Annotated in this window: 53 protein-coding genes (2 of these 53 only partly in view); 30 read left to right on the top strand and 23 right to left on the bottom strand. The window is 59.1% G+C overall.

The annotated features are described in order from the left end of the window. From SBA_RS21285 to SBA_RS21270, 4 genes are all read right to left on the bottom strand, one after another. A protein-coding gene (locus tag SBA_RS21285) for a LysR substrate-binding domain-containing protein (protein WP_261936921.1) crosses the window boundary here: on the bottom strand, positions 1–520 show its 5' portion. It extends 482 nt beyond the left edge of the window; 520 of the gene's 1,002 nt are visible here — the first part of the coding sequence; the start codon lies at positions 518–520; its stop codon lies beyond the left edge, outside the window. 76 nt (positions 521–596) lie between these two features. Continuing rightward, positions 597–2,054 (bottom strand): NAD-dependent succinate-semialdehyde dehydrogenase, encoded by a 1,458-nt coding sequence (locus tag SBA_RS21280; RefSeq protein ID WP_261936920.1) that lies wholly within the window; start codon positions 2,052–2,054, stop codon positions 597–599. 2 nt (positions 2,055–2,056) lie between these two features. Further along, positions 2,057–3,121: a hypothetical protein gene (locus SBA_RS21275; protein WP_261936919.1), complete on the bottom strand. Its 1,065-nt coding sequence runs from the start codon at positions 3,119–3,121 to the stop codon at positions 2,057–2,059. Between the two features lie 386 nt (positions 3,122–3,507). Next, positions 3,508–4,218: a GntR family transcriptional regulator gene (locus SBA_RS21270; RefSeq protein WP_261936918.1), complete on the bottom strand. Its 711-nt coding sequence runs from the start codon at positions 4,216–4,218 to the stop codon at positions 3,508–3,510. A gap of 191 nt (positions 4,219–4,409) precedes the next feature. Here SBA_RS21270 and SBA_RS21265 point away from each other — a divergent pair, with 191 nt between their 5' ends. Genes SBA_RS21265 through SBA_RS21240 form a run of 6 tightly spaced genes read left to right on the top strand, consistent with a single transcriptional unit; the run spans position 4,410 to position 9,692 of the window. After that, positions 4,410–5,393, top strand: coding sequence for a PDR/VanB family oxidoreductase (locus SBA_RS21265; protein ID WP_261936917.1), 984 nt, complete (start codon positions 4,410–4,412; stop codon positions 5,391–5,393). Between the two features lie 13 nt (positions 5,394–5,406). Then, the gene (locus SBA_RS21260; RefSeq protein WP_261936916.1) at positions 5,407–6,492 is read left to right on the top strand and encodes an aromatic ring-hydroxylating dioxygenase subunit alpha; all 1,086 of its coding nucleotides are present in this window, start codon (positions 5,407–5,409) and stop codon (positions 6,490–6,492) included. Beyond that, positions 6,473–7,567: an aromatic ring-hydroxylating dioxygenase subunit alpha gene (locus SBA_RS21255; RefSeq protein ID WP_261936915.1), complete on the top strand. Its 1,095-nt coding sequence runs from the start codon at positions 6,473–6,475 to the stop codon at positions 7,565–7,567. The genes SBA_RS21260 and SBA_RS21255 overlap by 20 nt, the downstream gene beginning before the upstream one ends. Next, a complete protein-coding gene (locus tag SBA_RS21250; protein WP_261936914.1) occupies positions 7,564–8,547 on the top strand; it encodes a PDR/VanB family oxidoreductase in 984 nt (327 codons plus the stop codon). Before SBA_RS21255 ends, SBA_RS21250 begins: the two co-directional genes overlap by 4 nt. A 22-nt stretch (positions 8,548–8,569) precedes the next feature. Next, positions 8,570–9,301, top strand: coding sequence for an alpha/beta fold hydrolase (locus tag SBA_RS21245; protein ID WP_261936913.1), 732 nt, complete (start codon positions 8,570–8,572; stop codon positions 9,299–9,301). Beyond that, positions 9,294–9,692 carry a nuclear transport factor 2 family protein gene (locus tag SBA_RS21240; RefSeq protein ID WP_261936912.1) on the top strand — a complete coding sequence of 133 codons (399 nt, stop codon included), beginning with the start codon at positions 9,294–9,296 and terminating at the stop codon, positions 9,690–9,692. The genes SBA_RS21245 and SBA_RS21240 overlap by 8 nt, the downstream gene beginning before the upstream one ends. 28 nt (positions 9,693–9,720) lie before the next feature. Here the strand turns inward: SBA_RS21240 and folD are convergent, their stop codons facing one another. From folD to purU, 3 genes are all read right to left on the bottom strand, one after another. Continuing rightward, a complete protein-coding gene (folD, locus tag SBA_RS21235) occupies positions 9,721–10,593 on the bottom strand; it encodes a bifunctional methylenetetrahydrofolate dehydrogenase/methenyltetrahydrofolate cyclohydrolase FolD (RefSeq protein ID WP_261936911.1) in 873 nt (290 codons plus the stop codon). A gap of 21 nt (positions 10,594–10,614) precedes the next feature. Continuing rightward, positions 10,615–11,799 (bottom strand): hypothetical protein, encoded by a 1,185-nt coding sequence (locus SBA_RS21230; RefSeq protein WP_261936910.1) that lies wholly within the window; start codon positions 11,797–11,799, stop codon positions 10,615–10,617. Positions 11,800–11,912: 113 nt separating this feature from the next. Further along, on the bottom strand, positions 11,913–12,782 hold the full coding sequence (gene purU, locus SBA_RS21225; protein WP_261936909.1) for a formyltetrahydrofolate deformylase: 870 nt from the start codon (positions 12,780–12,782) through the stop codon (positions 11,913–11,915). A 206-nt stretch (positions 12,783–12,988) separates the two neighbouring features. Here purU and SBA_RS21220 point away from each other — a divergent pair, with 206 nt between their 5' ends. Then, a complete protein-coding gene (locus SBA_RS21220) occupies positions 12,989–13,951 on the top strand; it encodes a LysR family transcriptional regulator (protein WP_261936908.1) in 963 nt (320 codons plus the stop codon). A gap of 35 nt (positions 13,952–13,986) precedes the next feature. Here the strand turns inward: SBA_RS21220 and fdhA are convergent, their stop codons facing one another. From fdhA to SBA_RS21205, 3 genes are all read right to left on the bottom strand, one after another. Then, on the bottom strand, positions 13,987–15,177 hold the full coding sequence (gene fdhA, locus SBA_RS21215; protein ID WP_261936907.1) for a formaldehyde dehydrogenase, glutathione-independent: 1,191 nt from the start codon (positions 15,175–15,177) through the stop codon (positions 13,987–13,989). A gap of 90 nt (positions 15,178–15,267) precedes the next feature. Further along, entirely contained in the window at positions 15,268–16,371 is a 1,104-nt protein-coding gene (locus SBA_RS21210; protein ID WP_261936906.1) for an aromatic ring-hydroxylating oxygenase subunit alpha, read from the bottom strand. Between the two features lie 88 nt (positions 16,372–16,459). Then, the gene (locus SBA_RS21205; RefSeq protein ID WP_261936905.1) at positions 16,460–17,524 is read right to left on the bottom strand and encodes an aromatic ring-hydroxylating dioxygenase subunit alpha; all 1,065 of its coding nucleotides are present in this window, start codon (positions 17,522–17,524) and stop codon (positions 16,460–16,462) included. Positions 17,525–17,607: 83 nt separating this feature from the next. Between SBA_RS21205 and SBA_RS21200 the strand changes: the two genes are divergently transcribed. The 6 genes from SBA_RS21200 (at position 17,608) to SBA_RS21175 (ending at position 24,173) form a co-directional block, all read left to right on the top strand. After that, a complete protein-coding gene (locus tag SBA_RS21200; RefSeq protein WP_261936904.1) occupies positions 17,608–18,579 on the top strand; it encodes a LysR family transcriptional regulator in 972 nt (323 codons plus the stop codon). A 154-nt stretch (positions 18,580–18,733) separates the two neighbouring features. Then, a complete protein-coding gene (locus tag SBA_RS21195) occupies positions 18,734–19,873 on the top strand; it encodes a thiolase family protein (protein WP_261936903.1) in 1,140 nt (379 codons plus the stop codon). Then, positions 19,870–20,277, top strand: a complete 408-nt coding sequence (locus tag SBA_RS21190) for a Zn-ribbon domain-containing OB-fold protein (protein WP_261936902.1) — start codon at positions 19,870–19,872, stop codon at positions 20,275–20,277. Before SBA_RS21195 ends, SBA_RS21190 begins: the two co-directional genes overlap by 4 nt. Positions 20,278–20,340: 63 nt before the next feature. Continuing rightward, a complete protein-coding gene (locus SBA_RS21185; protein WP_261936901.1) occupies positions 20,341–21,825 on the top strand; it encodes an aldehyde dehydrogenase in 1,485 nt (494 codons plus the stop codon). Between the two features lie 54 nt (positions 21,826–21,879). After that, positions 21,880–22,659: an enoyl-CoA hydratase/isomerase family protein gene (locus SBA_RS21180; protein ID WP_261936900.1), complete on the top strand. Its 780-nt coding sequence runs from the start codon at positions 21,880–21,882 to the stop codon at positions 22,657–22,659. 47 nt (positions 22,660–22,706) lie between these two features. Then, on the top strand, positions 22,707–24,173 hold the full coding sequence (locus SBA_RS21175; protein ID WP_261936899.1) for an aldehyde dehydrogenase: 1,467 nt from the start codon (positions 22,707–22,709) through the stop codon (positions 24,171–24,173). A 245-nt stretch (positions 24,174–24,418) separates the two neighbouring features. Here SBA_RS21175 and SBA_RS21170 read toward each other — a convergent pair whose 3' ends face one another. The 6 genes from SBA_RS21170 to SBA_RS21145 form a co-directional block, all read right to left on the bottom strand. Beyond that, the gene (locus SBA_RS21170; RefSeq protein ID WP_261936898.1) at positions 24,419–26,614 is read right to left on the bottom strand and encodes a TonB-dependent receptor; all 2,196 of its coding nucleotides are present in this window, start codon (positions 26,612–26,614) and stop codon (positions 24,419–24,421) included. A 38-nt stretch (positions 26,615–26,652) separates the two neighbouring features. After that, entirely contained in the window at positions 26,653–27,990 is a 1,338-nt protein-coding gene (locus SBA_RS21165; RefSeq protein WP_261936897.1) for a spinster family MFS transporter, read from the bottom strand. Positions 27,991–28,135: 145 nt separating this feature from the next. Beyond that, positions 28,136–28,981 carry an alpha/beta fold hydrolase gene (locus SBA_RS21160; RefSeq protein ID WP_261936896.1) on the bottom strand — a complete coding sequence of 282 codons (846 nt, stop codon included), beginning with the start codon at positions 28,979–28,981 and terminating at the stop codon, positions 28,136–28,138. Between the two features lie 313 nt (positions 28,982–29,294). Then, positions 29,295–30,512 (bottom strand): CaiB/BaiF CoA transferase family protein, encoded by a 1,218-nt coding sequence (locus tag SBA_RS21155; protein WP_261936895.1) that lies wholly within the window; start codon positions 30,510–30,512, stop codon positions 29,295–29,297. Beyond that, a complete protein-coding gene (locus tag SBA_RS21150; RefSeq protein ID WP_261936894.1) occupies positions 30,505–31,662 on the bottom strand; it encodes a CaiB/BaiF CoA transferase family protein in 1,158 nt (385 codons plus the stop codon). Before SBA_RS21150 ends, SBA_RS21155 begins: the two co-directional genes overlap by 8 nt. Continuing rightward, the gene (locus SBA_RS21145; RefSeq protein ID WP_261936893.1) at positions 31,659–32,837 is read right to left on the bottom strand and encodes an acyl-CoA dehydrogenase family protein; all 1,179 of its coding nucleotides are present in this window, start codon (positions 32,835–32,837) and stop codon (positions 31,659–31,661) included. Before SBA_RS21145 ends, SBA_RS21150 begins: the two co-directional genes overlap by 4 nt. 232 nt (positions 32,838–33,069) lie before the next feature. Between SBA_RS21145 and gcvA the strand changes: the two genes are divergently transcribed. The 3 genes from gcvA to SBA_RS21130 all read left to right on the top strand — a co-directional run bounded on the left by gcvA (position 33,070) and on the right by SBA_RS21130 (position 35,957). Further along, positions 33,070–34,026: a transcriptional regulator GcvA gene (gcvA, locus tag SBA_RS21140; RefSeq protein ID WP_261936892.1), complete on the top strand. Its 957-nt coding sequence runs from the start codon at positions 33,070–33,072 to the stop codon at positions 34,024–34,026. 123 nt (positions 34,027–34,149) lie between these two features. Then, on the top strand, positions 34,150–35,106 hold the full coding sequence (locus tag SBA_RS21135) for an SDR family NAD(P)-dependent oxidoreductase (RefSeq protein WP_261936891.1): 957 nt from the start codon (positions 34,150–34,152) through the stop codon (positions 35,104–35,106). Positions 35,107–35,174: 68 nt separating this feature from the next. Then, positions 35,175–35,957 carry an N-acyl homoserine lactonase family protein gene (locus tag SBA_RS21130; RefSeq protein WP_261936890.1) on the top strand — a complete coding sequence of 261 codons (783 nt, stop codon included), beginning with the start codon at positions 35,175–35,177 and terminating at the stop codon, positions 35,955–35,957. Positions 35,958–36,012: 55 nt separating this feature from the next. On the opposite strand, the gene SBA_RS21125 is transcribed toward SBA_RS21130, so the two are convergent. Next, complete coding sequence (locus SBA_RS21125; RefSeq protein ID WP_261936889.1) at positions 36,013–36,846, bottom strand: SDR family NAD(P)-dependent oxidoreductase; 834 nt, start codon at positions 36,844–36,846, stop codon at positions 36,013–36,015. Between the two features lie 212 nt (positions 36,847–37,058). Here SBA_RS21125 and SBA_RS21120 point away from each other — a divergent pair, with 212 nt between their 5' ends. From SBA_RS21120 to SBA_RS21085, 8 genes are all read left to right on the top strand, one after another. Beyond that, positions 37,059–38,063, top strand: coding sequence for an MDR family NADP-dependent oxidoreductase (locus SBA_RS21120; RefSeq protein ID WP_261936888.1), 1,005 nt, complete (start codon positions 37,059–37,061; stop codon positions 38,061–38,063). A gap of 57 nt (positions 38,064–38,120) precedes the next feature. After that, positions 38,121–39,746, top strand: coding sequence for a GMC family oxidoreductase (locus SBA_RS21115; RefSeq protein ID WP_261936887.1), 1,626 nt, complete (start codon positions 38,121–38,123; stop codon positions 39,744–39,746). A gap of 122 nt (positions 39,747–39,868) precedes the next feature. Beyond that, on the top strand, positions 39,869–40,102 hold the full coding sequence (locus SBA_RS21110) for a hypothetical protein (protein ID WP_261936886.1): 234 nt from the start codon (positions 39,869–39,871) through the stop codon (positions 40,100–40,102). 78 nt (positions 40,103–40,180) lie between these two features. Next, positions 40,181–41,326 carry a serine hydrolase domain-containing protein gene (locus SBA_RS21105; protein ID WP_261936885.1) on the top strand — a complete coding sequence of 382 codons (1,146 nt, stop codon included), beginning with the start codon at positions 40,181–40,183 and terminating at the stop codon, positions 41,324–41,326. A gap of 1 nt (position 41,327) precedes the next feature. Next, positions 41,328–42,140, top strand: a complete 813-nt coding sequence (locus tag SBA_RS21100; protein ID WP_261936884.1) for an SDR family NAD(P)-dependent oxidoreductase — start codon at positions 41,328–41,330, stop codon at positions 42,138–42,140. 41 nt (positions 42,141–42,181) lie between these two features. Next, positions 42,182–43,348 carry a cytochrome P450 gene (locus SBA_RS21095; RefSeq protein ID WP_261936883.1) on the top strand — a complete coding sequence of 389 codons (1,167 nt, stop codon included), beginning with the start codon at positions 42,182–42,184 and terminating at the stop codon, positions 43,346–43,348. A 71-nt stretch (positions 43,349–43,419) separates the two neighbouring features. After that, positions 43,420–43,737 (top strand): 2Fe-2S iron-sulfur cluster-binding protein, encoded by a 318-nt coding sequence (locus tag SBA_RS21090; protein ID WP_261936882.1) that lies wholly within the window; start codon positions 43,420–43,422, stop codon positions 43,735–43,737. An 81-nt stretch (positions 43,738–43,818) separates the two neighbouring features. Then, on the top strand, positions 43,819–45,039 hold the full coding sequence (locus tag SBA_RS21085; protein ID WP_261936881.1) for an NAD(P)/FAD-dependent oxidoreductase: 1,221 nt from the start codon (positions 43,819–43,821) through the stop codon (positions 45,037–45,039). 46 nt (positions 45,040–45,085) lie between these two features. Here the strand turns inward: SBA_RS21085 and SBA_RS21080 are convergent, their stop codons facing one another. Then, a complete protein-coding gene (locus tag SBA_RS21080; RefSeq protein ID WP_261936880.1) occupies positions 45,086–46,096 on the bottom strand; it encodes an SDR family NAD(P)-dependent oxidoreductase in 1,011 nt (336 codons plus the stop codon). Between the two features lie 89 nt (positions 46,097–46,185). Between SBA_RS21080 and SBA_RS21075 the strand changes: the two genes are divergently transcribed. The 3 genes from SBA_RS21075 (at position 46,186) to SBA_RS21065 (ending at position 48,807) form a co-directional block, all read left to right on the top strand. After that, the gene (locus SBA_RS21075; RefSeq protein WP_261936879.1) at positions 46,186–47,085 is read left to right on the top strand and encodes an SMP-30/gluconolactonase/LRE family protein; all 900 of its coding nucleotides are present in this window, start codon (positions 46,186–46,188) and stop codon (positions 47,083–47,085) included. Positions 47,086–47,288: 203 nt separating this feature from the next. After that, positions 47,289–47,981 carry a class I SAM-dependent methyltransferase gene (locus tag SBA_RS21070; protein WP_261936878.1) on the top strand — a complete coding sequence of 231 codons (693 nt, stop codon included), beginning with the start codon at positions 47,289–47,291 and terminating at the stop codon, positions 47,979–47,981. Positions 47,982–48,609: 628 nt separating this feature from the next. Next, positions 48,610–48,807, top strand: a complete 198-nt coding sequence (locus SBA_RS21065; protein WP_261936877.1) for a hypothetical protein — start codon at positions 48,610–48,612, stop codon at positions 48,805–48,807. 317 nt (positions 48,808–49,124) lie between these two features. Here the strand turns inward: SBA_RS21065 and istB are convergent, their stop codons facing one another. The 5 genes from istB to SBA_RS21040 all read right to left on the bottom strand — a co-directional run bounded on the left by istB (position 49,125) and on the right by SBA_RS21040 (position 53,413). Further along, positions 49,125–49,907, bottom strand: coding sequence for an IS21-like element helper ATPase IstB (istB, locus tag SBA_RS21060; RefSeq protein ID WP_261935982.1), 783 nt, complete (start codon positions 49,905–49,907; stop codon positions 49,125–49,127). Continuing rightward, positions 49,897–51,420: an IS21 family transposase gene (gene istA, locus SBA_RS21055; protein ID WP_261936876.1), complete on the bottom strand. Its 1,524-nt coding sequence runs from the start codon at positions 51,418–51,420 to the stop codon at positions 49,897–49,899. The genes istB and istA overlap by 11 nt, the downstream gene beginning before the upstream one ends. 104 nt (positions 51,421–51,524) lie before the next feature. Further along, positions 51,525–52,001 carry a DoxX family protein gene (locus SBA_RS21050; protein ID WP_261936875.1) on the bottom strand — a complete coding sequence of 159 codons (477 nt, stop codon included), beginning with the start codon at positions 51,999–52,001 and terminating at the stop codon, positions 51,525–51,527. Positions 52,002–52,059: 58 nt separating this feature from the next. Continuing rightward, entirely contained in the window at positions 52,060–52,656 is a 597-nt protein-coding gene (locus SBA_RS21045) for an MFS transporter (RefSeq protein WP_261936874.1), read from the bottom strand. After that, positions 52,619–53,413: an MFS transporter gene (locus tag SBA_RS21040; RefSeq protein ID WP_261936873.1), complete on the bottom strand. Its 795-nt coding sequence runs from the start codon at positions 53,411–53,413 to the stop codon at positions 52,619–52,621. The genes SBA_RS21045 and SBA_RS21040 overlap by 38 nt, the downstream gene beginning before the upstream one ends. 428 nt (positions 53,414–53,841) lie before the next feature. Between SBA_RS21040 and SBA_RS21035 the strand changes: the two genes are divergently transcribed. The 3 genes from SBA_RS21035 to SBA_RS21025 all read left to right on the top strand — a co-directional run. Continuing rightward, positions 53,842–55,257, top strand: coding sequence for an MFS transporter (locus SBA_RS21035; protein WP_261936872.1), 1,416 nt, complete (start codon positions 53,842–53,844; stop codon positions 55,255–55,257). Between the two features lie 92 nt (positions 55,258–55,349). Continuing rightward, positions 55,350–55,988: a gluconate 2-dehydrogenase subunit 3 family protein gene (locus SBA_RS21030; protein ID WP_261936871.1), complete on the top strand. Its 639-nt coding sequence runs from the start codon at positions 55,350–55,352 to the stop codon at positions 55,986–55,988. After that, positions 55,985–57,129, top strand: partial view of a GMC oxidoreductase gene (locus SBA_RS21025; protein WP_261936870.1) — the 5' portion only. Its footprint extends 538 nt past the window's final position; only the first 1,145 of its 1,683 coding nucleotides appear in the window; the start codon lies at positions 55,985–55,987; the stop codon falls past the right edge of the window. The genes SBA_RS21030 and SBA_RS21025 overlap by 4 nt, the downstream gene beginning before the upstream one ends.

The following is a 57,129-nucleotide window of genomic DNA, read 5'->3' as shown; positions in this document are numbered from 1 at the left end:
GCGTAGCGTTGCTCAAATTGGCGATCGGCCCATGTCTGATGCCGGCATCAAGGTCGCCAACCCGGAAATCGATAGTATCGGTGGACGTCGTGATTTGCATGCGCGTGTCCGGATCGTTCCTGTGCAGATCCAGCATCCTGGGAGTGAGCCATCGCAAAACGAAACTCAAGGATGAGGAAACGCGCAGCGGGCCAGCAGCGTGCAGGCCGAATATCCGTTCGGTCGCAGAACGCAATTCCAGGAACGCTTCCGCCACGCTCGCCAGATATTCTTCGCCTTTTTTCGTCAGGGTGAGTTCGCGGTGTCCACGAATGAACAGTTCTTCGCCAAAATGTTTTTCAAGCGCCTGCATCTGGCGGCTGACCGCGCCGGTCGTCACATGAAGTTCTTTAGCCGCCGCAGTGAAATTTCTGAGCCTCCCAGCACTTTCAAAAGTGCGGAGGGCGTTGAGTGAAGGAACGCGCAATGAACCGTCCGTACGAGCTAGAAGCGATGCCAATGACTGCGATCCATCTATCATAAATGGCGGCACCTCGGTTGTAAACCATGCGGATTGGCCGGTAGGACGGGCTGGCTCAATTTGGAATGGCTGGGCGTTAGGATGCGGACGGTGGGTCGAGATGAAGGCAGATATATTTGGTTTCGACATAGTCATCGATACCCTGCCTGCCGCCTTCCCGGCCGAGGCCCGAGGCTTTGACGCCGCCAAAAGGTGCTACCTCCGTCGATATCAATCCGGTGTTGATGCCGACCATTCCGGTTTCCAGCTTCTCGCTGACCCGCCATGCCCGTGAGACATCGCGGGTGTAGATATAGGCAGCTAGGCCGAATGGAGATGCGTTCACTGTCTTAATGAGATCCTCTTCGTTATCGAATGACGCAAGCGCCGCTACGGGACCGAAGGTTTCTTCTTGCATGACGCACATGTCGGCCGTTGCATGCGTGAGGACGGTAGGCGTGAAGAAATTTTCGCCCTCCGCGTGGCCCACTCCACCCGTCGCCACAAACGCGCCCTTGGAAACAGCGTCTGCTATATGCGCCTTGACCTTCGCCATCGCCCGCTGGTCGATGAGCGGGCCGATCTGACTATTGGGATCGCTTGCTGGAGCGACAACCAAGCTGCAGGTGGCCTCGGTGAATCGGGCCGCGAAGCATTCATAGATTTCCCGTTGAATGAAAAGCCGGTTGGTGCAAATGCAGGTTTGCCCTGCATTACGGAATTTGGATGCGATGGCGCCCTGAACAGCAGCCTCGATGTCCGCATCGCCAAAGACGATAAAAGGCGCATTGCCCCCGAGTTCCAGGCTAACTTTTTTGATTGTGGGTGCGCACTGGGCCATGAGCTTCGCGCCCGTGGCAGTTGATCCCGTGAAGCTCAGCTTCTGGACTTCAGGACTGGCGGTGAGAGTTGCCCCGATCCCGACCGGATCTCCGGTGACGATGTTCAAAACCCCCTTGGGCAAGCCCGCTTCCTCAGCCAGCGCGCCGATCGCAAGCGCTGTGAAGGGGGTTTGCTCGGCTGGCTTGAGGATGATGGTGCAGCCGACCGCCAATGCAGGGCCGATTTTTCGCGTCACCATCGCTGCGGGGAAGTTCCATGGTGTGATCGCGGCGACGACGCCGATAGGCTGCCGCAAGACGAAGATTCGCTTGTCCCTCTGGTGCCCTGGTACGATCTCGCCATAGATGCGCCTTGCCTCTTCGGAGAACCAGTCGAGATAGGACGCGGAATAGTGGATTTCGCCTAAAGCTTCACTGTGAGGCTTGCCCTGTTCTGCGCTGAGCAATCGCGCAAGGGCGTCGGCCCGGTCGATCATCAGGTGGGCGAATGTGCGAAGGAGCGCCGCTCTTTCATGGGCGGCTAGTGCCGACCAATGGGGAAGCGCCGATCGGGCGGCCTCGATCGCCGACTTCGCTTCGGGGCCCCCCATCATAGGCACGCGGCCGATGACCTGCCCCGTCGCGGGGTCATCGACATCCATCCATGCTCCATTCGTAACCCACTGCCCATCAATCAGGCAGGCTTCACGCTTCAGGCTTGTCGCGACAGCCATGTTCAAGAGCCTTGCACAAACGAGCTTGCGTTCAGAGCTGAAATCAAGGCTGTGATCTCCATGAGATGCTCGGAGGTTTTCACCAGCCGATCGGCAAATGTCGGATTGGGGTCTGCAAAGCGGGAGGGTCCCCACCAACCCTCCGGAGCTTGCCGATCAATGAACCACTGCATCATTGGAGCAAGCCACTTGCCCCAGCCGCCTTCAGGATCGGCTTGGTGCATGACGCCCACGGCCCAACCGAATTTGCAGGCCTGAACGCTTTCGATGTCGGTAAATTGTTCCTGCGTTCCGTTCACATTGTAGGCAAGGAAGCCGCGAGCGAGTTCGATCGCTTCGAGCCGATGCCGAATGTGCGCATAACGCGCGAGAAACACCGCCGCCATGCCGGGTCCGTAAAAGGCTTGCCGGGGCTGGTTGAAGGGCACGATCGCGGCCCAGGCGAAAGCGGGGTCGGGCGTGCGCCATACATCTTCGCCTTGGCGAAACATGTAGAAGTTTCCATCAGACGGCTGAGCGGCAAGGAGCCCTTCAAGCCAACGGTAAACCTTGTCAGCGACGTCCAACTGACCGGTGATGAGCGCGGAAAGGCCAACCTGCGCGGTGGAAAGCACGTCGCAGATACCCGCCGGGTGATTCCCGCTGTCCAAGCGCGTCGGCAGTCCCCCATAGACGGGATCCTGCTGGCTGGCGAGATAGTCCATGGACCGCAGGGCTATATCGAAGCTGCCCGCCATCCAGGCGCTCACGACGAACGTGCCGAGCCAGTAATTGGCGTATTGGGAAATGTAGCTCTGGCCTTCCATGAAACCCGGAAGATAATCCCCATTCTCACCGATCCGGTGTTTTGCGGCCCAACTGACGACGGCGCTTGCCGCTGCGGGTTCGCCGGCTACCGCCAGACTCCAGCCAAGGCGGCTCCATCCGGTCCGGGTATCGCAATCCGCGGGGCGACCGTCGGATTCGATGTGTTTGAGAAGCCAGTCGACTGATCGATCCCTTGCCACCAGAGCCGTTCGGGTGAGCTCATTTGGATTGAACATTTCAATTACCTCCAGGATCGACATCGCCGCGGCAAGGAGCTTCTTCGCGTGATGAGTGTAGTGAAAGAGTAGCTGGCCATGGAATGGCGATTAATCGAGGAAATTTTGAATGTTATCTTGATTATCGAACTTAAAGAAATGGCCCGAAGAATCCGATAATTGGAGAGACTATGACTGATTTCGTCTATTCAAAAGAAAAGCAATGCGTACCGTCCGAGGAGCGATAGCGTCACTTTATCTGGTCAACCAAGCTTCGCCTTTGCAAATTTCTTCCCTGTCAATTTCCTGAACTGCGCTCAGGTTTAGTCCAGCAATCCGGGAAAACTGTCAAATGACATCGTCGGCGCTTCGTTGCATAGAACTCAAAGCTCGGACGGATGCCGTTCGCCATCCTCCCTCGAATGGCCCGTTCAGTTTCTCGTGCGCGTTGTCTTTGGCGCAGGCTGGTGAGGAGGCGTGCGCATCGCCATGCTGACTTCCTGCGTCGTGGCATGCTCGCGAAAAAGCATCTCCGCTCTCAATGCATCATTTCCGCGGAATGCGTCCACGATTGCGTGATGTTGTTGATGGGCATAGCGCAACAGGTCGAGGATTTTGGTTTCGTTATGGGTCTCGAAGGCAATCACGCCGGGCGCGGTGAAGGGCACGATATTGCAGCGTGCGATCAAATCACAGAGCAGGGGGTCGGCTGCTCCATTGACCACTATGTCATGAAAGCGCGCGTTCAATGCGCCAAAGGCTTCTTCCAAAGCATCGCTGAGGTCAGCGGATTGAAGCAGGTCATCACCCTCTTCCAGAAGCGGGGTCAGGGCCTCCGCTATAAGGGTTCCACGCCCTGCTATGATGATGGAGCGGGCCGCAAAGCCCTCCAGCATCGCGCGAAGCTGGAGGGCTTGAAGGCTTTCCTGACGGGTGAAGCTGCGCACGCGATAGCCTCGCCCGCCAGCAGGGACAAGAAGACCTTCCTGTGCCAGAGCTGGCAGAGCCTGACGGATGGGCGTGCGTGAAATTGCCAGCCTGTCCGCGAGGTCCAACTCCAGAAGCCGCTCCCCGGGCCGGAGTGCACCCCGGAGAATCATTTCCCGGATCCTGGTGAGGGCCGAAGCAGGCGTTTCGTTCAAATCGGTTCTCTCAACTTGCTCCTCAGCCCAAATGACACATGTGACATCGGTAATGAAGGGGCAACCTTTATGGATTCATTATTGCCTAATTCCAGCAAAAAAAGTGTCATATTGACGACTTTTGGATACAAAGATATGAATGATGCGGCGGGCGCTCATGCTGCTCGATGTTTTCAAAAGGAGAGGCGGCCGTGCAAGGCGCGCTATTTGACGTGGTGGTGGACACGGTACGCGAATTGACGCCGCGCGTCCGGGAATATCGCTTGCGATCCGCCGATGGCCGGACTCTGCCACCTTATAGCCCGGGCGCCCATATCGAACTGCATGCAAGGACCGAAGTCCACGGCCCGATGGTCCGCCACTATTCACTCATCGGCGGTTCGCGGTTGGAGGACGATGCGCCGAATGTCTACCGGATCGCCGTGCAGCGCGAGGATCGCCAGCGTGGCTCTGCACATATTCACCAGAATTTCGTCGTTGGAACGCCAGTCCGCATCTCGCGGGCGAAGAATGGTTTCCCCCTCGATTTTCGAGATCGACGCAGCTTGCTGATCGCGGGGGGCATTGGCGTTACCCCAATCTATTCGATGGCTCGCAGTCTTGTTCGGCGGAAGCGCGATTTTCATATGGTCTATTGTGGCAGGACGCCCGAGCAGCTCGCCTATTCAGCGGATCTCGAAGCGCTTTGTGAAGGGCGGGTCGCCTTTCACTATAGTGGTGATCCGCCGCTCGAAAATGTGGACATGGTGGCGCTCCTTGAGCGTGAACCCCAAGAAGCCCGCGTCTATGTATGCGGTCCGCCGTCCATGATCAATGCCGTTCACGCGGCGGCGGAAAGCTTGGGATGGGCGGAAGGCCGTATCCGAAGCGAGCGTTTCGGCGTTGGCCCGGCCGCTGGCGACAGGCCGTTCGACGTGCATCTCCGCCGCGACGGACGTGTCGTCCCGGTGGGTCGCGATATTTCCATCCTGGATGCTCTCTCCTCGGCCGGGGTAGATTTATTCTCGGACTGCCGTCGCGGTGAATGCGGCCTGTGCGCCGTCAATGTCGCGGATGCGGGGGATGGGATCGACCACCGCGACAGCTATTTTTCCGCCGATGAGCATCAGGAAAACAAATCGATGTGCATCTGTGTCTCGCGCGCTCGCGGCGAGCGATTAATCCTCGATCTTTGAAGAGGCGAATGCGATGAACGAGTTGAGCCGGGTTGCCGAAAACCTCACTCCGCTGGAACAGGAGCGGTTCGCGGACCAGACCACGCCCCTAATCCGGGACTGCTGGTATGTTGCCGGATTTTCCGATGAGATCAGCCGCGAGATTATCAGCCGGCGACTGTTGGGAATCGACATAGCAATGTACCGGACAGTTTCGGGTGAGCCGGTGGCCGTTCGCAATCGCTGTCCGCACCGGTCCTTCCCTCTGGCGAAGGGTAGGCTCGACGGTGATACCCTTATTTGCGGCTATCATGGCATGCAGTTCGATCCGTCGGGCCGCTGTGTCACCATGCCATCGATGCCCATCGTGCCCTCGAACGCGAACGTCCTTGCGTTCCCGATGGCAGAGCGCGGCCCCATCGTCTGGATCTGGATGGGCGATGCCGATCACGCCGACGAGGATCTGATACCGGACACGTCCTGGCTGGCGGATGCCGGCTGGAAAAGCGTTCGTGGCCAGTTCAGGATCAAGACCGACTATGTGTCGATGCACGAAAATCTGCTCGATCAGACACATTTTCCGTTCCTGCACCCAGGGACCGTGGGCACGCCCGAATATGCGCGCTCCAAGCTGGACGTGCGGCGGGTGGGGGACGTGGTGATTATCGACAGAGCGCTTCGCGATGCCGCGCCTCCGGGGATTTACGGTGTCCCGATGCAGTTGATGGATCGGAAGGTGGATCGCTTTTCCGAAGCGCGCTTTGCCTCACCAGCCATTCATACGGCCTTTGCCAGCGTGGTCGACAGAACCGGAGCGGAAGGGCCGGAAACCTATCGGTTCAACATCACGCATCTGATCACCCCTGAGACCAACGAGTCGATCCATTACTGGTGGTTCAACAGCCGGGATCGTCGATTGGACGACCCCACGGCGGACGAATTCCTGCTTGTCGCTTCGGAGCAGGCCTATCTGGAGGACGTAGAGGCGCTCGAGTGGATCCTTGAAGCGGTGACCACCGATGTCGAGCCGCAGTTCGATCTGAACTTCGCCCCGGATAAACCCGGTCTCCTGATGCGGCGCATTCTCTTTGAGGCGGCGGGTGCCGCGAAGAAGGCATGAATGGCAGGACTTAGGGAGGGTTAATATGAGTCAACAATCGTTTCCCATGAATGCATGGTATGTCGCGGCTTGGGATGCTGAAGTCGGGCGTGCATTGCTGGCCAGGACGATCTGCAACAGGAAGATGGTCCTCTACCGAAAGCTCGACGGAGGGCCAGTCGCGCTGGAAGATGCCTGCTGGCACCGCCTGGTTCCACTCGCCATCGGCACCATCGAAGGCAACGATGTTCGCTGCGGCTATCACGGACTGGTTTTTGGCCCAAATGGCCGCTGCACGCACATGCCATCCCAGGAAACTATCAATCCTTCCGCGTGCGTCCGGTCCTATCCTGTCATCGAACGTTACCGCTTTATCTGGGTTTGGCCGGGCGACCCCGCATTGGCGGATACGGCCTTGATCCCGCACCTCCCATGGGCCGACGATCCGGAATGGGCGGGGGACGGCCGCATGACGCCCGTTAAGGCAGATTATCGGCTGGTGATCGATAATCTGATGGATCTTACGCATGAAACGTTCGTCCATTCCTCCTCGATCGGCAATGCCGCGCTTGCAGAAGCGCCGTTCGACGCCTTTCATGGCGAGCGCACGGCGCGCGTCGAAAGATGGGTTCTTGACGAAGAGGCACCCCCATTCTGGGCTGCCCAACTGGGCAAGCCCGGAAATTCGGATCGTTGGCAGATGATCAATTTCCTCGCGCCCGCGACGATCTACCTCGAAGTGGGTGTCGCGCCTGCTGGCACCGGCGCGCCCGAGGGTGATCGCTCCCAGGGCGTCGACATGCGAGTGATCCACATTCCGACTCCTTCGACCGACAAGAGCTGCTATTATTTCTGGTCCCATCTTCGGAACTATCGCGTCAACGATCAGGGCGTGACCCGACGCGTACTCGAAGGGGCTGCGGGGATACTCTACGAGGATGAGGTGGTCATCGAAGCGCAGCAGCGGGCCATTGACGAAAATCCCGACCATGTCTTCTACAATCTGAACATCGACGCAGGGTCGATGTGGGCGCGGCGAGCGATAGATCGCATGATTGCCGATGAAACCCTGACCGTCGCGGAGGGCGCGTCATGACCCTGTCCGACAAAGCATGGGTCAGGGGTCGTGTGGCGGAAATCCACGACCTGACGCCGACCATAAGGGAATTCACGATCGCTCTGGATCGATCGCTGCCCGCACCCGCCGGCGCGCATGTAAAGGTGCAAGTCCAGGGTAGAGTCGACACCCGATGCTATTCGGTTGTGTCCGCGGACGCGGGGACCCTCAGGATTGCGGTCAAGCTTCACCCGGCAAGCCGTGGCGGGTCTGCCTACATGTGGTCGCTCAAGTTGGATGCGTCGATCCGGCTCACGCCGCCCCGGTGCGATTTTCCGCTGACGCCTGGGGCGCCGCACTACCTGCTTATCGCCGCAGGTGTAGGCGTGACGCCGCTGGTGGCGATGGCTGACCAACTTGCCCGCTCCAATGCCGTGGTCAGGATGCTGTACCTCGCCAGATCCGCCGCGGAATTTGCCTATGCAAAGGAACTGCGGGTCATTTTGGGGGATCGGCTCGTCATGCTGGATACGGAAGTGGACGACAGGCCGGATCTGCTTCAGGAAATCGCCCTGCTTCCGGTCGACGCAGAACTCTATATGTGCGGGCCGCTGCGTCTTATGGAAGCCGTGCGAAGCGTGTGGCTCAGGGCGGGGCGCTCCCTTGCCCGCCTTCGGTACGAAACTTTCGGCTCTGGCGGTAATCGTCCGGCCGAACAGTTTATGATCAAGGTTCCGAGGCTCGGCAAGGCGATTGAGGTAGCCGAGAACCAGTCGATGCTGGACGCCCTTGAGGCGGCCGGCGTCGAAGTGGTTTTTGAATGCAGGCGCGGTGAATGTGGGCTTTGCGCGGTCGACATTTTGGAAACTGAAGGCACAATCGACCACCGCGACATTTTTTTCAGCGAGCGGCAACATACCGAAAATCGCAAAATATGTGCGTGCGTTTCGAGGGTCACCGGCGGCAGCGTGACGATCGATCCAGCATGGCGCGGGGATGGCGCGTTTTTGGGTGCGTGAGTAGCTGCTGAGGATATATGAAATGACCGAAACCCTCGTCCTTGTTCCCGGTCTGCTTTGCGATGCGATAGTCTGGGAGCATCAACTGGAAGCCCTTGGCGGGCGATACAATGTCCATGTTGCGGACGTGACCGGCTTCTCATCAATCCGCGGAATGGCCAAGGCGACCCTGAAAGCCGTTCCCGGTCCCATATCGGTCGCAGGACACTCCATGGGCGCACGCGTTGCCCTCGAGATGGTCCGGATTGCGGCTGACAGGATTATTCGACTGGGGCTGCTCGATACCGGCGTGGATCCGATGACCGAAGGGGAGCCCGCGCGGCGCCAGACACTGGTGGACCTTGGTGCCCGCGAGGGCATGCGCGCGCTCGCGGAAGCGTGGCTGCCGCCCATGGTGCGCCCGGGCGCCCTGGACGAGGACCCGGAGCTAAGGCGGAAACTTTACGCCATGGTTGAGCGGATGTCCCCCGATATCCATAAGCGGCAGATCAAGGCATTGCTCGATCGTCCCGGCGCCTCTGGCGTCCTTCGCACGCTCAATTGCCCCGTCCTAATTGGCTGTGGGGAACTTGATTGCTGGAGCCCGCCTTCCCAGCATGAAGCCATGGCGGAACTCGTCCCCGGCGCTCGGTTTGTCCTGTTTAGCGGCAGCGGACATATGGCGCCGATGGAGGCTCCGGAGGCAGTCACGCAGGCGCTCCGCCACTGGCTGGAGCAAGTGCCAACTCAAATGGATTTGTCGACAAATGAATGATGTTGAACGCCAGCGCATCGAGCACATCTGCGAGCGGCTGATCCGGGAATTCGCCTTTCTCAACGACGCGCACGATCATGACGCCCTTGCGGAACTCTTCACCGAGGATGGCAGTTTTGCCCGTCCCACCGACCCCGATAACGCGGTAATTGGTCGGGAGCAGATACGAATATTCTTCCGCGATCGGTCCAGGAAAGCCACATGCCACGTCATGGCCAATACCGTGGTCGATGTGCTGTCCGAGCACGAAGCCGCCGCTCAAAGCTATGTGATGCTCTACACCGGCCATAATAGCGACAAGTTGCTTATAGGCGAATTCTGCGACGCCTTTCGGTTCGATGGGGGGCAGTGGCGGTTTCAAAGCCGACGTGGGTCGCTCAAGTTCCCCTGATTGACCCTCTGAGCGGTAGGTTTTGCACTTAAGCTGCAGTTCGCTCCAGCATCAATATACGCTCTGCCGACTCGATCGTATTGACGAGCAGCATCGTGACTGTCATCGGGCCAACACCGCCGGGAACCGGAGTGATGTGAGATGCTCGCAAAACTACACCTGCAAAATCGACATCGCCCACAATCTTGCCATTTTTCAACCGGTTGATCCCGATATCGATCACCACCGCACCCTTTTTGACCATGGCGGCGGTTATCAGACCCGGGACCCCTGCTGCGACTACCAATATGTCTGCTCCGATGGTGAACTGCGCGAGATCGCGGGTCTTGGCATGGCAAATAGTGACCGTTGCGTCGCGCGCCATCAACATCAGGGCAATGGGCTTGCCGACAATGTTGCTGGCTCCGATCACCACGACATTCTGCCCCTCAACGGTGATGCCTTCATGCTCGAGAAGCTTGACAACGCCATATGGGGTGCATGGAGAAAATACCGTGCTTCCCGTGACGAGGGCTCCCACATTGTACAGGTGGAATCCGTCGACATCTTTCGATGGAGCGATGGTTTCCAACACCCGAGCCATATCGATGTGGGCTGGCAGCGGGAGTTGAACCAGAATGCCATGAACGGATGAATCGACGTTCAACCTTGTGATGAGGCTCAATAATTCCTCATTCTCGACAGTTTCAGGGAGGCGGTAAGTGAAGGAATGGATACCCACCGCCTCGCATGCACGAATTTTGTTGCGGACATAAACGGCCGATGCTGGATCACCTCCGACAAGAATCACCGCAAGACCCGGCCTGATACCAGCCTTTTCCTCAAGGCGCCGGGCTCGATTGGCACACTCTGTCCGGATTAAGTCCGCAACCGCACGGCCATCGATGATTTTGGCAGTCATATCCGCAACATCCTCAACGCATTAGACCGTGTGCATATCGACGCGACGATTGTCGGTCTTGTAGGGAGCCGCGGCGACCGTTGCTCTGACAGTCTTCTGGGCTTGCCCTGGCTCACCCCAGATCACGGTTACTTCGGTACCGATCTCGGCATGCTCGACATCGATCGCGCACAGCGAGAGCATCTGCCGGAAATAGTAACTATATCCCCGAGACGTCGAAACGCCGACGCTTTCTTCGCCAATCTTGACGCTGTCGGCATACATGAAACCGCGCTGATCGCGGGGCATTTCCATGAAATGGTACGGCTCACCCGATCGGAAAAGGGAGGCATAGACGTCGACGACATCGTCGGCATTCCAGACCAGGGTGCGGATGAGCCGGCGCGGTTGTGCCACTTCGGCTTCCAGCGCCTCGCGACCCAGGAAATCATGATCGAACTTGATATTCTTGCCCCATCCCAGTTCGACCGGGCTGCGATACCAGTCGGCAACATTGTCGGACTCGAAGCTGCCGGCGATGTTGAACGTCGAGGCGAATGCGGGGAGACCCGCCTTGAATTCCGCGAGATAGTCTTTCAGTTCTTCATCGAAAATCGCGGGGAGATAGTCCGTGACGATCGTCGGGAAGCAGGCTTCGAGGTGATTGATAAATGCTGCGCGTCCGCCAAGCTTCCTGATCCCGAATTCAGCACCAGCCTCTAGGACGGCGTCATAGACAGCCTTGGCATCTTCAGCGGGCCCCTGAAGCTCCCAGCCAGGTTCGCCGGACATGCCCTGGCGCAGCGCAATTACTGTCCGGCCGGCAATGACGCACTCGCCATTACGCATGAACTTGATATCGCGAATGGAATCCCCGACCAGCTTTTCCATGACGGCAGCAGCCTTCGGGCCGGCGACCTGGAAATTATAGCCTTCCTCAGCAATGGACTCGACTTGATAGGAGCCCCTTTTGAGCTGATAGTCGATCCAGAAGGTTCCGCGGCCGAACAACCGCACTTCATCTTCAGAAAGGCGCGTCAGGATGCCTTCGGCGATGACCTTGCCGTGGCGCGTTGTATGGGTGACGTGCTTGGACTGATCGATGTCGAACTTGGCGAAGCTGTTCACCGAGAAGTCCGAAAAGAGCTTGAGTACGTCCGGGCCCTTGTAGCGACGCTGCCACAGGAACGACCAGTCGCCGATGTAGCAGTTATCCTTCCAGGACATGCTCTCGTCGATCCAGTCCGTATATTCGGCCAGGCCCCAGCGGGTGGTGAAATAGCCCTCGGGCGTTTGGCGCATATCGGTGGGATTCATAATCGCTCTCCGTGGAAAAGGGTTTAGCTCGCGAACACGACGGTGCGGTGGCCATTGATGATTGCACGGTCCTCAAGGAACAGAAGGACTGCTCGGGACAGAACCCGGCGCTCGATGTCGCGGCCCTTGCGAACCAGATCCTCAGGAGAGTGGTCATGGCTGACCCGTTCGACGTCCTGTTCGATGATCGGTCCTTCATCGAGGTCTCCCGTCACGAAATGGGCGGTCGCACCGATAAGCTTGACGCCGCGCTCATGGGCTTGGTGGTAAGGCTTGGCGCCCTTGAAGCCCGGGAGGAAGCTGTGATGGATGTTGATACAGCGACCAGAAAGAAAGGCAGCCAGATCATCGGAAAGGATCTGCATATAGCGCGCAAGCACGATCAGATCGGCTCCGGTCTCGTTGACGATCGCCTTGATCTGCGCCTCCTGCTGGGGCTTGGTGTCCTTCGTGATCGGCAGGTGATGATAGGGGATGTCGCCTACATTGCTGACGGACAGGACTTCGCGGGGATGGTTGGAAACGATGCCGACGATGTCCATCGGTAGTTCGCCGAGGCGATAGCGATAAAGAAGATCACCGAGGCAGTGGTCGAATTTCGATACCATGAGCAGCACGCGCTTTTTGCGAGACAAATCGCGGAGCGACCATTCCATGTCGAAACGCTCGGCGACGGGCGTGAAATGATAGGAAAGACGTGTGCCGGCATTGGCCTCGGCGGTGAACTCCACGCGCATGAAGAATCGACCACTCTCTAGGTCATCGAATTGCCGGGCCTCAAGGATGTTGGCGCCTCCTTCGAACAGGCTGGTCGCGACGCTGGCAACAATTCCAGGAACGTCGCGACAGGCCAGAGTAAGAACATAGCGGGGGGTAGAGAGGTTCGCAGTCATGTCAATTCCGTCTTCTCGACAACCCGAAGGTGTCACGTTGCTGATATTCGGAAGCGCGCGAGACGCACGGGACGATGACTGAATGACTTTTCGCCTGACGGCGACATCCTCATCCTCCTACGCTCTGCTTGTCTTCGCAATGCCATCCTGTCCTAGCGATGTCCGCGATATTGAGTATGGCGTAATTTCTGATAGGTATTATTTGCATGGATGATATCGGACGCCTTGATCTGAACCTTCTGTTGCTGTTGGACGCGCTGCAGGAAGATATGAACTTGTCAGCGTCTGCCAGGCGTCTGAGAATCAGTCAGCCGACAGCGAGTGCTAACCTTCAGAAGCTGAGGGAGTTTTTTGGCGACCAGCTGTTCGTAAGGACCGGCAGGGGCATGAAGCCGACCCCATTTGCAGAGATGATCTCCGATCCTGTCCGACAGAGCCTCGATATTGTGCGTAAGGATGTCGTGCGAAAAGCGCGGTTCGAACCTGCTATCAGCGACAGGGTGATCCGTATTACCACTTCTGACGTCGGGGTAATGATCTTCATTCCGCCACTGCTTGATGCGCTTCGGGAAGCTGCGCCTTCAATGAATGTCCAAGTCGTCCCTGTTCCACATGACCTGCTCGAAAAGGCACTGGAACAGAACGAGGTCGATGTGGCTATCGGCTATTTCCCGGATCTTACTGGGCCTAATATCATGACGCAGGCGTTGTTCGATCACTCGTTCGCATGTCTCGTCAGCGCTCAGCATTCAACGATCACCGAGCGATTGTCGCTCGAGCAGTTTCTCGCCGCAGACCATATTGTGATCAATGAGCAGGGACGTAGTCAGGAGCTGTTCGAGAGGCGACTTCATGAGTTGGGTATGAGGCGCCGGGTTCGGCTTCATCTTCCCCACTTCATGAGCGTCCCGCAATTGGTTGCGAGTAGCGAGATGATCGCGACTGTCCCGATGTCGCTCGGGGTCTGGTATCAAAATGCGGGGATCAAGGTCTTCCCCACTCCTGTCGAGAGTCCGTTGATCCAGTTGAGACAATTCTGGCACCGTCGTCTGAATGACGATCCGATGGTAACGTGGCTCCATCGGCTGCTCGGAAGTCTATTGATCGGAAAGGATCCGGCTCTGGCCTTTTCGGAGGGATATTCCTCTTCCACCGATCGCACGAGATAGGGGAGGGGAGGCTGGCCGACAGCCTCCCCTGGAAGTCAGGCTGCCTTCCCGAGCATGCCGTGGGGATCGAGAACGAACTTCTGCGGCGCGCCATGATCGAATATTTCATAGCCCTTCGGCGCGTCCTCAAGCGGGATGACCTGAGCGTTGACAATATCCGCGATCGGCAGACGACCGTGAAGAATGGCCATCATCAACTGGCGGTTATATTTAAGGACAGGTGTCTGACCGGTGTGGAAGGATTGAGCCTTAGCCCACCCCAGACCGAAGCGAAGAGACAGGCTGCCCTGCTTTGCGGCGCTGTCGACCGCACCGGGATCCTCGGTCACGTAGAGGCCTGGAATGCCGATCTGCCCAGCAGCTCTCGTTATCTCCATCATCTGGTTGAGAACGATCGCCGGCTGCTCGCCGCCTGCGTGGCCGCGGGCTTCGAAGCCGACGGCATCGATGGCCGAGTCCACCTCGTTACTACCGGTGATGTCAGCGATAAGGTCGCCCAGCCGATCGCTCTTCGACAGGTCAACCGCCTCGAAGCCGACCTTTGCGGCATGGGCGAGGCGATCCTTGTTGAAATCGCCCACCATCACGACCGCGGCGCCGAGGATTCGGGCCGAAGCTGCCGCCGCAAGCCCCACCGGTCCCGCACCCGCGACATAGACGACTGATCCCACGCCGACACCCGCCTTGAGGGCGCCGTGGAAGCCTGTGGGCAGGATGTCCGAGAGCATGGTGAGATCACGGATCCGTTCCATAGCCCGATCGCGATCGGGGAACTTCAACAAATTGAAGTCGGCATAAGGCACCATCACATATTTGGCCTGGCCACCGATCCAGCCGCCCATGTCGACATAACCGTAGGCGCCGCCGGCGCGCGACGGATTGACGGTAAGGCAGACGCCAGTGTCCTGCGATTTACAGGTGCGGCAGCGACCGCATGCCACATTGAAGGGTACCGACACGATGTCACCGATCTCGAGCATCTCGACATCCGCGCCCTTCTCGATCACTTCGCCGGTAATTTCATGCCCGAGCACCAAGCCCTCGGGCGCAGTGGTGCGGCCGCGGACCATGTGCTGATCGGAGCCGCAGATGTTCGTGGTCACGACCTTGAGAATGACGGCATGTTCGATGCGCCGCCCGTCGGGGGCCTCGAATTTGGGATCTCCGATCGACTGGACTTCTACCCTGCCAGCTCCGAGATAAACGACGCCGCGATTGTCGGACATATCCTAATCCTCTCCGTTAAAATATTTTGATAAATAAGGACCGGGCACCCGCCGTCGTCATTGAGGGGTACACCGGCCATTAGCTCAGCTTCAGGCAGCGACCCGCTCAAATCCCGCGCCGTTGTTCTTTGATGCTTCCTCACCCTCGGCGGCGATGGCCCGATCGATCATCATCCTCGATCGCACACCGCCAGCGTCGATGTTGAGCTTGAGCAATCGCCGCTCGGGATAAAGCAGAAGATTGGCCTGCTGTTGCTCAAGCATGTCGAGATCTTCACTGAAAATTCCGCCCTGGCCCTCTCGGATTTCATCCGTTAGCAGATCGTTGTCGACAGCAAATTGTCGTGCCATGCCCCAGAAATACCAGTGCGACGTCTCGGTTTCCGGGGTGATGAAGTCTACCACGATGCTCGCGGCCTTTTTGGCCATGGGAGCGTCGTAGCCCCCGGAGCCTTCAAGTGCCACGCCGACCTCGATCATCACGTGACTGGGCAAAGAGAAACGGCAAATCTGCCACCGATCCACCGTGGAATCCCCGTCCAGCCCAGCGCCTCGCAGGGCCATCTGCCAGAAGGGAGGAGCTTTTACGCTGTCCATCGTGCGGCTGGTGTGCACTTCATCCCCGACGATGCGAGTCTTGACCGGTGCTTCATCGATTTCCTTCTGCCCGATGCTCGACGCATGGACGTAAGTCTCATGGGTGAGATCCATGAGGTTATCGATCATCAGGCGATAGTCGCACTTGATGTGGAAGAGGCCGCCCCCATAGGCCCATTCATCGCTTTCGGCCCATTCGAGGTGATGCAGTTTGTCCAAGCTTGCCTGATCCGCATCTCCCGGCCAAACCCAAATGAAGCCATAGCGTTCGACGATCGGGAAAGAACGGATGGGGGGGAACCCTTTGACCTTCTGGCCGGGCATATTGTCCGCCTGGCCTTTACATCCCATCGCCAGACCATGATATCCGCAAACGAGCAGATCGTCGCGCACGAAACCCAGGGAAAGCGGTGCGCCACGGTGAGGGCAGAAATCCTCGAGCGCCACAGCCTCACCACTGGCCTTGCGGTAAAAGACCATTCGTTCGCCGCAAATCTGGCGGCCCAATGGTTTCTCCGCGATGTCATCCGGCGTACAGGCGACATACCAAGCGTTGCGTGGCCAGGTCGCGCCTTGGGACTTTAGAGGTTCGCTCACTTCAAAACTCCTGAAATCTAGAAAAATTGGCGTCTCAGCTTCGGCTTTGGGCTATCACCGTCTCGGGCCGCAGGGCGCGCGACGAATGTCAGGCTGCGACCAGATCCGGGTCGCGTTCTGCCTTCATCAACCGACGCAGTACCTGCCGCGCCTGGCGGCTTCCGACATCGCTGGCGATATCGAGAAGCGGGCGATCTGGGTCCGCGCTGATCCTCAGCTGCTGCAATTCGAGGACCTCTTGGTCTTCGCGGAATGTTTCCGCCGTCTGCTGGAAGATTTGCTCGGGCACGCCTTCGGTGACCGCGTCGGTTGCGACCGACCAGAAATAGTGGGTGGTCGTCTCCGTTTCCGGCGTGATGCCGTGAAATCCGATCATCGAGAAGCCATGGTCGCGCGGGCCCTCATAAGCCCCTGTCCCCGCGTCGCACGCACCTGTATTGATGCGGATCAGCACGGGCTGGAACTCGATCTCCTGCCACCGATCCACTTTCCCGGCGAAATTCTTCGCTGCTCGATAGGTCGGAGGTGGCTCGGAATTGGGCATGTAACGTGAAACCCGGACGAGGTTGCCTTCCCGGGAGGAATTGGTTTTCACGCCGAAGTGAAGCGCTGGGTTGCCGCCAATGGTATTGGCATGGATATAAGGCAGGTGCGATAGATCCATCAGATTCTCGATCATCAGTTCCCAATTGCCCTGAATGTCGAAATGGTGACTTTTCCATTTGAAGCGGGAATTTGAATGCCAGGTATGAGCGGGAATCTCACTCTCATTTGCCAGCTCGACATCTCCCATCCAGATCCACAGGAGCGAGTCTCGTTCGACCAGGGGGTAGTGACGAACGCAAGCCGTCGGCGGAATTTTGTCCTGGGCCGGGATTTTTTCGCATTTTCCTGCCACGTTGAATTCTAGGCCGTGATAGCTGCAACGAATGCGCTCTCCATCGACGGTGCCGAAGCTTAAAGGCAGAGCACGATGGCAGCAGCGATCTTCCAGTGCGGAGGGTTGACCGCTCTCGGTCCGAAAAATCACCACCGGCTGGTTGAGGAAGGTCCGCGCGATCCGTTCGCCCGGGCCGAGGTCGGCGCCCCAGCCAGCCACATACCAGTTGTTGTAAAGAAACTCGGGCGCTTTGGCCGCGACGGCTCCAGCCATGACTCTCTCCTAAAGCATAGGGTTTGAATCTACCGGAAATCGACATTATAAGCATCACTCATTCATTTATAGAAACTATAAGCATGGCTTATTCAGATCTCGATCTTAATCTTCTTAAAGTGTTGGAAGCGCTCTTCATTCACCGCAGCGCGTCGGCCGCTGCGGAAGCGCTCTCGGTCACACAGCCCAGTGTCAGCCTGTCGCTAAAGCGTCTTCGGTCGCATTTCGGCGACGAACTCTTTGTCCGGCAAGGGGGCCGGATGGTGCCTACGGCAGTCGCCGAGAGGTTGCGCGAGCCGGTCGCACGAGTCATCGCGACTGTGCAGTCCGACATCGTGCCAGCTGGTCCGTTTGATCCAGCATCGTCAGACCGGTGCTTTGTCCTCAGCCTGTCTGACCTCGGTGAGTTAACCTTCCTGCCCGACCTCATGGCAAGCATCAGGCAGAAGGCCCCTCGCGTGACAGTGCAGTCGGTCACACTGCCAACAAGGGAGTTAAAGGGTGCTTTGGTTGATGGCGATGTCGACCTAGCCTTGGGGTATTTCTATGGTTTTGATGGCGACAATCTCTTCTCCCAGAAGCTGTTTGACCAAACTTTCGTTTGCTTGGCGCGCGTCGATCATCCCGACATCGGCGACAGCTTGAGCGTTGAGCAATTTATTCGGGCAGAGCATGCGATCATCGAGCAGGACGGCCGGAGTCAGGAAGTGTTTGAAAGATGTCTGGAAACGCTCGGCCTGGAACGCCACGTGGTCCTTCGATCGCCTCATTTCATGAGCGTTCCTCTGCTCATATCTCAATCGGACATGATCACGACGGTACCCTTGGCGGTAGGAAGAATTTACACCAAACTTACGGGGCTGAAAATGCTGGCATTGCCCTTTCAGTCACCCGCCGTTGAACTCAAGCAGTTCTGGCATCGCAGGTCCCATACCGACCCAGGAACGGTCTGGTTGAGGCGTATAGTCTCGAAGCTCTTTACAGGACATGATCCCACGATTGGCGATCGCTCTTCATTCTGGAAAAGCTTCAAGGGAAGCAGTATGAACGCCTGAATTGCCCTAAGCGGATAGAACAACCTTCGCGTGATTTCCAGTCAATCGAACTGACTTTTGGTCGTTTGACAGTAAGCCCCCCCAGCAAGCATTTGATTGTCAGCAGCATGGCCGTGCGGGCCAGGCGGGCGTTGCCGCGAACAGCGGCCGCGCCATGATTTTGGGGAGCGAAATGCTGGATTGGAACTATCGCGACAAGGCCTGCATCGTGGGCGTGGGATCCACCGATTATGGTGTGTTTCCTGAAACCGATGCGGTTGGCCTGGGCGTATCGGCGTTGAAGGCGGCAGTCGATGACGCGGGCATCAGCTTCGATGACATCGACGGCGTCATTCTCAATCGCCTTCCCTATGATCGCTTTGCTGAGGTTTCCAACCTCAACACGCCCTATCTGCAATCGACGCCTGCGCACGGACGCTTCTCTGCGATCGCGCTGATGATGGCCGCAGAGGCGATCGCGTCGGGCGCGGCCACCACGATCGCTCTTGTCTATGGCAATGATGGCCGTTCCGCCGCCATGAAATATGGGGGCGATCCCAACTTCTGGGCGCCCTGGGGCTTCACCTCACCTGGAGCGTCCCACGCTATGATGTTCCGTCGCCACATGGCGCAATTCGGCACCACGTCCGAGGATCTCGCGCACATCGCCGTGGCCTTCCGCGATCATGCGACGAAGAACCCCGCCGCGGTCATGAAGAAGCCGATCACGGTCGAGGATCACCAGAACAGCCGCTTCATCTGCGACCCACTACACCTGCTCGATTACTGCCTGATCAACGATGGCGGCGTGGCCTGGATCATGACGACCCCGGAACGCGCGAAGGACATGAAGAAGAAGCCGGTCTATGTTTCAAGCTTCGCGCGTCAGGACGATTTCTCGCAGAACTCGCTGCCGCCAAACGACTATTGGTATCCCGCGCTCAAGAAGGTGGAGTCGCAAGTCTATGAGCGGGCCGGCATCAGCCGCAATGACATTGACGGTCTGATGATCTACGACAATTTCTCCCCCACTGTGCTGTTCGCGCTGGAGGGAATGGGCTTTTGCAAGCAGGGCGAGGGCGGCCAGTTCGTGCGCGACGGTATGCTGCAACTCGGCAAGGGGCGTTGGCCGACGAATACGAGCGGAGGCCACCTGTCGGAAAGTTACATGCAGGGATGGGCCCTTATCGTGGAGGGGGTACGCCAGCTCCGTGGTGAAGTACCCGCCGAGCGTCAGATCAAGGACGCCAAGGCCCTTCAGTTCATCCTCGCCACCGCTGTTGCCGGCTCGATCATCATCAGGAACGACGCATGACCTACATCAAGCCACTGCCCGAGGCAGACAAGTGGAGCGGCCCCTTTTTCGAGGGGGCTAGGGAAGGCAAGCTGCTGGCGCAGCAGTGCAACAGTTCAAAGCGCTTCTTCTTCCCGCCCTCACCGGTTTCTCCGGTCACCCGTGATGGAAACTGGTCATGGGTCGAGCTCTCAGGCAAGGGGACGATCAGTTCCTTCGTCGTGATGCATCAGAAATATTTCGGCGGCTTCGGCGACGAAGTTCCTTATCCGGTCATCGAGGTCGAACTTGAAGAAGGCGTGAGGCTTCTTTCGAGCATCGTCGAGCTTGGCGAGCGCGAACTGGTCGTCGGTATGCCAGTTGAAGTCGTTTTCGACAAGGTCACCGAAGAAGTGACCCTTCCCAAATTTCGGCCGGCGGCCTGAGTTTAAAGACGGAAGTCGGACGATGTGCCCGGCTCCTGTTATGCATTCGGAGAGGAGTGTCTGATGGATTTTCTGGACCGGCTGAATCCGGAAACTGAGTTGTCCGATCGCGTTCGCACGCGCTTCTTCATAGACGGCGACTGGCGCGAGCCGCGTGGGCACGAAATGCTGGACCTCGTTTCGCCGATCACCGAGCAAATTATTCTGACGGTTCCTGGCGGAAGCACCGCCGACATGTCCGATGCGGTTGACGCGGCACGCCGCGCATTCGATCAGGGACCCTGGCCGCGTATGGCGCCGGCTCAGCGTGGTGAAATTCTCAGGAAAATGGGTGAGGCTATCGCAGCGCGCATTCCGCTGCTCTCCAGGATTTGGACCGCACAGGTCGGAGCGACGATCGGCTTCACTTCGATGTTCACCGGGCTGATCCCATCCTATTATAACTATTATTCAGACCTTGCCGGCACTTTCGCCTTCGAGGACGTACGCCCGACTTTCCAGGGGCACGCCAGGGTCATTCGGGAGCCAGTAGGCGTTTGTGCGCTGATACTGCCTTGGAACGCACCCCTCATCCTTTTGTCGCAGAAGCTGGCTGCCGGGTTGCTGGCGGGTTGCACCTTCGTTGTCAAACCCAGCCCAGAGACGCCGCTTGACGCGTTGATCCTTGCTGAGTGCGCTGAGGAAGCCGGACTTCCCGCTGGGGTTCTCAACATCGTGCCAGCAGGCCGGGAGGCCGGCGACAGCCTTATCCGTGACCTGCGGATAGACAAGGTGAGCTTCACCGGTTCTACCGCTGCGGGCAAGCATATCGGCGCGGTTTGCGCCGAGCGGGTCGCGCGCTGTAGCCTAGAGCTTGGTGGAAAGTCCGCCGCGATCATTTGCGAGGACGCGGATCTCGAAACGGCTATTGGAACGATCACACCTTTCGCCATGCCCTTTTCCGGACAAATCTGCTTCTCGCAGACTCGCGTTCTGGTTCCTGAAAAGCGCCGCGACGAGATACTTGACGCCTATGTGGCTGCGGTCGAGGGCATCAAACTGGGCGACCCTTGGGACGAAAGGACGACCATGGGACCGTTGTCGATGGCCCGCCAGCGCGACCGTGTTCTTGGCTATATCGATGCGGGCCGGTCGGAAGGTGCGAAGCTGGTCCGCGGCGGTAGCAATGGCGGTTTCAACCGCGGCTATTTTGTCGAGCCTACCATCTTCGCGGATGTGACGCAGGACATGACGATCGCACAGGAAGAAATTTTCGGTCCAGTGGTCTCGATACTGAGCTATTCCAGTGAGGAAGAAGCCATCGCGATCGCCAACAACAGCCAATTCGGCCTGTCCGGCACCGTGTTTTCGAACGATCTCGCGCGCGCCGAGCGGATCGCGCGCAAGGTCCGCACCGGTAATATCAGCATCAACGGGCTACAGATCGACCCCGGTGTCCCGTTCGGCGGCTTCAAGCAATCCGGCATCGGCCGAGAGGGTGGTCCAGAGGGGCTCGAAGTCTTCCTCGAATCCAAAGCGATCTACTTCCCGGGTGACGCAGCGGCCTGATCAACAGCAATGGTTGTCGCGCACTCTCGCGCACGCAAAGATATGGAGAAAATCATGAGCGAAGAAAATCTGGTCGTGGTCGAAGAGAAGGAGGGCTATGCCGTCCTGCGTATCAACCGTCCCGACAAGCGCAACGCGATGAACAAGGCAGCTCGCATTGCTATGCTTGAAGCGATGGAGGATCTCAAGGGGCGCTTCGGCGTCATCGTTCTCACCGGGACCGACGTGAGCTTCTGTGCGGGGCTCGATCTCAAGGAAGCCAGCGCCGACCGTGAAGCAGGTGTCGAGGCCGATCCCGCCACTTCCTGGCAGGCGGTCAACGTTGCGATCCGTGCGCATCCGGCGGTCTTCATTGCGGCCGTGAACGGCCTGGCGCTGGGTGGCGGAGTGACGCTGATCAATGTGTGTGATCTGGCGGTTGCTTCGGAACGCGCCTCGATGGGTATGCCCGAAATGGGCTTTGCCACCTATCCTGGACTTGCAGGTCCCTCGACGCAATATTCGCTGACCCGCAAACGCCATGCTTGGATGATGTTCACGACCGAGCGGATCGACGGCGCGACCGCCGAACGTTGGGGGCTGGTCAACAAGGTGGTTCCGCATGACCAGTTGCTGCCGGAGGCGGAGGCCATCGCTGCAAAGATTGGCCAGTTCAATCAGACCGCTCTTACGATCAGCAAGGGAGCAATGGACCAAATTCCGGTCGAAATCGACTGGGATGGCGCATTCAACTTCGGTATCGGCAAGATCGATGAGATCAATCGCCTGACGGCAGCTGGCAGCGAAGGACTCGCTCGCTTCTCGAAGGGCGAACGATTGGTTGGCCAAGGCTGATTGAGGCTTGTTGGGGTCCACAGATTGATGAATAATGGTGAGGTAGCGTGAAAGAATATCAGATGTTCATTGGCGGCCAATTTGTCGCCGCTGCCTCAGGTGAAACCTTCCAATCTGTGGAGCCTTGGACTGAGGAAGCTTGGGCGGCTATTCCGCGCGGCGGCATCGATGATGTCAACGCTGCGGTACAGGCCGCCCATGCAGCGCTCTCGGGGCCTTGGTCTGGCTATTCCGCATCCGCGCGTGGAGCGCTGTTGCGGCGGCTGGCTGATCTTCTGGTCAAAGCAGCTCCCACGCTCGCCGAGATAGAGGTTCGGGATAATGGCAAGCTCCTTACGGAGATGCGGGCCCAGACAGGATATCTTCCCGAGATTTATTATTATTACGCCGGCTTGGCTGACAAGATCGAGGGATCGGTTCCGCCTGTCGGCCGACCCGGCGTTTTTGGCTATACGCGCTATGAACCCATTGGCGTGGTCGCTGCCATTACACCATGGAATTCTCCGCTCTTGCTGGCCGCTGCCAAGATTGCTCCGGCTCTTGCAGCCGGTTGCACCGTCATCCACAAGCCGTCCGAACATAGCTCGGCGTCGGCGCTTGAATTTGCCCGCCTCGTGCAGGAGGCAGGCTTCCCCGAGGGCGTGTTCAACGTCATCACGGGATTCGGCGCCGAGGCCGGAGATCCGTTGGTGCGGCATCCCAAGGTCGCACGCATCAGCTTTACTGGGGGCACGCAGGCCGGGCGCGCGATCAACCAGATCGCAGCATCGCGTTTCGCGCGCTGCGATCTGGAATTGGGAGGAAAGTCGCCCAATATCGTTTTTGATGATGCTGACCTGGAAGCGGCGGCAAATGGCGTCATTTCGGGCATTTTCGCTGCCTCCGGTCAGAGCTGCATCGCGGGGTCGCGCCTGCTGGTGCAGGAGAATATCCACGACGAGTTTGTGGAGCGATTGCTTGCCACTGCGAGGACAGCTGTTGTCGGCGATCCCACCGACGAGGGAACCCAAATCGGCCCCGTCACGACTCGGGATCAGTTCGAAAAGGTTCTGGACTATATGGCGATCGCTCGCGGGGAGGGGGCCCAGTGCGTTCTTGGCGGCGAGCGCATTGATCGGCAAGGCTGGTTTGTTCAGCCGACCATATTCACCGGCGTGACCAATCAAATGCGGATCGCGCGAGAAGAGGTCTTCGGCCCAATTTTGTCGGTTATCCGATTCAAGGATGAGGCAGATGCGTTGCAGATTGCAAATGACAGTGATTTTGGTCTGGCCGCTGGCGTATGGACGCGAGATTTTGGACGCGCGTTCCGGATGTCCGAGAAGTTGGAGGCCGGCACGGTATGGATCAACAGCTATCGTATGCTGAGTGTCACCATGCCATTTGGTGGCGTGAAGGACAGCGGTGCAGGGCGCGAAAATGGCATGGACGCGATCATGGCCAATCTCGAGGCCAAGAGCATATTCCTCAACCACAGTGCACCGGTGGCCACTCCGTTCGTCATGAAACTATAATTCGCAATCAATTTCAAAAGGCAGGCCAGCCATACCGCGTCCTTGGGCGTGGCCTGGCTGGCCTGCCTTTTGACGATCGGCAAAAGGACCTCTTTTGAAAGCGGCGCCTTTGGCGGGAGGGCTTTTCTCATGCCCGATCTCCAACGGTGTCGGCCGGACCCGATATGAATGTTCGGTAAAAGCACGGCATGAATTTCTGGTCATGGGCAGCGCTGGCACGGCGTTCCGCGCTGCCCATGTTTCGATCAGAAAGCCGCCGAGACGGTCACACCATAAGTGCGTGGTTCGCCGTAAGCGGAGCGGGCGAGCCCGAGCGTGCCGAAGGTCTGGACACCCCCGACGACCTCAACCGCTTCGTTCGTGAGATTCTTGCCCCACAGGCTGAAGGTCAAACCAGCCTTGGTTTCGTAGGCGATCGTGCCGCCAAGCATCGAGTAGCTGGGCTGGGAGAGGACATTATCGGGTTCATGATAATAGCGGCTGGTATAGGAATAGTTGGCATCCAGCTTCAAGATGCCCGCGCCAAGCTCGTGATTGTAGCTAGCGCCCAGTGTCACGCTGTGTTCGGGCGATAAAATCGTGTGATTGCCCTCGACATTGCCCGTGCCGACGGAATAGCCTCCGCCAGGGAGAGGCGTCGCGACCTGGGCGCCCGAAAAGTCAAGATACCGGCCATGCACGTAGCTGTAGCCCAGGGTTAACGAAAGCGCTCTGGTCGGCTGCGCGCGCAGTTCGACGTCCGCGCCGTAAATCTCTGTGCCCGGTGCATTATATGTTCCGGTGAGGCCGTTGATCGAGCGGCCCACCTGGATGTTCTTGTAGTCATAGTAGAAGGCCGCGCCATTGAGCGTCAGCCAACTTTCGATGCTGCTCTTTACGCCGATTTCGTAGGCGTCGAGTGTTTCGGGTGCGAAAGGCGGCAGAGTCACCACAAGCGTGTTGTAGCCTCCACTCTTGAAGCCGCGATTGTAGGAAAGGTAGGCCATGGTTCGGGCCGACAGATGATAGTCGAGGGCAAGGCGCCATGTGAGCTTCTGGAATTTGGTCGACGAGGTAAATTCAGGCGTCGTAACCACGGTGATGCCACTGGGTGTCACAGTGAAAGCGTCCGCTTCCAGGTCGCGCTTCTCATGGGTATAGCGAAGGCCAACGGTTGCATTGAGCCTTGGCATCAGTTCTGCGCTGGCCTGGCCGTAGAGGGCGATCGACTCCGTACCCTGCGCGGCCTGGACGAACCGACCTGTTGCAGGTCGCACGCCGCCAGGCGTAGCAGGCGTGCCATAGGTGATTGTGCCGATCGGATCGAAACGTCCCTCAGCCCAGTAGTAGAAGGCGCCCAGCGTCCAGTTGAAGCCATGACCATCAGACGACTGTAGCTGAAGTTCTTGGCTGAACTGCTCATCTCGGCCAATTGTCTCAGCATAGCGGCCGGGAAATGCGGTATAGTCGCTATCGAAAACTCCATGATAGCGCGACTTGCGGTAAGCGGTGATAGCAGCGAGTCCGACGTTGCCCAGGTTATAGTCGAGACGGGACGAAATGCCGCCACCCTTCGCCGTAAAATCGGGCTGCTGGTCAGACGCGATGTCCCAATCGCCGCCATTGAACGCCGGACCGTAGGGAGCGGGCGGTACGAACCCGCGCGGTGGGCGTTGCGCACCGAACCGACTATTGTGCGTGTCGTTATAGTCCCCAGTGATCCTGATCTCCAGATCGTCAGTGGGGGTGAAGAGCAGTTTCGATCGGATACCTGCGTCATGATAGAGCTTGTTCACGTCGCGCCCGTTGGCGAGGTTGGTGCCCCATCCTTTGCCTTGGGTCGACAGGCGGCCAGACAAGTCGATTGCGAGATTGTCGGTCAATCCGCCCGTCACATAGAAGCTTCCTTCGACTGTGTCGAAATTGCCATAGCTCAGCTTCATCGTGCCGCCAGGCTCTTGCTTGGGATCGCGGGTGACGATCTGAATGAGCCCGCCTGTCGCGTTACGACCGAACAGCGTTCCTTGCGGTCCCTTCAATATCTCGATGCGCTCGACATTGTTGAAGGAGAAGGTGGTCGAGAAAGGAGAGCCGATGTAGACGCCGTCAACATAGGTCGCGATTGGTGGCTCCAGTCCTGCGCCTACTATCTTCGAACTGACGCCACGGATCATGGGGAGGATGCCGCCATTATATTGCTGGATTTTCACTCCTGGAGCCAGAAGCGCCACATCAAAGAGACTGTTTACCCCTGCCGACTGTAGCTGGGTCGAGGTGATGGCAGCGACAGAGATCGGTACGTCCTGCAGTCGTTCCGACCTGCGCTGCGCTGTGACAATGATATCCTGAGGTCCGCTATCGCTAAGCTGGTCTTGAGCTAACACGCACGGACCACCCAAGGCGAGCGAACCTATCGGCATTGCCCCGATCATCAAGGCGCGTGAATACGACTTCCAATTCATGGATCATCCCCTTCGTTATGTTGTAGTGAAAGTGCCGCTTAGATGTGCGAGGCGGGCTTGAGGTCCCCAGAGACGATCCGACGGTTGAAGGCAAGCAGGAGGCCTCCTGCAAGCGCGGCTGCCGGAACGACGCAAAGCGCCCACTTTAGACCCGAATTGGAGCCGGCAACGCCTTGAAGAATGTCGCTAAGGACACCGATCAGGAACGGTCCCAATCCTGCTCCAAGGATGCTGAGACTGAGCGAAAAGATGGCGACTGCAAGCGCCCGACAATTTGCAGGTGCGAGCATCTGAACCAGCCCGTAAAATGGTCCCATGCATCCAAACAGGAGGGTGAAGGCCGCGAACAGGCAGTAGAGACCCATTGTAGGCTGTGCCCAGAGTCCGGCAAGCAACAATGGCGCACTTGCGATAAGCGCGAGGCCCGGAATGAGGAAATAATTGCCGCAATCGCGTCGGCTCAGCCGGTCAACGGTGATGCCTCCGGCAAGAGTGCCAAGCCCTCCGCCGATGCCGGTCACCAAGGCCATCGCAAGGGAGGCGTCAGTGAGGCTGATGCCGTGAGAGCGAATGGTAAAGTCCAGAAGCCACATCATGAGCGCGTAACCGCAGAAGGCCTGAAGGCCGCCGGCAATAGCGACTAGGACAAAGCTGCGCATGCCGAGCAGCAGCCGGACCTGATCCTGCCAGCGACCGTGCACTTGGGAGACGGGCAGGTCATCGCTAGCGCCGCGGGGACGTTCCCTTAATGTCAAGGCAAGGAGGGCCGCCAGAAGGAGACCGGGCATTCCGACGGCAATGAATGTTGCCCGCCAGCCAAGCGTTGCAACAAGCCATCCACCTCCAAGAAAGCTGATGGTTGTGCCGAGCGGTACACCCATCTGGAATATCCCAAGCGCGGTCGCTCGTTCGTTCTTGCGAAAATAGTCCGAGATCAGCGAGTGAGATGGTGGATTGCCGCCAGCCTCGCCGATGCCGACAGCACAACGGATGAGAAACAGGTGCACGAAACTTTGCGCGATTGATGAAAGTGCGGTCATGAGTGACCACAGGCTCAGCGCGATAGTGATGAGCTTTACGCGATGCCAGCGGTCACTCAGGATCGCGAGAGGAACCGCCATCGTCGTGTAGAAGAGAGAGAAAGCCAGTCCTTTGATCGCGCCGAGCGCTGAATCGCTGAGGCCTAGCTCGGCTTTTAATTGCGGAGAGACAACGGCGATGATCTGACGATCAACATAGCTGAAACAGTAGACCGCCAGAAGCAGTATCAGGACATAATAGCGATATGCCCCCGGGCTTGCGGTCATTGTTGAGGGATCGCAGTCGGATTGCGTTTCCAGCTCTACAGGGACGTTTTGGGCAGTCAATTGCGCCATCGTCATACCTCTCTTCCAACTCGATCATACGCGACCGACTTGTGATTATTTTTCTATTGAAACGGAGTCCTATTGAGCCATCATTCAAAAAGATAGGCGTAAAATATGGCAATTCAGCCGGTAATATTTTCCGGTTGGATGATTTTTAATCAACTTTATTCGATGATTGACGAGGGGTTGAGTTGACCTTTGCAAGGAATTGCCTGACAGCCGCCACGCACTCGTCAACCTTGTCGATATAGATTTCGTGGCCGACGCCATTGATGGGCTGCAAGCAGGCATTGGGGATGGTCTCCGCAAGCTTAACCTGTTCTGCGATGCTGGTCGCGGCGCTTTGCATGGGCGCCAGAACAAGCGCCGGAGCCGCGACGTGGGGCAGGAGCGGGGCAACATCCGTGGTAATGAGCACATCACTGAGATCTGCGAGGATTTGGGCAGGCGTCAAAGCAAACTGTTCGAGCCACCAGTGGCGCTGTCTCCTGCCCATCTGTGCCACAGTGCCGGGTTGGGCGATAAGCCATTCAGCCCACCCTTTCGATCCGAGTTGAAGGATCGCCTCGCGCCAACTTTCCCGGCCGGCGGAGAAAAAGCGTTGATGGTCAAGATCAATTTTTTGCGGCGTGCTGCTCGTGATAAGGGATTTGACAAGGTTGGGGTGAAGCGCCGCCACGCCGATAGCGAGCATGCCGCCGCTTGCCTCGCCCAGGAGATGTACTTTCCCTGCTCCCAGTTCACGAATGAACTCGGCGAGATCATCTACCAGTTCCTCGAACGACCAGGGCGCTGGTGAACTCGTGCTTCGCCCGTGCCCCCGAAGATCGGGTCGAACGATCCTGTAGGTGTCCGACAGTTTCGGGATCCAATGCCGCCAGAAAGCGGAATTGCGTCCGAAGCCGTGCTGGATGACGAGGGTGTCGCGAGGCCGCCATGAAGGTGCGAAACATTCGTCCTCGAACCAGATCTTATACTCACCATTGTCCATGAACGGCATTGGCGCCTCCTCTTAAATGCATGCAATCAGGAGCGTTCGCGAGAGTTGGGAGCGTCTTACCGCGGGCAACCATGGCATCGGTCGCCCCGGGAGAAATCCTCTCATCGCGTGGCCACTGGAACGGAGGTGGAGGCAAAAAGTGGCGAAATAGCTGAGCACGATCATTTCGAGGAAGCAGGCCCTTCAATGCAGGGCGTCATTCGCTCGCGAACCGTATCCCCCCTTCTGCATGCGCAACGCTCCTTCTCATGCTCCCTCCCCAAATGAACCGGTCTGCCCTGTTCTCTTAGGGCTGCTGCAAGGACGTTCGCAGTTAAACGAGAACGCCCTGTTCGACGAGATCATGAACGTCCGAGCCATCCAGGCCGGCTTCTTCTGTGAGTACCTCGCGATTGTGCTCGCCCAGCAAAGGGGCGGCGAAACGAGGTCCGATCAGTCCCGAAGCAAACTGGAAGGGAGGGCCGTTGTAAAGCGAATCCCCCATTTCCTTATGCGGCAGATAGCGCCAATGATTGCGGTGCTTGAGCTGGGGGTCCCGGTCCACAAGGTCCGAAGCATTCTGCACCACGCCAGCAGTCACGCCCTGAGCCTGCAAATCCTGCATCAAGGCATATCCGTCTCGGTCGGCCGTTCGTGCCGCTATTGCGCGATCGATCTCCCCAGTCGCCGACTTGCGCCCTGCTTCTTTCTCCCAGTCCGGATTGACGAGATTCACGCCACCCAAGATGGAGCGGAGCACCAGCCATTGCTCGTCCGAACTGATGCTGATAGCGATCCAGCGATCGTCTCCCTGGACCGGATAAACGCCGCGCGGCGAGAAGCCTTCGAGGTGGTTGCCGTTCCGCCCAGCCGTTCGCCCGTTGACGCTATAGTCTATCACCGGGATTGGCATCAGGCTCAACATCGGCTCGGTTTGAGCCATGTCGATCAATTGCCCCTCGCCGGTCCGGTTTTTGTGCCGCAGCGCACACATGATCGCGAATGCGCCGTGACAGGGGTTGGGGACATGATCTGGATAGTTGGTTCCCGTGCCTGTCGGTTCCCGATCGGGATATCCACTTAGGCCAAGAAAGCTGGTCAGGGCGGCTATGGTGATCCCATAGCCCAGCATCGTGCGATCGGGGCCCTCGTCGCCGTTCATCGACATGCCGATGAAAATCAGGCTGGGATTGATCTCTCGCAGCGCTTGGTAACCCACGCCGAGCTTGTCCATCGTGCCCGGCCGGAAGTTGTTGGCGACGATATCGCAGTTGCGGATCAACTGATGGACAATCGCAACGCCGCGAGGGTCCTTCATGTTGATCGTGATGCTGCGCTTGGAGCTGTTCCGATCGGCGAAATAGCCGCTGCGATTGACGCCCTTGATCCCGCCCGCATAGGGCGAAGCAAGGCGAAGGCTGTCGAGGGATTTGCTGCTTTCGACTTTGATAACGTCCGCGCCTAGATCAGCGAGGAGCTTGGTCGTGTACGAGCCGGCGCCGATCCAGCAAAAATCGACGACCTTGACGCCGGTAAGCGGGAGCTCAGTCATTGCATGCGTCCTTGGGATCTAGTCTCCCCAGCGCGGGAGCGGGGGTGCGCAGTTTCCATGGCGTGGCGCTCAGCTTGTAGGGAGCGCCAGGGACCGGAGTGCCGCTGAGCGTTGCACCTGCTGGGAGTTCGACGAAATATTTACGATGAAGAAGCTGGCGGTTGCTCAGCAGATCAACTGGTGTTGACATAGGAGCAATGGGAACGCCCCAGGTCTTTCCGCCCTGATAAAGCTGATCCTTTGTCTGCGCCATCGCAAAGGGCAGGAAGATGGCCTGAAACTTCTCCTCTGCGCCCAGCGCCGTGTCGTTCCATTCTGGTGCAGCGAAAATTTCAGCGCCAGGGATATTCTCAGCTGCCATCCAGCGGGCGAAACTGCCCCACATGGCCGTTTCCCCAATGCCTCCGGCCAAAAGGTAAATCTGACCATCCTTGCAGGGGAATATGCCGCTTCCTGCTCGGCGCGCGCTCGCGGAACGGTTGCGGACCTTGCCTTCGAGCTGATAGGTTTGCGCAGCATTCTCAAGGGCCATTACGATAGCCTCTTGGATCGAAAGGTCGATAAGCTCGCCCTGCCCGGTTCGTTCCGCTCGCAGAACCGCGGCCAGTGATGCGACGGCCGAAAACTGATCCGCCGCAAGCAGACCCTGCTCCCCATAGGCAACGACCGGCGCGCAGTCCGGATAGCCGGCCATGGTGAGAAGCCCACCCATTGCCATGAGTGTGAGATCGTCACCTGAGAAGGCGCTATAGGGTCCGCTGCTTCCATATGGCGTGATCCGTGTACAAACCAACCGCGGATTGGCAGCGCACAGCGCTTCCAGGTCCACGACTTCTGCGTCTGGATGATCGGAAAGGATCAGTAAGTCCGCCTCCGATGCAGTCTGAAACAACATGGCCTGCCCGCCAGCGGTTTTCAGGTCCGCTGAGACGCTTTGCTTGTTGGCTGCGAAATAGGCGAAAGCCAGACTGCTATTCTCTCCTGGCCTGTCGCCCACGAAGGGTGGCTTCTGACGCATGGGCGAACCAGCAAGTGGCTCCATCAGCGTGACGCTCGCCCCCATGTCCGCGAACAATTTGCCGCAATATGCGCCATATAGTCCGGACAGCTCAAGGACCCGGACGCCTTCCAGGGCGGTTCGGCCGCTCATATCTCGCTCGGCCTCCCGTCACGAAGCAGTTCGCGTGCGATCATCCACCGATGGACCTCCGATGGACCCTCGACGATGCGCAGGACGCGGACCTCGCGCGCCATGAACTCGAGCGGAAGCTCCTTGCTGAGCCCCATGCCGCCGAACATCTGGATGGCCCGGTCGATCACGCGGGTCGCCATTTCGGTGGCCTGGACCTTGACCATGGCGGCACCACGGCGGATTTCAGCGCGCTTGCCTTCGTCGATCTCCTGATCAAGTTGCCAGGCGAGCCGGTAGGTGAGCAACTTCACCATCTCGATCTCCTGGAAGCTGTCTGCAATCCACCACTGTATGGTCTGCCGGTCTGCCAGCGGCGCGCCGAAGGTGACGCGCGCCTTGGCCTGCTCGATCATCATGTCGAGCGCGCGCTGCGCATAACCAAGGCACCAGCAGGCGCACTCCATTCGACGGATGCCGAGCCGGTTCTGTAGGGGGGCGAACGCCTGACCGACTTCGCCAAGGACCTGATCATCGTCTACCGTAACCTCATCGAAATTGACGGAATAGGCGTGGAAATTGCCGCCGATTACCGAGAATTCCTGCGGCACCGTCACCCCAGGTGTGCCCTGATCGATGAGGAAGGCGGTCATGCCGCCTCGGGTGCCCTTGCTCAGGTCCGTCGACGCGATGACGATCATGAAGTCGGCGGTGCGCGCGCCGCTGATCCACATCTTTTCACCGTTCAGCACCCACTTGTCGCCGCGCCGCTCCGCCTTGAGCTTGATGCCGCCGGCATCGGCGCCAGCGCCCGCTTCAGTGAGGGCCAAGCACGACTTCTTCTCACCCGACGCATAAGGGAGCAGGTAGCGTTCGATCTGGTTGCCTTTGCACGATTCCTGGAGGAAATGCAGGTTGGGGCTGTCGGGAGGCAGGATGAACGGCGTGATCGAATAGAACATCTGCTCGGTGACGACGCATTTGATCAGCGCGCCCATGCCGTGGCCGCCGAACCGCTCGGGAACATCAATGCCCCACAGGCCCAGTTCCTTTGAGCGCGCCTTCAGCTTCGCCTCAATCTCCGGGGGGATAAGTGGATCGCCACCCATGCCGCGATTGGCTTCGCGCTCGATTACCAGCCGCTCCAGCGGGATCAGTTCGTCCGCAACGAAGCGCGCTGTCAGTTCCCCGATCATCCGCGCGTCTTCGGGTAATGTGAAGTCCATTCCTCTCCCGCCTCTCACAAATGTGCCCCGGGCACTGTCTATCGACCCTGATAGGAGCCGCTTCTGTCACGCCGCAATCGAAAGGGTTTCTGCACGGTTGATCTAAACTCACAAATCGGGCACCATTGGGGCAGTGAGATCGCGCGCGCCGGCCAAAAGGATGCGCGCCTCTCAAATATGGTTGTTGAAAAAGGATGAGAGGATGCGGATACCGCCCCTTACGGCGCTACGTGCCTTCGAGTGCGCCGGGCGAAAGCTCAGTTTCACGCTCGCGGCCACCGAGCTTGGCGTTACCCCAGGCGCGGTTAGCCGGCAGATCAGGGTGCTTGAGGATTTTCTCTCGCTTCAGCTTTTCCATCGCGCGAACCGGGAAGTCAGCCTGACCCAGGAGGGCACGGAATATCTTGTGAAAATCACCGACGCTTTCGCTCTTATCAAGTCGGCAACCGAGCAACTCATGGCAGTACCCGAGGGTGCGCCGTTGCGGGTGTCGACTTCATCGACCTTCACGCTTCGCTGGCTCATGCCGCGCATGCACTCTTTCTATTCCCAGCATCCAGGGAACAATTTACAGCTCACGATGAACCTGACGGCTGTCGATTTTCAGCGCGATGATCTCGACGCAACGATAAAGCTTGGGCACGAGGATACTCCGCAATCGGTCGTGCGTCATCTTTTCGAAGCCGATCTTGTTCCAGTTTGCAGCCCGAAATTGTTGCGGCAAGGCATTCCACTAAATCAGATTATCGATCTGGCGCGCCATACTTTGCTCCATTCGACCGCGCGTCCATCAAACTGGGCTCGCTGGCTCAGGGAGGCTGGCATGCCGGATCTTGTTGGCGCCAGCATTATGCAATTCGAGAGCTCCAGCCTCGCCTATCAGGCGGCAACGGATGGCGTTGGAATCGCAATGGCACAGTTGCCGCTGATCCTCGACGACCTGGAAGCTGGCACACTGGTAATGCCGTTCCCGATCTCCACGCCGGATGATTGCAGCTACAACCTCATCTGGCCGGACAGAACCCCACGCAATCCCAGCTTCAAGCCATTTCGCGACTGGATGCTGGAAGAGGCTAGAAAGACCCATCTACGCATGGATGCATTGAAAGAGGAAATCGCTCGTCGGCGCGCCGAATGGGGCATTCCTGCCGTCGCGTGACCTCAGGTCAACTCCCAAGCAAAAATCTCGCTTGAATTGACAGCCTGACTGCACAGAACAACGCTGTAAGTTTAGATTGGATGTGCGTGCCTATGGCGCGCATGCCTGTTGTTCGAAGGAGAGATGTCGATGTCGATTGCTGGCAAGGTCGCCTTGGTGACTGGTGGTGGCCGGGGGCTTGGTCGCGAGCACGCCCTTGCGCTGGCAGCCGCAGGCGCGAAGGTCGTGGTGAACGACCTGGGTGGGTCCAATACGGGCGAGGGTGGAGATGCAGGACCGGCCCAGTCCGTGGTAGCCGAGATCGAGGAATTGGGAGGAATAGCTATTGCCGACACGCGCAGCGTCGCCGACTGGGCGGGTGCGCATGCGATGGTCGATGGCGCGATCGCTGCTTTTGGTGACATTGACATCCTCGTCAATAATGCCGGCATCAGCCGCATTTCAGTCTTCGGCGAGATGTCCGAACAGGATTGGGATCTTTCCGCGGCCGTCAATTTCAAGGGCGTAACGGCGACGATGAACGCGGCAGCCGCACATTGGCGCAAGACTGGACCCAAGAAGGGTCGCGCCATCATCAACACTGCGTCTCCTGCCGGCCTGCATCCGATGCCTCCGATCAATATCTACAGCGCGACCAAGGCAGCCGTCGCGGCTCTCACCATTTCCGCAGCCCTGGAACTGGCGCCGCTGGGCGTCAGGGCGAATGCCATCGCGCCCATGGCGCGCACCCGCATGCTGGAAGGGGCGCCGCCCGAAATGATCGAGATGATGGCACCGCGCGAAGGGTTCGACCCCAACTCCCCCGAGCATGTGTCGCAGGTGGTGCTGTTCCTCGCGAGCCCCAACTGCCCGTTCACGGGCAGGGTATTTGGCACATGGGGCGACGATCTCTACCTGTTCAACGAATGGAGCGCTGCCCATCACGCCAGCAATGGCGGTCAGAAGTGGACGGTCGATGCTCTTGAGAAGGCCAGTGCTGAACTGCCCAGGCAGGATCACCGCTGGACGTTGTTCCCTGGCGGCCGTTTTGAGGCTGATATGCCTTCGGCCGATGTGCTGAATGCGTTGGCGAACCTTTGACTCGCAGTTGTCCAGATAGCTTGATCCTCGGAGTGATCAGCTGATGAAAAACATATTGGAGAGAGCAAATGAGCGCCGTTGAAATACCGACTGCGCCGCGCAAGCCGGGCGACGGCGTCCGCCTGTTCGGCTTTACGGTTGGCCATGTGAATATGCCGGTCGCCTTTTTTCTTGATGGGGAACCCGGCGAGATACGGGCGCCGGTCACCGCATTTCTGATCGACCATCCCAAGGGACTCGTGCTGTTCGATACGGGGCTTGGATCGCGGTTTATTCGGCCCAAAGGAACCCAGCCTGAGAGCTTCATCGATCTGGAGCAGGGGGACACGATCGACGAGAGACTGAAGGCGATCGGCGTTGATCCGGGTGAAGTCAGATGGATCATCGTTTCGCACCTTCACACCGATCATGCGGGTGGTAATGCCTATTTCCCCAATGCGACCATCGTCGTTCAGGAAAGCGAATATGATCACGCTTTCCACAATGTCGCGGAAGATCCGATCTACGAAATCAGCGAATATGACCTCGGCCAGCCTTACCTGAAGATCCGGGGAGAACATGACCTGTTCGGGGACGGCACGATCGTCATTTTCCCGACGCTCGGCCATACGCCCGGTCATCAGTCCGCGAAGATCAAGACCGATGGCGGCGACATTGTACTAACGGGGGATTGCTGTAGCCTCAAACGCTCGCTCGATGAGTTCCGTCTGCCGGGCCATTGCCATAATGCCGATCAGTTCATGGATTCGCTCAAGATGCTCTCGTCGCTTGAGCGCAAGGGCGCGCGGGTATTCCCGAGCCACGACCCGGACTTCTGGGCCACTATTCCCAAGTCCGTCCCGATCGGCTGAGCTGCCAAGGTTGGTCCGGCGGCTTTCGGTATGCCGCTGGACCATCCCACCGATCTCAACCGGCTTTGCTGTCCTTTATCGATTGTTCGATGGCCCGGAAACGGGCCGAAATAGGGGCAGTGCCTTCCGGATGTGTCCAGATGTAGAGCGTGCCGGCCAGCATCGCGCTGACCGCGATCTCGCCGGCATCGTCGGCGTCCATCCACGGGATCGTGACATTCTCAAAACCTTCGGCGTCTTCGAGCCGCATGCTCTTGAGCTGGCCGTCCAGGTCCTGGGGCCTGTTCCGATCGCTCTCGTGGATATTGGATCGTACCGGACCCGGCAGGAAGACGCTGACGCTCGTCTTGCCGCCCGCCTGCGCCATCTCCGCTGCCAGCGTCTCGGACATGGCGACCACGGCATATTTGGTTGCCGCATAGCCGCCGATAGTCGGTCCAGTGAACATGCCGCTGATCGAGGATGTGTTGAGGATGTAGCTCGGTTCGGGGTTTGCCCAGAGCAACGGCAGGAACGCGTCCAGGCCGTTGATCACGCTCCAGAGATTCGTATCGATGATCCACGCCCAGTCGGCCCTCGTCATGTCCGCCATGCGCGCCACAGGACCGATGCCGGCATTGTTGATGAGGATGTCGAGGCGTCCAAAGCGCGCTTTGATCGCTTCCGCAACCTCGCGGAGCCCGTCGGCATCGGTCACGTCGGTTCGAAATGCCGTGCCGTTCATCTCGGCCGCCGCGTCGTCCAGAGCCTTCTGATTGCGGCCGATGAGCACGACATGGCAACCGCGCGCCGCGAGCCGATGCGCGATTCCCAGTCCGATGCCGGACGAACCTCCCGTGACGACCGCGACTTTGCCCAGTAATTCTGCGCCCAGTAATTCTGTGCCCATTAGCTCCGCTCCTTATTGCCTGTCGCGCAAGGATAGCGTGCCGGATCGATCGCGCGAGCGAGCTTTGGGCCGCTCGCTTGAGTTCAGATCAACGCGGCTCTCCAAAAGTCGGTTGACGAAAAAGGGAGGGAATGATGACGCTTTGTCCAGGCCTTGTCGACAAACGCATGGGCAATCAACAACATTGGCCGACAGGCCAGGGAGCGGACGATATGATCAATCCTGGGTGGACCATCTCGCGATCGACGTTAGGTGCCTACGATCCATCCTGTTTCGCTCTGGTCGATCAGGGGGAAGTCGACATCGGGCCGGGCGAGGTGCTGGTCGAATCGTTGCTGCTCTCGCTCGATCCCACGCATCTCAATTGGGCCAAGCTCGACCCGGCGCTCCAATATATGCCTGTCCGCGAGGGGGATTTGATGCTCGGCAACGGGATCGGCGTCGTCCGCCGCTCTCGAGCCGACGGCTATGAACCGGGGCAGGTGATCACCGGCTTGTGGCGGTGGGCGCGCTATTGCGCGGTCGACGCCCGATATATCCGTCCGGCGCTTGCCGAGGCGGAAATGCCTTATCCTGAACAGATGACGATCCTCTCGCATGTGGGTCGCGCAGCGGCGGGGGGACTGCTCGCCGTGGGGAAGGCCCAGCCGGGCGATGCGGTTCTGGTGTCGGCGGCGGCAGGCGCCACGGGCGCGATCGCAGCGCAGCTTGCCAAGAATATGGGCTGCCGCACGATCGGCATTGCCGGGGGGGCGGCCAAATGCCGTTACCTTGTCGAGGATCTCGGGCTGGATGGCGCCATCGACTATAAGGAAGAAGATCTGGACGAAGCGCTCGGCCGGCATTTTCCCGAGGGTATCGACCTCTTCTTCGACAATGTGGGCGGGCTGACGCTGGATGCGGCGCTCCTTCACATGGCGCATCGGTGCCGTATCGTCATGTGCGGAGCGATCTCGCAATATGACGCGAGCGGCGGTCAGCAGGAGCGCGGCATCCGAAACCTGCCGATGCTCATTTTCCGTGAAGCGAGCATGCTTGGCTATGTGGCCGGTGATTTTGACGGGCAGGGGGCTGACCTCGATGCGCGGCTGCTTGACCTTTATCGTCAGAAAAGTCTGAAGGTCCAGACGCATGTCGTTCCATTTGCGGACATACCCCAGGCGCTCAATCTGCTGCTGAGCGGCAAGAATGCCGGCAAGCTGATGGCGCGCCTTTGAGATCGAACGCCCCCATACCGCTTCCTGCAAGCGGGCAGAATGAATGGACGAGAAGCAATGACTGACTTTGACTATATCGTGGTGGGGTCCGGCTCGGGCGGCGGTGTCGTCGCGTCTAGGCTTTCGGAAGACCCCGCAAATTCGGTTCTCGTCCTGGAAGCCGGAGGATCGGACTGGAATTTCGTGTTCCATATGGGGATCGGCTTCTACCGGAACCGGCCCGCCAATCTGAACTGGGGTTTCAAGTCGCAGCCCGAGCCGCATCTCGACAACCGGAGCATTGACCTGCCGCAGGGGCATTTGCTGGGCGGTTCGTCCTCGATCAACGGCAAGGTCTATTCGCGCGGCAATCCCATCGATTATGACGAATGGCGTCAGATGGGGTGCGAAGGCTGGTCCTATGAAGAGGTGTTGCCCTATTTCAAGCGCGCGGAAGGCAGCTGGCGGCCAGGCAGCCGCTATCATGGCGTGAACGGGCCTTTGAAGACGACTCGGGTCGCCCCGCGCGGAATGCTTTCAGAGCCGTTGGTGGAGGCCGCACGAAGCCTTGGCTACCCCATCGTCAATGACCTCGACGCAGAGCCGTTCGAAGGCATTTCGCCGAGTTCCGACATCACGGTCGATCAACGCGGTCGGCGATCGAGCACCGCGCGGACCTATTTGCGGCCTGCGATGCGTCGACCGAACCTCAAGGTGGAACTGCACGCCAAGGCGACGCGTATCCTTGTCGAAAACGGGAAGGCCGTTGGCATAGAGTTCATGCAGCGCGGCAAGCTCCGGCAGGTGAGGGCACGCAAAGAGATCATTCTCTCGGCAGGCGTCTACAATACTCCTCGTTTGCTGCTGCTTTCGGGTATCGGCAATGCAGACGAGCTCGCGCCCCTTGGGATTGCGCCCATCCTCAATCTGCCTGGCGTCGGCACTAACATAGCCGATCACGCGGCGACCATGATGGAAAATCTCACCAAGGAGCCGATCACTCCGCTTGGGCAGTTGCGGATCGACAAAGTGGCAATGAACTTCCTGCAATGGGCGCTTCTGGGCAAAGGACCATTCGCTACCCAGCCCCTCAGCGGACAAGGTCTCATCAAGACCCAGCCATCGTTGGACCGACCCGACGTCCAGGTCTTCTTCAATCCACTGCGCCGCGACGCGCAGATTTATGTTCCCGGTATTAGCCGTCGCCAGGAGCATCGCATTGAAGCAGGGATCGTGCTCCTGCGCCCCTACAGCCGCGGTACGCTTAAGCTCGGGTCTTCAGACCCAGCGGAGGCGCCGAAGATTCAGCTCAATCTGCTCTCGGATCAACGTGATCTCGATACGTTCATTCGCGCCCTGAGGCAGGTTCGCAAGATTTATCACGCCGAGCCGCTCAGCAGCCTTATCAAACAGGAAGTCTCTCCCGGTTTGGACGCGCAAAGCGATGAGGAATTGACGGCATATCTGCGCCGGGCGCTGTACACGGTGCGGCATCCCGTCGGGAGCTGCCGGATGGGCAATGACGAGATGTCGGTCGTCGACAGCCAGCTGCGTGTTCGCGGCATAGCCGGCCTGCGCATTGCCGACGCATCGATCATGCCCGCAATTCCGGGCGGTAACACGAACGCGCCGGCGATCATGATCGGTGAAAAGGCCGCCGACATGATATTGGGCAAGCCGCCGCTCCGACCGGCTATTGATTGACTTAAAATCAACGATTGCGAAAATTTGGCGCTGCCGGGCGCCAAGTCTTTCCGATAGATTGCAAAAGCGCCCTGTCCGGCTCGCATGGCAAGGCATGGTGGCGCAAGGTAGCACAGGAGGGGATGCGTTTGATGCGCGTGGACGAATGGCTGACCGATGATGGCTCCGCTGGAATATCGTCGGCGCTCCTCTCCCGCGTGATTGAAGGCTCCCCGGATCGTCGTGCCTTCATGCAGGCGAAAGGTCGCCTGGTGCGCAATGCCGCATCTTGCGGCGGTTCGCGCGCGGGGCAAGGCGACGCGAATGGAGGCGAGCCGGTCGGGCTATGGCGGCGCTCGCGCGTTGCCGGCATCTGACCGGCCGGATTGAAGAGGATGCAGCGCTGAGCCTTCCGGGGTTTTGCCTGCCGAAAAGGAAGAAGGACCAAGGAGAATATGGTGCAAGTCTGGCAGGAGCGACTGGATCATTTCAAGGAGATGATCCGCGAGGATATCGCGAAGGGCCTTTATTATGGTGCCTCGGTTCGTGTCGGCCGCGGCGGCGAACTCGTCTTCAACGAGACGATCGGGCATAGCGACGCTGCCGGTGAGAAACCGATAAGCCAGGACGCGGTTTTCTCCATCTTCTCGATGACCAAGGCGTTCACCAACATTCTGACGCTGCGCGCCATCGAGATGGGCCGCTTCGCCCTGACCACGAAGGTATCGGACATCATCCCCGAGTTCGCCGGCCCGCCGCGCGACCAGGCGACATTCTTCCACCTGCTGACCCACACCGCCGGATGGCCGGGGCTTTGGGAAGTCCGTCCGGGTGCGCTCCAGGATCAGCTCGACGAAGTCATTGCGGATATCTGCACCTATGTCAGCGGGATGACGGAGCCTGGCCAGCGCTGCAACTATCAGCCTCTCGTCAATCATGCGCTGATGGGCGAAGCCATTCGTCGCACCGATCCCAAGAAGCGTTCGCTGCGGGACATATATCGCGAGGATCTGTTCGAGCCCCTCAAGATGCACAACACCGCCATGGGTGTCCGCAAGGACCTTCAGCCGCGCCATATCATTCCCGACATGCGCGGCACTCTGCCTATCACTTCGCCCGGTCATACCAACAAGGGCGACTACGGCATCTTCGAGGAAGAGTTCGCCGAGATGCCCCATGTCGGTTGCGTGGCGACCGCTGACGATATGTGGCGCTTTGCCGAGATGCTTCGCCGCGGCGGCGAGCTTGACGGGGCCCGGATCGTCGCGCCCCGCACTATCGAGCTCGCGACCCAGTGCTGGACGGGCGATATGGAGAATGAACTCTATCGCTGGCTCGCGCTCTCAATGGGCTGGAAGGCTTATCCGGCCTATTTGGGATTGGGCTTCTCGCTGAAGGGGCGCACTCTCAATTACAGCCAATATGGCACGCTGACTTCCGAGGGGACGTTCGGCAATAATGGTGCCGGCAGCTCGATCTTTTGGGTTGATCCGGTTGCGGATGCTACTTTCGTCTGCCTCACCGCCGGTGTCATGCATGAGGGGCATAACATCCTCCGGTTCCAACGCTATTCCGATGCCGTCGCTTCGGCGATGCTGTAAGATGGCTAGGCTTTCCTACGACTATGCTGGAACCGTCACGCTTGTGACCGGTGGCGCGTCCGGTATCGGACGCGCCATATCCGGGGCTTTCGCAGCCGCTGGCAGCATGGTTGCCATTGCGGACATCAACCTTGAGGCGGCGAATGCCGCCGCCAGGGAGATTCAGGCGGCTGGTGGTCTGGCGCGCGCTTATCATGTCGATGTCGGCGACGAGACGTCAGTCTCCCGCCTTATCGAAACGATATGGGGCGAGCTCGGTAGGCTCGACAACGCGATCAACAATGCCGGTATCGAGGCGAATACCGTGCCGTTGGCGGAGCTCGACAGCGCCAACTGGCGCAGAGTCACCGACGTCAACCTGAGTGCGATCTTCTATTGCATGAAGGCGCAGCTGCGCAGTTTTCTCGACCGGGGTGTCACGGGCGCCATCGTCAATACGGCCTCGGTCTCAGGCCTTATGGGCGGCTATAATTTGTCAGCCTATACCGCGACCAAGCATGGTGTGGTCGGTCTCACCAAAGCGGCCTCGATGGACTACGCGGCCAAGGGCATCCGGATCAACGCGCTATGCCCGGGGCTCGTCGACACGCCCTTCATCAGCGCTCTGCCTCAACCTTTCATCGACCGGCTCGTGTTCGCCATCCCGATGGGACGTCCGGGCAAGGCGGAGGAGATGGCCAAGGCGGTGCTTTGGCTCTGTTCCGATGACGCAAGCTATGTGACCGGTCATAGCATGGTCGTCGATGGCGGCACGTCGCTCGGCGGCACCGGGACACGAATGGACGACCTTTCGAGGCCAGCGGGCGCAAATTAAGATTTTTTGGAGTGGATTGAACAATGTCTGCAGCTCAACTGATGGATATTCCCGAAGTTTCGCCGCTCGCGAGCCGGGAGGAATATGCGGCCGCTCGTCAGAAGAGCTGGGTGGGCAGGAGCCCGCGCGGCTTTGAGGTGCTCACTCATGATCAGGGTTGGGAGATCATGAGCAGCAAGGAGTTCGACATAGGCGGCGGTTTCGGCGTAGTCCTTGATGCTGTCGGCCTCACCTCGGGTCCCTATCGCGAGGAATGGAACAAGCAGATCGTCTGCAACGAAGGTGATCAGCGCACCAAAATGCGTCAGCCTTACATGCGACTGCTTAAGCCTCAGCAGGTTGCGAAGCTACAGGGGGACGTTCGCGCCATCATCAATGGGATTTTGGACGACATCGAGGATCCAACGGACGTCGATTTCATGTCCCAGATCGCGTGGCGTCTGCCTACGCAGCTCTATTGCGACCTGATTTCGGCGCCGCGTGAAATGGCGCCATGGATCGGCCGCGTGACCGAGTCCATCAATCCGCCACTTCTCACGCTCGACAAAGATCGCCTTCCCGAGTCCGAGGCCGCCTATTGGGAGGGCCTGGAATTCCTCGAAAAACATATCGATGAAAAGCGCGCGCACTTGGGCGACGATTTTACCTCCGAACTGATCCGGTGCGAACTGGAGGGGCTCATCTCTCATGATGAGGTCAAGACCGTCGCCATGTCGCTCCTCATCGCCAGCATGGACAATACGCTTCACCAGCTCGGCCTGACCTTCGGCACATTGCTGGAGGACCGTAGCCGCTGGGAACAGGTGCTCGCCAAGCCGACGGCCGCTCCGCAAGCTGCGGAAGAAACCTATCGGCTTTGTCCGCGCTTCGGCGTCATTGCGCGTCACGCATCGAAGGACATCGAGGTGAATGGCTTCACCGTCCCGGCGGACAGCTGGATCTGGATTTCGACCCGCTCAGGTGGTCGGGACGAAACCAAGTTCGAGGATCCGGACAATTTCAGGATGGGCCGCCCGGCTTCGCGCGCACTCATGTTCGGGTCGAGCCATTACAGCTGCCTGGGCGCCACGCTCGCGCGGCTCGAAATTACCGAGACGATGAAGATCATCGCCGAACGTTTCCCGAACATCCACCTCAAGGGGGATTGGCGCAAGGTTGAGGGGTCGCTCGTAACCGAGGTCGAGCATCTGAGCGTATCTTTGGTCTGATATTGACTGGCTTCACCTGCGCCGCCCGGCAACGGTGAAGCCAAACCTACCATTCCCACAGGAGTAGAAATTTGAGCGCGATCATCGTCACCACGCGCGAGGGTGAAGAGCATGAGCTTGAGGCACAGGTCGGCATGAGCGTCATGGAAGTCATCCGGGACGCCGGCCTTGATGAACTTCTGGCTCTTTGCGGCGGCTGCTGTTCCTGCGCCACCTGTCATATCTATGTCGAGGATGGGCTGCTCGACGCTCTCTCCGAAGTCACCGCCGACGAGAATGACCTTCTGGATAGCTCCGATCATCGCAACGACAGATCGCGTCTTGCCTGTCAGCTCATCTACTCCGACGCCCTGGCCGGCCTGCGTGTGCAGATCGCGCCGGAGGATTGAGCGGTCATCAGGGACTGGGGCGGTAACAGGCCAACCTTGTCTTTCGGGAACCATTGGCATTTGAATAAAGCGGGGGGCGATATGGCCCGATTTGATGTTCTCATTGTAGGAGCCGGGCATGCCGGTGCCCAACTTGCTGTGGCCCTGCGTCAGCGAAAGTTCGAAGGCACCATCGCGATTGTCGGCGATGAGCCCGAGCCGCCCTATGAGCGGCCGCCGCTTTCGAAAGACTATTTCTCCGGCGACAAGAGCTTCGAGCGTATTCTCATCCGGCCGACGGCATTCTGGCAAGAGCGAAATGTCGAGATGCTCCTTGGTTACCGGGTGGAACGCGTTCTTCCCGACCAGAACCGGGTGGCGCTGAGTGACGGTTCGCTCATCGAATATGGCTCGCTGGTCTGGGCGACAGGCGGATCGCCGCGGAGGCTCAGCTGCCTGGGCCATTATGTTCGCACCCGCGCCGATGTCGACCGGATGAAGGACGAATTGCCGGACGTGCGCAAGGTGGTCGTCGTCGGCGGCGGCTATATCGGTCTCGAGGCTGCGGCCGTGCTGCGGAAGTTCGGGAAAGACGTCACCCTCGTCGAGGCGCTGGACCGTGTTCTCGCGCGCGTTGCCGGCGAGCCACTGTCGCGCTTCTACGAGGCGGAGCATGGAAAACATGGCGTGCATGTCCGCCTCTCGACACAGGTCGAATGCCTGGAAGGCGAGGGTGGTCGCATCAGCGGCGTTCGTCTGGCGACCGGAGAACTGCTCCCCGCAGACATGGTGATCGTGGGCATCGGGATTATCCCCGCGACCGAGGCTCTAGCGGCAGCGGGCGTGGAGGCCGGCAATGGCATTCTGGTCGACGAATTATGCCGCACCAGCGTCTCCGACATTTTCGCCATCGGCGATTGTGCAGCGCATTCCAACCGTTACGCGCAGGGCACCACGATCCGCCTTGAATCGGTTCAGAACGCCAACGACCAGGCCGCGACCGTGGCGAAATACCTCACCGGCGACGGCGAGCCATATGATACCGTCCCCTGGTTCTGGTCAAACCAATATGATCTCAAGCTACAGACTGTCGGTCTGTCGACCGGCTATGACCAGACCGTGTTCCGAGGCGATCCGGCATCGCGGGCCTTTTCGTTGATCTACCTTCGTGACGGGCGTGTCATTGCGCTGGACTGCGTGAACGTCGCCCGTGATTATGTGCAGGGCAAGGCGCTGGTGCAGGGGGCACTTGTCATTTCGGCCGAAAAACTTGCCGATGCCTCGACGCCGCTGAAGGAACTTGCCGCCGCAGCTGTTGCCTGAACGAATTTTGCCGGGGCATGCGGGCCATGCTCCGGCGTTCATGCGCTTAAGGTTGGACCATCGTTGCTGGTTGCGGCGGGCAATGCCCGATCGGAGGCGCTACGAATTTTGTCGAACCGATCGAAAATCGGCTGCGACAGCTGGGGGTGGGTGAAAAGATAAAGCTCGCCGCTCGCGATGCCATCCAGCACGATCTGGCCGATCTCCTCGGGGACTTCCAGGGGATTGGACCATCGAACAGGTCGATGTCGTTCAAATCGATGTCCTTAAGGGCCGCTGCGCCGGCGTCCTTGCGATGGCGCGAGCCTGTCGCGATCGCGGTTTGGGTTGGTCCGGGCAGCAGCACGCTAGCCTTCAGGGCGCTTCCTTCAAGCTCGAGTTCCTGGGCGAGCACCTCGGTCAGCGCGACGACGCCATATTTGGAGACGCAATAGGGACCGAAAGCCGGTCCTGAGAGAAGTCCGGCCTGGGACGAGGTGTTGATGATATGCCCCCCATCCGCATTGCGCTTCATATAGGGAAGGAAAGCGTGGACGCCGTGGATGACGCCCCACAGATTGATGTCGAGCATCCAGCGCCAGTCATTGAGGGTCAGATCCGCGATCATGCCGACCGGGCCTACGCCGGCATTATTGCAGAGAATATGGACTGCCCCATGCCGATCCATGACCTGATCGGCGAGAGCTTGAACCTGATCGAATTGGCTGACGTCCGTCGCGATGCCCTCGACGCCGAGCTGCGCGCTGGTCGCATCGATTGCGCCGGGATCAACATCGGCGATGATCACCCGCGCACCGGCGGATTGCAGTCGTTCGGCAATGCCCCGGCCCATGCCTGATGCGCCGCCAGTGACGACAGCAATCTTGCCATCAAGGTTTTTCATAAGTTCCATCCTCTTCTCGACCTGACGTCGGCTTGAAAGCCTGCTGCGTCGGGACTTGGATGTCGAACGACTATTCAGCGAACGAATTGAGCCTGGGTAAACCGGCTGCGGTCTGTACTCGATTGAGCCTGTCTCAATTGCCCGGAAGATAAGTGGATTGTTTGCAAGGGGCAATCCAGGAGAAAGTCTCGAAGATAATCGTGAGAGTCCGTGACGTGGCCATGCGCTGGTGCTCGTCCCGGTCTTTGGGGAGATGGATTGAAATGCGTATTTCACAATTGGTCACGGCCGGATTTCTTTCGCTTCTCATATCGGCGCAAGTGTGGGCCGGGACCGGAATCTCTTCGGTGTGCGGTGCCTGTCGAGCGGTCAAAATCGCAACCTGTGGCGGCTTTCTCGAAGGCCCTTCCCACGATGCACAGGGGCAGCTGTGGGTGGTGGACGTGACCGGTGGGCGAATCTTACAGATCGCGGATGGCCAGTGCAAGGAACGGGCGAAGACCGGTGGCCATCCCAATGGCTCCCTGGTCACCAAGGATGGAAACCTCCTGATAGCCGATCGAACAGGGCTGGTTTCTTTCGATCCGCGATCCGGTACCCTGTCCAGTCTCGATCTGAGCTTCGGCGGCGAAAAACTGTCGGGCCTCAACGACCTTGCGAAAGACGCGCATGGCGGACTCTATTTTACCGTTCCGGGCATGTCCTCGGCCTTGCGTGCCGATGGACGACTTTTTTATCGGGACCCGCAGGGGCATGTCCAGCTCGTCAGTGACAAATTTTCCTTTCCTAACGGTGTCGCCGTATCGAGCGATGGCGAGACGGTGCTGGTGGCGGATTTTGCGGCGAAGCGCATTGTATCCGTGCCGGCGATTGGCGCGAAGGGGCCCAACCAGCTCGCCTATGTCTTTTCGGCCACGCAAGGCGGTATCGGGCCGGACGGGATGAAAATCGACGCAAAAGGGCGGCTTTTTGCGGCGAACCTGGGAGCCAGGGAAATTCTTGCCTATGATCGGGACGGCACGCAAATCGGGGTAATTGCCCTACCGGAAAAGGCCGGCCCGCTCGTCACCAACGTCGCTGTCAACGATCATGCGCTCTACATCACCGAGGGGGCCAAGGGCGAGGTGTGGAAAGTCGATCTCTTGACGAATTCCGCGCACTAAACCCACCGGGTGCGCCATGGAGCTGAGGCCGACTTTAAGGCGACCAGTGTCACCAGGGCATTGTGCGGAAAAATTGGGCGCGCCGGAGTCATGGGCTTGGTCTGCGTCGGATTTAACGCAGCGCGCTCAAATCGGGATCAGATTGTTGCCGTTGTCTCCAATGGCGTACTTTATGCAATTTATGGAAGTTGGAAGGGGAGAATATGACGGGAGCGGATCATATCGTGGAAGCCTTTTCCAGTCCGGAAGCGGTCGCGAATTACGCCCACCATCCCCGCCTGTTTCTGCCCGGCCTTGAAGCAGTGCATCGCATGACCGGCGCGCTCATCGCGGAACGGGCGCCCGAAAATGCGCGCATCCTTGTGCTTGGTGCAGGAGGAGGACTCGAACTGAAGGCGCTCGCGGATGCGTATCCCGGCTGGACCTTCGTCGGGGTCGATCCGTCCGCGCCGATGCTTGCACTTGCCGAATCCACGCTCGGCTTGGCCATGGACCGGGTCGAACTGGTGACAGGCTATATTGACGATGCGCCTGCCGGTCCCTTCGATGCTGCCACCTGTCTTCTTACGCTCCATTTTCTCGATGCCGCCGAACGCCGCCGCACCAACGCGGAGGTTCACCGCCGCCTTCGCCCTGGCGCGCCGTACGTCACGGTTCATTGCAGCTTCGATCAATCGCCTGTCGGCCGGGCGCTCTGGCTCGATCGCTTCGCTGCCCAGGCCGTTGCCGCGGGGGCTGATCCTGATCTGGCTGCCTATGCACGAGAGGCGGTCGCGCAAAACAGCAACCTGTTCGACCCTGAGACCGATGAACGGCTGCTAGGCGAAGCGGGCTTTGCGGACACCAGCCTCTTCTTTACCGCGCTTACCTGGCGCGGCTGGGTAAGCCACGCGTGATCCGGCGACTTCGGGTGTACGCGACCAACAACCTGGAAAGGTGTAGTCCCACAGTCAGGGCGTAATTTAGCGACTGGATGTGATTGTGGCACCAATTTGATTTAAGTGATGTGGCCGGAATGCGGTGCGCTGAGCCTCACTGATCACGACCGTCGTAAATGGGAATATCTGACATCGGCGCGGAAGGACGCGCCGACCGTGCCGTCGACCATTGTTCGGCCTCGGGTTACCAGATTGGCCGCCATCGTTTGCTCCTCGCCTTTTGGGGCATTCTCGATAGTGGCATCGGCCAAATTCAATATTCGCCGCATGATGCTGCTGTAGCACGAGCCGGAAGCGGAATGCGCCCGGTCCTTGCGGGTGACCAGAAAACGAGGACAGGTTGGGGTTGCAATGAAATCGGAAGACGCATCCTTCAGCCTCGTTGCGGAACGAGAATGGTTGCGCCTCCAATGGCCAGTCGAGCCGCCGTCGAAGCTGCTCTCCAGTGCCGAGGCATGGTCCGCGGCGGAGTCCGATGAACGAGATCAGGAGGCCTTCCGCGCAATTGCCTCGATCGGGCTGGTCACACCCGCTTAGCGGAACCCTGTTTGCCATTCGTTCAAATCCCTGCATTTGGGAGACTATTATGGCTATCGACACGCGTTTAGGCAGGCTTGAGCGACTGGTGGGCTTTTGGGACAAGACCGTCACCCTGCTGGACCATGTGAGGGGTGATCAGACATCCCAGGTCGTCGATACCTATACTGGTCGTCAAATGGCAAATTCCTCCATCACGACATCGACGGCGCCCTTGGCGAACGGCATTTGCAATCCTTCGAAGTGATATCGCTCTGTCCATCAGGAAGCGGATACACCTCCCGCATATTTAGACCTGACGGTAGGTATACGGACTTTTCGATCGAATCCCTGGATGATGCCTGGCGTTTCGAGGGTACGGCAGATCGCTTTGCAGGACAGCTCTCCAAAGACGGGCTGGAGCTTCTGGGCCAGTGGGACCGTCGTGGTGACAGCGGTTGGGTTCCATACTCGCGCATCTGTCTTGAAAAGTGCTTTGCTTGTTGATTGCTGCTGAGAAGTGACCCGGGGTTTTCATCGAGAAGTGACCCACCTTGCGATTATGTTTCGGATGTCAGGGGTGGGTCAAGATGGGGTTTTCTCCTTTCTGGTTTTGGGCTGCTGAGCCGAGCTGTTCTTGAAGCGGAAGCTGTCGTTCCCGGTCTCAAGGATGTGGCAGTGATGGGTGAGCCGATCGAGGAGCGCGGTGGTCATTTTGGCGTCACCGAAGACGGTGGCCCATTCGCTGAAGCTCAGGTTAGTGGTGATGATGACGCTGGTGCGCTCGTAGAGTTTGCTCAGCAGGTGGAACAGCAGTGCACCGCCTGAGGCGCTGAACGGCAGATAGCCAAGTTCGTCGAGGATCACGAGATCGGAGTGGGCGAGCCTTCCGGCGATCTGGCCCGCCTTGCCCTGGGCCTTCTCCTGTTCGAGCGCGTTGACGAGCTCGACCGTGGAGAAGAACCGCACCCGTTTGCGGTGATGCTCGATGGCCTGGACGCCCAGGGCCGTGGCGATATGGGTCTTGCCCGTGCCGGGGCCGCCGACCAGCACGATATTGTCGGCAACATCCATAAACTCGCAGCGGTGGAGCTGGCGAACCAGCGCCTCGTTGACCTCGCTGCTGGCAAAGTCGAAGCCCGCTAGGTCGCGATAGGCTGGGAACCGTGCGGCCTTGAGCTGATAGGATACCGATCGCACCTCCCGTTCGGCGGTCTCCGCCTTGAGCAGTTGTGACAGGATCGGAACCGCCGCATCGAACGCTGGCGCGCCCTGCTCCATGAGATCGGTGACGGCCTGAGCCATGCCATGCATCTTGAGGCTGCGCAGCATGACGATGATGGCGCCGCTGGCGGGATCATGACGCATGGCGGTTCTCCCGACGCAGGGCGTCATAGCGTTCCACATTGGCCATCGGCTCGCTGACCAGTCTTAGCGCCTGTGGCGCCGTGATCGGCGGTGTTGTCAGCGGCTTACCGTCGATCAGCCGGTGCAAAAGGTTGAGGATATGAGTCTTGGTCGGAACACCGGCCTCCAGCGCCATGGTGACCGCCATCAGCACGACCTGCTCATCATGATGCAGCACCAGCGCAAGAATCTCGACCATCTCCCTGTCGCCGCCGGGGGATCGCAGCAGATGGCGCTGTAACCGCTGGAAGGCCTCAGGCATCTCGAGGAACGGCGCGCCGTTGCGCAGGGCGCCAGGCTTGCGCTGGACGACCGCCAGATAATGGCGCCAGTCATAAACAGTGCGTCCCGGCCCATCATGGGATCGATCGATGATCCGCTGATGTTCACATAGCAGCTGCCCCTCTGCGACGACGAGGAAGCGGTCCGGGTAGAGCCGCACGCTGACAGGACGGTTGGCGAAGGACGCCGGAACGCTGTAGCGATTACGCTCCAGATGGACGAGGCAGGTCGGTGAGACCCGCTTGCCATACTCGACGAAGCCGTCGAACGGCCGTCCCATCGGCATCAGGCTCGCCACCTCATCGGCCCAGGCATCGGCGACCGAACCAAGCTCAACACCATGTGGGATATCCTGCCACAGCGCCTTGCAGCGCGCTTCAAGCCAGATGTTCAACGCGTCGAGCGTCTCGGTCTGGGGAACAGGCTGCCAGAGCCGATGGCGCGCATCCTGCACGTTCTTCTCGACCTGGCCCTTCTCCCAGCCCGCTGCCGGATTACAGAACTCGGCCTCGAACAGATAATGGCTGACCATCGTCAGGAAGCGGGCATTGACGGTCCGTTCCTTGCCGCGTCCGACCTTGTCGACCGCGGTGCGCATGTTGTCGTAGATGCCGCGCCGCGGCACCCCGCCCAGCACGCGGAACGCATGATTATGGGCATCGAACAGCATCTCGTGGGTCTGAAGGAGATAGGCCCGCACGAAGAAGGCACGGCTGTAGCTGAGCTTGAAGTGCGCCACCTGCAGCTTGGTGCGCACGCCATCGATGATCGCCCAGTCCTCGCTCCAGTCGAACTGGAACGCCTCACCCGGCGCAAACGACAGCGGCACGAAGGTGCCGCGTCCGCTCACCTGCTGCTGCCGGCGATAATCATCGCGCCAGGCACGAGCAAAGGCCGCGACACGGCCATAGGATCCATCAAAGCCCAGGCTCACCAGATCGGCATGCAACTGCTTCACGGTTCGCTTCTGCTTGCGCGAACGGCCCATCTCTCGTCTGAGCCAGGTCGTCAGTCGCTCGACGAACGGGTCCAGCTTGCTCGGCCGCTCAGGCACCTTGAACTGCGGCTCGACTGTGTCCGACCGCAGATACTTACGGACGCTGTTGCGGGATAGACCGGTGCGCTTGGCTATCTCCCGGATCGACAGATGATCGCGGTAATGCCAGCGCCGGATAACGCTCAATAATGCCATGTCCAACACTCCATGGTCCCCCGCTCAAAGCCAGGGACGTGTTCAAACATGGGTCACTTCTCAGTGGAAATTACTGGCTTCCCCGGGTCACTTCTCAGCAGCAATCAACACCATGAAACCCTCAAGGGATCACACCGCCTAGCTCTGCAATTACAGATCATGACCCTAAAGGTCTTCGCCGATCGTGCTGGTGCCCTTGAAGGTGCGAGCAAAATTAAGATCGCAGTGCACAGGGCGATGATCACCCCATTTTGAGGTAGCGCGGCGATCTCGCCCTGACTGAAATGAACCGCTGCTGCAAAAAGCTGGTTGATCAGGAGCGCCAGTGCGCCAATTCTGCCCCAGCGCGGCCTGATCGCGCTGACAAGCAGCAGGATCGCGCAGGCGATCTCGCTCCAGCCCACTGTGCGGCCCATCCATTCGGGAAGATGGACCGTCCATGCATGATATTTGGCCAGTTCGGACACCGGGGCGGTGGCTTTCATATAGCCGACGAAGGCGAAAAAAGCCGCGAGAAGGAGGGATAACAGCGCGGCAATCGATCGCCGCACAATTTGGGGAAATGATTGTCGGCCATTCATCGCCAGACGCCTTTCTTCGATATTTGAATGATTGCTTCGGGGCGCTCACTGCGAACGGTCATGCAGGACGACGGCCAGACTTGAAGGTGCCGACGAGCCACGCCATTGCGCCGCCTGCGATGACGATCAGCGACAATATGAACCATGCCAATGCGGCTACCTTGGCCGCCGGCATCTGGTCGACGGGCAATTGCGCCGGGAAATCGATCAGGCCCAGAAATGATCCGGCGAGCAGGGCAACTACGCCGCTACCCACTTGCAACCCGATGAACATGAAGCTGGCGACGATGCCCTGCGCCGGACGACCTGTGTTGGCTTCATGTTCGTCGCCAATGTCGTAGGTCACGATGTTGAAGGGGACGACATAGAGCGCATAGCAGGCGCCAGCGGCGAACCGGCAGAGGAAAATGAACGCGCCGATTGCTGCCGTTCCCGCTGCCGGCGCAAGGCCCGCCAGTGGGAATATGATGGCGCAGGCCTGAATCAGGAAGAAGCCGCACAGTCCGGTCATCATCGCCTTCCTGCTGCCGACCGCACGGGTGAAGGCGGGCGCGAACGCCATCGCCAACAACGAACCGGCTATGCCAGCGATCAGCAGCCGCGGTGTCCATGTGGCGTCAATTTTCCAGAAATAGGTCGCCAGGTGCAACGACATCTGGTTGACCAGGGAACTGGTGAACAGCACGAGAAAAGCGACCATCAACAATCGCCCTGATATTGGGCGTGATGCGGATAGCATTCAGGAACGCGCCGATGATCGACGGGCGAGGCGCATCGTCGTCAGTGACTGCGGCGCACGGATCGACCTTTTCGATCATCCGGGCGTGCCGATAGGTGCCGATCCCGCCAACCAGCATTAACGCGCCGCCGAGCAACGACACCAACAGGCCGAACAGGGGGTAGGGGGCGGGGTCGAGTTGCGGTTTGGGGAAAGCGCTGCTTTGAACGAAGAACAGAGAGAATGCGACGATGGGGACGACCAAAATCACCAGTTGATTGCCGACGTTGCGCAGTACTGCGATCAGTCGTCGCTCATCCGCGTCGCGGGAAAGTTCCCCGCCCATCGCGTAGGAAGGAACGGTCCAGAAGGATATGCCGCAGCGTGCCAGCAGGCCAAAACCCAGCAGCCAGAAAAATGTCATCATCTGGGACATGGCAGCAGGCGGCGTGAACACCAGTGCTATACCAATCATGAAGGGCAGGACCGCGCTGAACATCAGGCTGTGCCGTCGTCCGAAACGGGCGCCACGTAGTCGATCCGACAAGGCGCCGATCCAGGGATCGACGACCGTATCGAACGCAATGGTTATGGCGATGGCGATCCCAATCAGCCCGCCATGCAGGCCAACCACCTGAGCATAGAAGACAAGGACAAAAGCGTCCCACGCAAAGGATTTCAGAAGTTCCGGCATCGCGCAGACCAGGCAAGGCGAACAGGCCAGCTCAGGGGCTTGTCAATAGAAGTCATGGCGCGCGGTTTGCCAGGCGGATGCTCACGATCTTCCGCTATATTCGACGCCATTTGCACCTCTCCCGAGCAACTGACAATTATTATTATAATTTTTATTCTGCATATAAACCGGCTTTGGTCAATGGCATAGGGGGCATCATTTGTCGCCTGGTTCGGCGCAAAGTCGGCCCACAACAGATTCGCAGAATGACATGGACCACCGGGCGACGACATTGACGAAAGGGGCGGATCTGGTCTATAACAGAATGACAATTTTAATAATAATATGCGGCACGATGTCCGCGGGCAGATGACGATGGGGAGCCGAAAATGCGTCCGGGCGTAAGCGCGATTGAATCGTCAGCCATGCTGACCTCCACAAGACGCAGCATGGCTCTCGCCGTTGTCGCGGTGGCCATGGTGCTCGACCTTGTCGACATGACAATCATCAATGTCGCTGTGCCGACATTGCAGGCTCAACTCGGGGCGAGCGATGCCGAAGTCCAATGGATGGTTGCAGGTTATTCCACCATCTTCGCACTGTTGCTGATCACCGGTGGGCGGTTGGGCGATATTTATGGTTACAAGCGCACCTTCCTGATCGGCGTGGCAGGATTTACCCTGACGTCCCTGTTTTGCGGAATGGCGCAGACCCCCGGCCAGCTTGTCGCGGCAAGGCTGTTGCAGGGGGGGGCGGCCGCGATCATGCTGCCGCAGGTCATGTCGCTAACCCAGATTATGTATGCGCCGCATGAGCGCATGGCCGCGCTGGGGCTGTTTGGTATATTGGGAGGGCTTGCTGCCGTTCTGGGGCCGGTGATCGGTGGGCTGCTCATTAGTGCTAACCTGTTCGGCCTGGGTTGGCGCCCCATTTTTCTCGTCAACCTGCCTATCGGAATCCTCGCCATCGCCTATGCTATTCGAGTTCTGCCTGCCGGGCGGTCGGAGCGGCGGGCGAAGCTCGATATGATCGGCACATTTCTGGTCATGTTGCTGCTGTTCTCGCTGATTTTTCCCTTGATTCAGGGTCGCGACTATGGCTGGCCGGCCTGGGGCTTCCTGTTGATGGCGCTTGCCATACCCGTCGGTCTCCTTCTCATGTGGCATAGTCAGGCGCGGATGCGTCGCGACGGGTCGCCGCTGATCGTGCCGGACCTCTTCCATGCCCGCGCTTTCAGCTTTGGCCTCGCTACGACGCTGATTTTCCAGATCGCGACTGGTGGCCTGCTCTTCACGCTCGCGTTGGCTTTGCAACGAGGGCTGGGCTTCACCCCGGCGGAGGTCGGTATCACCCATGTCCCCTATGCCTTCGGTGCGTCTTTCGCCATCGGGATGCTCTCGCGCAAGGCGCTGCCACGTTATGGTCCGATCATCATCAGTTGGGGTGCCCTGCTGATGGGGGCCGGGCTTTTCCTGCTCGTGCTACTCCTTAATCAGGAGGGTCTCGTAACTGCCCAGCCGTGGATGCTGGCTCCGCCGTTGCTTGCAATGGGCCTTGGCATGGGACTGGTTGGCGGTCCATTGCCGCCCTGCACCTTGTCGGAGGTGGATGTCGGCTATGCCGGGTCGGCATCCGGTCTGCTAAAAGCGACACAGCAACTCGGTGCGGCCATTGGCGCAGCGGCGATCGGTACGCTCTTTTTCACCATACAGCCTGAAGCGGACATGGATGGCGCCAATGCGGTCCGGGCGTTCAGCGCGGCGGCTGGCGTGATCGGTCTGGGATTGTTGACAGTAGGGCTTGTCGCCTTTGCCATTCCCCGAACGCTGCGCATCAGAGGCGCGCCTGTCGCCGTCGAAGCCTGACTCTTGGTGTTGCGGTGAAGGCGGCTGTTGTGATAGAAATAAAATAATAGTTCGTATTAAAGAGAGCGGGCATAAGGTGAGAGGATTGGCTGATGGCTATCGATGAAGCGCCAGAAACACGCCCGGCCAAGGCGGTAGCGGACAGGCGACAAATATTGGGGGGCGCACTCGTTCTGAGCGCGCTTGCCGGTATTCCACTCTATGCCTGGAATCACGGGCGAGCAGAGGAAGGCAGCGGCGCGAGCGAATCGGAAAAACTGCTGCTGGCGCGCCTTTCCGACCTGGTGATCCCCACCACCGACACACCAGGCGCAGTGGCAGTCGGTGTGCCCGCCTTTGTAGAAATGGCCCTGTTGCATGGGCTGGCGGAGACGGCCCCGGAAAGCACCGGCGGGGTGAAAATGTCTGCCGATCGCGGTGGCCTCCCCTTGCTCGACGACGTGGAGAAGGGGCTGAACCGGCACGCCGACGCACCCTTCCTCAGCTTGAAGCCCGACCGCCAATATGCTGCACTTGAAGCCTATGATGCGGAGGCCTTCGCTCCCGATCAGAAAGATCACCCGTGGAAGAAGATCAAGGCGCTGATCCTGACGGGCTATTACACGTCTGAGGTCGGAGCGAGCCGCGAACTGCAATATGAATTGGTGCCGGGTCGGTTCGATCCCGACCTGCCCCTGCCGGTCAAGAACCGGTCTTGGTCAAGCGATTGGACAGCGGTGGATTTCGGATGAGCATGGATTTTGACGCAATCGTTGTGGGTTCTGGCATCACCGGCGGGTGGGCGGCGAAGGAACTCACGGAAAAAGGCCTTAAGGTGCTTATGATCGAACGGGGTCGTCCGATCGAGCATGGCACCGATTATGTGACGGAAACCAAGGCGCCCTGGGAAATGGAATTCCGCGGGGAGGGCGATGCCAAGCTCTATGCCGACGAATATGCCGTCCAGCGGTTGAACCGCCATTTCACCGAATTCACCCAGAATCATTTCGTCAACGACAAGGATAATCCCTATTCCGTGGCGGAGGGGACAAAGTTCGACTGGTTCCGTAGCTATCAACTGGGTGGCCGGTCGCTGACCTGGGGGCGACAAAGCTATCGCTGGTCGGACTATGACTTCGGCGCGAACAAACTGGATGGCTATGGCACGGACTGGCCGATCCGTTATGCCGATGTCGCACCCTGGTATGACCATGTCGAGGAGTTCATTGGCGTGTCGGGCGCGGCTGAGGGGCTGGCCTCGCTGCCCGATGGAAAGTTCCAGCCGGCCATGGCACTCAACGTTGTGGAACAGCATGTCCGCGCGGCGATCGCGCAGAAATGGCCGGATCGCTGCCTGACGGTCGGTCGGACGGCAAACCTGACCGCGCCCAAGGAAGGACGGGCGCCATGCCAATATCGTTCGATCTGTGCACGCGGCTGTTCCTATGGCGCCTATTTCAGCACGCAGAGTTCGACCCTGCCCGCTGCGCAGGCGACCGGGCGGTTGACGGTGGTAACGGATTCTCTGGTGGAAGCGGTCGATTATGATCCCGCCACGAAAAAGGCGACCGGGGTTCGCGTCATCAACGTCAAGACCGGAGAGCGTAGCCGATATGGCGCGCGGATCGTATTCCTGAATGCCAGTGCGTTCAATAGCGTCCACATCCTGCTACGTTCGCGCTCCGAAGCCTTTCCTAATGGTCTTGCAAACAGCAGCGGCGTGCTGGGCACCCATGTTATGGACCATGCCTCAACGCTGTCGACCATTGCGATGATGCCGGGGTTCGAGGATCGCACGAGCTTTGGCAATCGACCCACCGGCGTCATCATTCCGCGTTTTCGCAATCTCGACCGCAAGGAGGGCGATTTCACGCGCGGCTACAGCTATCAGGG

This window comes from Sphingomonas bisphenolicum (genome assembly GCF_024349785.1).
GTDB lineage: Bacteria > Pseudomonadota > Alphaproteobacteria > Sphingomonadales > Sphingomonadaceae > Sphingobium > Sphingobium bisphenolicum.
The sequence above is the reverse complement of the archived record's forward strand: the minus strand, read 5'-3'. Positions and strand labels throughout refer to the sequence as shown.

Coding starts and splice junctions, on each gene's coding strand:
- SBA_RS21280 (WP_261936920.1), bottom strand. CDS start 2,054: ATGGCTGTCGCGACAAGCCTGAAGCGTGAAGCCTGCCTGATTGATGGG.
- SBA_RS21275 (WP_261936919.1), bottom strand. CDS start 3,121: ATGTCGATCCTGGAGGTAATTGAAATGTTCAATCCAAATGAGCTCACC.
- SBA_RS21260 (WP_261936916.1), top strand. CDS start 5,407: ATGAACGAGTTGAGCCGGGTTGCCGAAAACCTCACTCCGCTGGAACAG.
- SBA_RS21250 (WP_261936914.1), top strand. CDS start 7,564: ATGACCCTGTCCGACAAAGCATGGGTCAGGGGTCGTGTGGCGGAAATC.
- SBA_RS21245 (WP_261936913.1), top strand. CDS start 8,570: ATGACCGAAACCCTCGTCCTTGTTCCCGGTCTGCTTTGCGATGCGATA.
- SBA_RS21240 (WP_261936912.1), top strand. CDS start 9,294: ATGAATGATGTTGAACGCCAGCGCATCGAGCACATCTGCGAGCGGCTG.
- folD (WP_261936911.1), bottom strand. CDS start 10,593: ATGACTGCCAAAATCATCGATGGCCGTGCGGTTGCGGACTTAATCCGG.
- SBA_RS21230 (WP_261936910.1), bottom strand. CDS start 11,799: ATGTCCTGGAAGGATAACTGCTACATCGGCGACTGGTCGTTCCTGTGG.
- purU (WP_261936909.1), bottom strand. CDS start 12,782: ATGACTGCGAACCTCTCTACCCCCCGCTATGTTCTTACTCTGGCCTGT.
- SBA_RS21220 (WP_261936908.1), top strand. CDS start 12,989: ATGGATGATATCGGACGCCTTGATCTGAACCTTCTGTTGCTGTTGGAC.
- fdhA (WP_261936907.1), bottom strand. CDS start 15,177: ATGTCCGACAATCGCGGCGTCGTTTATCTCGGAGCTGGCAGGGTAGAA.
- SBA_RS21205 (WP_261936905.1), bottom strand. CDS start 17,524: ATGGCTGGAGCCGTCGCGGCCAAAGCGCCCGAGTTTCTTTACAACAAC.
- SBA_RS21200 (WP_261936904.1), top strand. CDS start 17,608: ATGGCTTATTCAGATCTCGATCTTAATCTTCTTAAAGTGTTGGAAGCG.
- SBA_RS21195 (WP_261936903.1), top strand. CDS start 18,734: ATGATTTTGGGGAGCGAAATGCTGGATTGGAACTATCGCGACAAGGCC.
- SBA_RS21190 (WP_261936902.1), top strand. CDS start 19,870: ATGACCTACATCAAGCCACTGCCCGAGGCAGACAAGTGGAGCGGCCCC.
- SBA_RS21185 (WP_261936901.1), top strand. CDS start 20,341: ATGGATTTTCTGGACCGGCTGAATCCGGAAACTGAGTTGTCCGATCGC.
- SBA_RS21180 (WP_261936900.1), top strand. CDS start 21,880: ATGAGCGAAGAAAATCTGGTCGTGGTCGAAGAGAAGGAGGGCTATGCC.
- SBA_RS21170 (WP_261936898.1), bottom strand. CDS start 26,614: ATGAATTGGAAGTCGTATTCACGCGCCTTGATGATCGGGGCAATGCCG.
- SBA_RS21165 (WP_261936897.1), bottom strand. CDS start 27,990: ATGGCGCAATTGACTGCCCAAAACGTCCCTGTAGAGCTGGAAACGCAA.
- SBA_RS21160 (WP_261936896.1), bottom strand. CDS start 28,981: ATGCCGTTCATGGACAATGGTGAGTATAAGATCTGGTTCGAGGACGAA.
- SBA_RS21155 (WP_261936895.1), bottom strand. CDS start 30,512: ATGACTGAGCTCCCGCTTACCGGCGTCAAGGTCGTCGATTTTTGCTGG.
- SBA_RS21150 (WP_261936894.1), bottom strand. CDS start 31,662: ATGAGCGGCCGAACCGCCCTGGAAGGCGTCCGGGTCCTTGAGCTGTCC.
- SBA_RS21145 (WP_261936893.1), bottom strand. CDS start 32,837: ATGATCGGGGAACTGACAGCGCGCTTCGTTGCGGACGAACTGATCCCG.
- gcvA (WP_261936892.1), top strand. CDS start 33,070: ATGCGGATACCGCCCCTTACGGCGCTACGTGCCTTCGAGTGCGCCGGG.
- SBA_RS21135 (WP_261936891.1), top strand. CDS start 34,150: ATGTCGATGTCGATTGCTGGCAAGGTCGCCTTGGTGACTGGTGGTGGC.
- SBA_RS21130 (WP_261936890.1), top strand. CDS start 35,175: ATGAGCGCCGTTGAAATACCGACTGCGCCGCGCAAGCCGGGCGACGGC.
- SBA_RS21125 (WP_261936889.1), bottom strand. CDS start 36,846: ATGGGCACAGAATTACTGGGCGCAGAATTACTGGGCAAAGTCGCGGTC.
- SBA_RS21120 (WP_261936888.1), top strand. CDS start 37,059: ATGATCAATCCTGGGTGGACCATCTCGCGATCGACGTTAGGTGCCTAC.
- SBA_RS21115 (WP_261936887.1), top strand. CDS start 38,121: ATGACTGACTTTGACTATATCGTGGTGGGGTCCGGCTCGGGCGGCGGT.
- SBA_RS21110 (WP_261936886.1), top strand. CDS start 39,869: ATGCGTTTGATGCGCGTGGACGAATGGCTGACCGATGATGGCTCCGCT.
- SBA_RS21105 (WP_261936885.1), top strand. CDS start 40,181: ATGGTGCAAGTCTGGCAGGAGCGACTGGATCATTTCAAGGAGATGATC.
- SBA_RS21100 (WP_261936884.1), top strand. CDS start 41,328: ATGGCTAGGCTTTCCTACGACTATGCTGGAACCGTCACGCTTGTGACC.
- SBA_RS21095 (WP_261936883.1), top strand. CDS start 42,182: ATGGATATTCCCGAAGTTTCGCCGCTCGCGAGCCGGGAGGAATATGCG.
- SBA_RS21085 (WP_261936881.1), top strand. CDS start 43,819: ATGGCCCGATTTGATGTTCTCATTGTAGGAGCCGGGCATGCCGGTGCC.
- SBA_RS21075 (WP_261936879.1), top strand. CDS start 46,186: ATGCGTATTTCACAATTGGTCACGGCCGGATTTCTTTCGCTTCTCATA.
- SBA_RS21070 (WP_261936878.1), top strand. CDS start 47,289: ATGACGGGAGCGGATCATATCGTGGAAGCCTTTTCCAGTCCGGAAGCG.
- SBA_RS21065 (WP_261936877.1), top strand. CDS start 48,610: ATGGCTATCGACACGCGTTTAGGCAGGCTTGAGCGACTGGTGGGCTTT.
- istB (WP_261935982.1), bottom strand. CDS start 49,907: ATGCGTCATGATCCCGCCAGCGGCGCCATCATCGTCATGCTGCGCAGC.
- istA (WP_261936876.1), bottom strand. CDS start 51,420: ATGGCATTATTGAGCGTTATCCGGCGCTGGCATTACCGCGATCATCTG.
- SBA_RS21050 (WP_261936875.1), bottom strand. CDS start 52,001: ATGAATGGCCGACAATCATTTCCCCAAATTGTGCGGCGATCGATTGCC.
- SBA_RS21045 (WP_261936874.1), bottom strand. CDS start 52,656: ATGTCGTTGCACCTGGCGACCTATTTCTGGAAAATTGACGCCACATGG.
- SBA_RS21040 (WP_261936873.1), bottom strand. CDS start 53,413: ATGCCGGAACTTCTGAAATCCTTTGCGTGGGACGCTTTTGTCCTTGTC.
- SBA_RS21035 (WP_261936872.1), top strand. CDS start 53,842: ATGGCTCTCGCCGTTGTCGCGGTGGCCATGGTGCTCGACCTTGTCGAC.
- SBA_RS21030 (WP_261936871.1), top strand. CDS start 55,350: ATGGCTATCGATGAAGCGCCAGAAACACGCCCGGCCAAGGCGGTAGCG.